46 protein-coding genes (1 of these 46 cut by a window edge) are annotated in these 57,671 nt (G+C 38.2%); 21 read left to right on the top strand and 25 right to left on the bottom strand.

The window, feature by feature from the left end; translation table 11 throughout:
* Positions 1 to 206: 206 nt before the first annotated feature.
* The 6 genes from trhP to GWI97_RS13865 all read right to left on the bottom strand — a co-directional run bounded on the left by trhP (position 207) and on the right by GWI97_RS13865 (position 11,257).
* Positions 207 to 1,586, bottom strand: a complete 1,380-nt coding sequence (gene trhP, locus GWI97_RS13890) for a prephenate-dependent tRNA uridine(34) hydroxylase TrhP (RefSeq protein ID WP_036936027.1) — start codon at positions 1,584 to 1,586, stop codon at positions 207 to 209.
* A 120-nt stretch (positions 1,587 to 1,706) separates the two neighbouring features.
* Entirely contained in the window at positions 1,707 to 2,414 is a 708-nt protein-coding gene (gene baeR / locus GWI97_RS13885) for a two-component system response regulator BaeR (RefSeq protein ID WP_036936029.1), read from the bottom strand.
* Positions 2,415 to 2,437: 23 nt separating this feature from the next.
* Positions 2,438 to 3,814, bottom strand: a complete 1,377-nt coding sequence (baeS, locus tag GWI97_RS13880; RefSeq protein ID WP_036936032.1) for a two-component system sensor histidine kinase BaeS — start codon at positions 3,812 to 3,814, stop codon at positions 2,438 to 2,440.
* Positions 3,811 to 6,894 carry a multidrug efflux RND transporter permease subunit MdtC gene (gene mdtC / locus GWI97_RS13875; protein ID WP_036936035.1) on the bottom strand — a complete coding sequence of 1,028 codons (3,084 nt, stop codon included), beginning with the start codon at positions 6,892 to 6,894 and terminating at the stop codon, positions 3,811 to 3,813. Before mdtC ends, baeS begins: the two co-directional genes overlap by 4 nt.
* The gene (locus GWI97_RS13870; protein WP_036936038.1) at positions 6,891 to 10,022 is read right to left on the bottom strand and encodes an MdtB/MuxB family multidrug efflux RND transporter permease subunit; all 3,132 of its coding nucleotides are present in this window, start codon (positions 10,020 to 10,022) and stop codon (positions 6,891 to 6,893) included. Before GWI97_RS13870 ends, mdtC begins: the two co-directional genes overlap by 4 nt.
* A complete protein-coding gene (locus tag GWI97_RS13865) occupies positions 10,022 to 11,257 on the bottom strand; it encodes an MdtA/MuxA family multidrug efflux RND transporter periplasmic adaptor subunit (protein WP_036936041.1) in 1,236 nt (411 codons plus the stop codon). Before GWI97_RS13865 ends, GWI97_RS13870 begins: the two co-directional genes overlap by 1 nt.
* A 562-nt stretch (positions 11,258 to 11,819) precedes the next feature.
* Between GWI97_RS13865 and dtpA the strand changes: the two genes are divergently transcribed.
* Positions 11,820 to 13,286 (top strand): dipeptide/tripeptide permease DtpA, encoded by a 1,467-nt coding sequence (gene dtpA, locus GWI97_RS13860; RefSeq protein ID WP_036936044.1) that lies wholly within the window; start codon positions 11,820 to 11,822, stop codon positions 13,284 to 13,286.
* A gap of 175 nt (positions 13,287 to 13,461) precedes the next feature.
* Here the strand turns inward: dtpA and GWI97_RS13855 are convergent, their stop codons facing one another.
* Positions 13,462 to 14,835, bottom strand: a complete 1,374-nt coding sequence (locus GWI97_RS13855) for an MFS transporter (RefSeq protein WP_036936047.1) — start codon at positions 14,833 to 14,835, stop codon at positions 13,462 to 13,464.
* Between the two features lie 770 nt (positions 14,836 to 15,605).
* Here GWI97_RS13855 and GWI97_RS13850 point away from each other — a divergent pair.
* Positions 15,606 to 15,827, top strand: coding sequence for a hypothetical protein (locus GWI97_RS13850; protein ID WP_036936049.1), 222 nt, complete (start codon positions 15,606 to 15,608; stop codon positions 15,825 to 15,827).
* A 74-nt stretch (positions 15,828 to 15,901) separates the two neighbouring features.
* Here GWI97_RS13850 and mgtE read toward each other — a convergent pair whose 3' ends face one another.
* The 6 genes from mgtE to purM all read right to left on the bottom strand — a co-directional run bounded on the left by mgtE (position 15,902) and on the right by purM (position 23,643).
* Positions 15,902 to 17,365 carry a magnesium transporter gene (mgtE, locus tag GWI97_RS13845; RefSeq protein ID WP_036936052.1) on the bottom strand — a complete coding sequence of 488 codons (1,464 nt, stop codon included), beginning with the start codon at positions 17,363 to 17,365 and terminating at the stop codon, positions 15,902 to 15,904.
* Between the two features lie 232 nt (positions 17,366 to 17,597).
* The gene (ppx, locus tag GWI97_RS13840) at positions 17,598 to 19,130 is read right to left on the bottom strand and encodes an exopolyphosphatase (RefSeq protein ID WP_036936055.1); all 1,533 of its coding nucleotides are present in this window, start codon (positions 19,128 to 19,130) and stop codon (positions 17,598 to 17,600) included.
* Between the two features lie 4 nt (positions 19,131 to 19,134).
* Entirely contained in the window at positions 19,135 to 21,216 is a 2,082-nt protein-coding gene (gene ppk1, locus GWI97_RS13835; protein WP_036936058.1) for a polyphosphate kinase 1, read from the bottom strand.
* Between the two features lie 46 nt (positions 21,217 to 21,262).
* Complete coding sequence (gene speG / locus GWI97_RS13830; protein WP_036936060.1) at positions 21,263 to 21,853, bottom strand: spermidine N1-acetyltransferase; 591 nt, start codon at positions 21,851 to 21,853, stop codon at positions 21,263 to 21,265.
* Positions 21,854 to 21,959: 106 nt separating this feature from the next.
* Positions 21,960 to 22,589 (bottom strand): phosphoribosylglycinamide formyltransferase, encoded by a 630-nt coding sequence (gene purN / locus GWI97_RS13825; protein ID WP_036936063.1) that lies wholly within the window; start codon positions 22,587 to 22,589, stop codon positions 21,960 to 21,962.
* Positions 22,590 to 22,602: 13 nt separating this feature from the next.
* The gene (gene purM / locus GWI97_RS13820) at positions 22,603 to 23,643 is read right to left on the bottom strand and encodes a phosphoribosylformylglycinamidine cyclo-ligase (protein WP_036936066.1); all 1,041 of its coding nucleotides are present in this window, start codon (positions 23,641 to 23,643) and stop codon (positions 22,603 to 22,605) included.
* A 232-nt stretch (positions 23,644 to 23,875) separates the two neighbouring features.
* Between purM and upp the strand changes: the two genes are divergently transcribed.
* From upp to hda, 4 genes are all read left to right on the top strand, one after another.
* A complete protein-coding gene (gene upp / locus GWI97_RS13815; RefSeq protein WP_036936069.1) occupies positions 23,876 to 24,502 on the top strand; it encodes a uracil phosphoribosyltransferase in 627 nt (208 codons plus the stop codon).
* Between the two features lie 116 nt (positions 24,503 to 24,618).
* Positions 24,619 to 25,920, top strand: a complete 1,302-nt coding sequence (gene uraA, locus GWI97_RS13810; protein WP_036936071.1) for a uracil permease — start codon at positions 24,619 to 24,621, stop codon at positions 25,918 to 25,920.
* Between the two features lie 268 nt (positions 25,921 to 26,188).
* A complete protein-coding gene (locus tag GWI97_RS13805; RefSeq protein ID WP_036938960.1) occupies positions 26,189 to 27,394 on the top strand; it encodes a mechanosensitive ion channel family protein in 1,206 nt (401 codons plus the stop codon).
* A 220-nt stretch (positions 27,395 to 27,614) separates the two neighbouring features.
* The gene (hda, locus tag GWI97_RS13800) at positions 27,615 to 28,322 is read left to right on the top strand and encodes a DnaA inactivator Hda (protein WP_036938961.1); all 708 of its coding nucleotides are present in this window, start codon (positions 27,615 to 27,617) and stop codon (positions 28,320 to 28,322) included.
* 201 nt (positions 28,323 to 28,523) lie between these two features.
* Here the strand turns inward: hda and GWI97_RS13795 are convergent, their stop codons facing one another.
* The 3 genes from GWI97_RS13795 to GWI97_RS13785 all read right to left on the bottom strand — a co-directional run bounded on the left by GWI97_RS13795 (position 28,524) and on the right by GWI97_RS13785 (position 32,302).
* Positions 28,524 to 29,774, bottom strand: a complete 1,251-nt coding sequence (locus tag GWI97_RS13795; RefSeq protein WP_036936074.1) for an MFS transporter — start codon at positions 29,772 to 29,774, stop codon at positions 28,524 to 28,526.
* A 690-nt stretch (positions 29,775 to 30,464) separates the two neighbouring features.
* A complete protein-coding gene (arsC, locus tag GWI97_RS13790; protein ID WP_036936077.1) occupies positions 30,465 to 30,821 on the bottom strand; it encodes an arsenate reductase (glutaredoxin) in 357 nt (118 codons plus the stop codon).
* An 8-nt stretch (positions 30,822 to 30,829) separates the two neighbouring features.
* Positions 30,830 to 32,302 carry a beta-barrel assembly-enhancing protease gene (locus tag GWI97_RS13785; protein ID WP_087802199.1) on the bottom strand — a complete coding sequence of 491 codons (1,473 nt, stop codon included), beginning with the start codon at positions 32,300 to 32,302 and terminating at the stop codon, positions 30,830 to 30,832.
* A gap of 154 nt (positions 32,303 to 32,456) precedes the next feature.
* Between GWI97_RS13785 and GWI97_RS13780 the strand changes: the two genes are divergently transcribed.
* A complete protein-coding gene (locus GWI97_RS13780; protein ID WP_087802200.1) occupies positions 32,457 to 33,533 on the top strand; it encodes an AI-2E family transporter in 1,077 nt (358 codons plus the stop codon).
* 70 nt (positions 33,534 to 33,603) lie between these two features.
* Here the strand turns inward: GWI97_RS13780 and bcp are convergent, their stop codons facing one another.
* Together bcp and GWI97_RS13770 are read right to left on the bottom strand one after the other, a co-directional pair.
* Complete coding sequence (bcp, locus tag GWI97_RS13775; RefSeq protein WP_036936086.1) at positions 33,604 to 34,074, bottom strand: thioredoxin-dependent thiol peroxidase; 471 nt, start codon at positions 34,072 to 34,074, stop codon at positions 33,604 to 33,606.
* Positions 34,075 to 34,092: 18 nt separating this feature from the next.
* Positions 34,093 to 34,650 (bottom strand): glycine cleavage system transcriptional repressor, encoded by a 558-nt coding sequence (locus GWI97_RS13770; protein WP_036936091.1) that lies wholly within the window; start codon positions 34,648 to 34,650, stop codon positions 34,093 to 34,095.
* A gap of 215 nt (positions 34,651 to 34,865) precedes the next feature.
* Between GWI97_RS13770 and dapA the strand changes: the two genes are divergently transcribed.
* The 4 genes from dapA (at position 34,866) to purC (ending at position 38,946) form a co-directional block, all read left to right on the top strand.
* A complete protein-coding gene (gene dapA / locus GWI97_RS13765; RefSeq protein ID WP_036936093.1) occupies positions 34,866 to 35,765 on the top strand; it encodes a 4-hydroxy-tetrahydrodipicolinate synthase in 900 nt (299 codons plus the stop codon).
* Between the two features lie 16 nt (positions 35,766 to 35,781).
* Positions 35,782 to 36,828 (top strand): outer membrane protein assembly factor BamC, encoded by a 1,047-nt coding sequence (gene bamC / locus GWI97_RS13760; RefSeq protein ID WP_087802201.1) that lies wholly within the window; start codon positions 35,782 to 35,784, stop codon positions 36,826 to 36,828.
* Positions 36,829 to 37,109: 281 nt separating this feature from the next.
* Positions 37,110 to 37,700 (top strand): phosphatase PAP2 family protein, encoded by a 591-nt coding sequence (locus tag GWI97_RS13755; RefSeq protein WP_036936098.1) that lies wholly within the window; start codon positions 37,110 to 37,112, stop codon positions 37,698 to 37,700.
* A 532-nt stretch (positions 37,701 to 38,232) separates the two neighbouring features.
* Positions 38,233 to 38,946 (top strand): phosphoribosylaminoimidazolesuccinocarboxamide synthase, encoded by a 714-nt coding sequence (purC, locus tag GWI97_RS13750; protein ID WP_036936100.1) that lies wholly within the window; start codon positions 38,233 to 38,235, stop codon positions 38,944 to 38,946.
* A 142-nt stretch (positions 38,947 to 39,088) separates the two neighbouring features.
* Here the strand turns inward: purC and GWI97_RS13745 are convergent, their stop codons facing one another.
* Both GWI97_RS13745 and GWI97_RS13740 read right to left on the bottom strand, forming a co-directional pair.
* On the bottom strand, positions 39,089 to 39,700 hold the full coding sequence (locus GWI97_RS13745) for a glutathione S-transferase family protein (protein WP_087802202.1): 612 nt from the start codon (positions 39,698 to 39,700) through the stop codon (positions 39,089 to 39,091).
* 78 nt (positions 39,701 to 39,778) lie between these two features.
* Positions 39,779 to 40,477 carry a helix-turn-helix transcriptional regulator gene (locus tag GWI97_RS13740; RefSeq protein WP_036936103.1) on the bottom strand — a complete coding sequence of 233 codons (699 nt, stop codon included), beginning with the start codon at positions 40,475 to 40,477 and terminating at the stop codon, positions 39,779 to 39,781.
* A 260-nt stretch (positions 40,478 to 40,737) separates the two neighbouring features.
* On the opposite strand from GWI97_RS13740, the gene ypfJ reads away from it, so the two are divergent.
* From ypfJ to GWI97_RS13725, 3 genes are all read left to right on the top strand, one after another.
* Positions 40,738 to 41,622: a KPN_02809 family neutral zinc metallopeptidase gene (gene ypfJ, locus GWI97_RS13735; RefSeq protein ID WP_087802203.1), complete on the top strand. Its 885-nt coding sequence runs from the start codon at positions 40,738 to 40,740 to the stop codon at positions 41,620 to 41,622.
* A 61-nt stretch (positions 41,623 to 41,683) separates the two neighbouring features.
* Complete coding sequence (locus GWI97_RS13730) at positions 41,684 to 42,136, top strand: DUF441 domain-containing protein (RefSeq protein WP_036936105.1); 453 nt, start codon at positions 41,684 to 41,686, stop codon at positions 42,134 to 42,136.
* A gap of 2 nt (positions 42,137 to 42,138) precedes the next feature.
* Positions 42,139 to 44,187 (top strand): tRNA(Met) cytidine acetyltransferase TmcA, encoded by a 2,049-nt coding sequence (locus GWI97_RS13725; RefSeq protein WP_036936106.1) that lies wholly within the window; start codon positions 42,139 to 42,141, stop codon positions 44,185 to 44,187.
* Here GWI97_RS13725 and GWI97_RS13720 read toward each other — a convergent pair.
* The gene (locus GWI97_RS13720) at positions 44,150 to 44,359 is read right to left on the bottom strand and encodes a YpfN family protein (RefSeq protein WP_036936107.1); all 210 of its coding nucleotides are present in this window, start codon (positions 44,357 to 44,359) and stop codon (positions 44,150 to 44,152) included. The two genes, GWI97_RS13725 and GWI97_RS13720, sit on opposite strands and share 38 nt — an antisense overlap.
* A 99-nt stretch (positions 44,360 to 44,458) precedes the next feature.
* On the opposite strand from GWI97_RS13720, the gene GWI97_RS13715 reads away from it, so the two are divergent.
* Positions 44,459 to 44,842 (top strand): DUF454 family protein, encoded by a 384-nt coding sequence (locus tag GWI97_RS13715; RefSeq protein WP_087802204.1) that lies wholly within the window; start codon positions 44,459 to 44,461, stop codon positions 44,840 to 44,842.
* Positions 44,843 to 44,844: 2 nt separating this feature from the next.
* On the opposite strand, the gene GWI97_RS13710 is transcribed toward GWI97_RS13715, so the two are convergent.
* From GWI97_RS13710 to GWI97_RS13700, 3 genes are read right to left on the bottom strand one after another with little or no spacing between them, the layout of a single operon-like run.
* Complete coding sequence (locus tag GWI97_RS13710; RefSeq protein WP_087802205.1) at positions 44,845 to 45,513, bottom strand: M15 family metallopeptidase; 669 nt, start codon at positions 45,511 to 45,513, stop codon at positions 44,845 to 44,847.
* Positions 45,510 to 46,640 (bottom strand): succinyl-diaminopimelate desuccinylase, encoded by a 1,131-nt coding sequence (gene dapE / locus GWI97_RS13705; RefSeq protein ID WP_087802206.1) that lies wholly within the window; start codon positions 46,638 to 46,640, stop codon positions 45,510 to 45,512. The genes GWI97_RS13710 and dapE overlap by 4 nt, the downstream gene beginning before the upstream one ends.
* A gap of 5 nt (positions 46,641 to 46,645) precedes the next feature.
* Entirely contained in the window at positions 46,646 to 47,017 is a 372-nt protein-coding gene (locus GWI97_RS13700; RefSeq protein WP_036936111.1) for an ArsC family reductase, read from the bottom strand.
* Between the two features lie 206 nt (positions 47,018 to 47,223).
* Here GWI97_RS13700 and GWI97_RS13695 point away from each other — a divergent pair, with 206 nt between their 5' ends.
* Complete coding sequence (locus tag GWI97_RS13695; protein WP_036936112.1) at positions 47,224 to 47,784, top strand: hypothetical protein; 561 nt, start codon at positions 47,224 to 47,226, stop codon at positions 47,782 to 47,784.
* A 77-nt stretch (positions 47,785 to 47,861) separates the two neighbouring features.
* Here GWI97_RS13695 and GWI97_RS13690 read toward each other — a convergent pair whose 3' ends face one another.
* Positions 47,862 to 48,485, bottom strand: coding sequence for a response regulator (locus GWI97_RS13690; protein ID WP_036936113.1), 624 nt, complete (start codon positions 48,483 to 48,485; stop codon positions 47,862 to 47,864).
* Between the two features lie 556 nt (positions 48,486 to 49,041).
* Between GWI97_RS13690 and maeB the strand changes: the two genes are divergently transcribed.
* The 5 genes from maeB to GWI97_RS13665 form a co-directional block, all read left to right on the top strand.
* On the top strand, positions 49,042 to 51,324 hold the full coding sequence (maeB, locus tag GWI97_RS13685; RefSeq protein ID WP_036936114.1) for an NADP-dependent oxaloacetate-decarboxylating malate dehydrogenase: 2,283 nt from the start codon (positions 49,042 to 49,044) through the stop codon (positions 51,322 to 51,324).
* Between the two features lie 179 nt (positions 51,325 to 51,503).
* Positions 51,504 to 52,373 carry a ChaN family lipoprotein gene (locus GWI97_RS13680; protein ID WP_087802207.1) on the top strand — a complete coding sequence of 290 codons (870 nt, stop codon included), beginning with the start codon at positions 51,504 to 51,506 and terminating at the stop codon, positions 52,371 to 52,373.
* 45 nt (positions 52,374 to 52,418) lie between these two features.
* Complete coding sequence (locus tag GWI97_RS13675; RefSeq protein ID WP_237585394.1) at positions 52,419 to 53,201, top strand: TonB family protein; 783 nt, start codon at positions 52,419 to 52,421, stop codon at positions 53,199 to 53,201.
* Between the two features lie 27 nt (positions 53,202 to 53,228).
* The gene (locus GWI97_RS13670) at positions 53,229 to 55,397 is read left to right on the top strand and encodes a S9 family peptidase (RefSeq protein ID WP_087802209.1); all 2,169 of its coding nucleotides are present in this window, start codon (positions 53,229 to 53,231) and stop codon (positions 55,395 to 55,397) included.
* Positions 55,398 to 55,563: 166 nt separating this feature from the next.
* A protein-coding gene (locus GWI97_RS13665) for a TonB-dependent receptor (RefSeq protein WP_087802210.1) crosses the window boundary here: on the top strand, positions 55,564 to 57,671 show its 5' portion. 136 nt of this gene lie beyond the right edge of the window; 2,108 of the gene's 2,244 nt are visible here — the first part of the coding sequence; its start codon is at positions 55,564 to 55,566; the stop codon falls past the right edge of the window.

The following is a 57,671-nucleotide window of genomic DNA, read 5'->3' as shown; positions in this document are numbered from 1 at the left end:
TTACGACAAAGCCGATGAGGAAAAAAGAAGAAAGTGAAAAAAGAAAAGGCAAATCCAAGGGAGATTGGATTTGCCAAGGAGGTGGTTCCTAGTCTTACTGTATTCATTCTAGTTCTTTATTTTTCGGAACTGATGATACGGTAAACAAATCATTATTGATGTGATCTGTATTTGAAATTGACCACTTTAAATCAGATTATGACGCTTTACTTCACTTCTACAGCATCAATCTTATGCGGTTGACGTGTTGTTGTACCTTGTAGGTTGCGAATAAGCAGTGCGAAATCTAAATCAACATCTTCCGGAACAGGCAAATAAACCATGTGACCATTACCTGGTGCAACATCTGTTGGCTGTTGTTTTTTGTTAAACAGCGATCCTAACGTGAACTGAATATTTCCGGTTGGTGTCATTAATTCTAGGCTATCACCTAAAACAAATTTATTTTTAACATCAACTTCGGCTAAGCCGTTTACACGTTTACCTGTAAATTCACCGACAAATTGTTGGGTGTCAGAGACAGAATAACCATATTCATAAGTTTGGTACGCATCATGGGTATGACGACGTAAGAAACCTTCTGTATAACCGCGGTGTGCTAAGCCTTCTAATGTTGTTAGCAACGTTGGATCAAATGGTTTGCCTGCAACGGCATCATCAATTGCACGACGATACATTTGCGCTGTGCGGGCACAGTAATAGAAGGATTTAGTACGACCTTCAATTTTCAGAGAGTGCACACCCATTTGTGTTAATTGCTCAACGTGTTCAATTGCACGTAAGTCTTTAGAGTTCATGATATAAGTACCGTGCTCATCTTCGAACGCAGTCATATATTCACCAGGACGTTTCGCTTCTTCGATTAAGTAGACTTTATCTGTTGGCGCGCCAACACCTAAAGTAGGTTCAACATTTTTAACTGGGATTGGCGTGTATTTTTCAACGATATTGCCCACATCGTCTTCTTTGCCTTCTTCGACTTTATATTCCCAACGGCAAGCGTTAGTGCAAGTACCTTGGTTCGGATCACGCTTATTGATATAGCCAGATAGCAGGCAACGGCCTGAGTAAGCCATACATAATGCACCGTGAACGAAAACTTCTAATTCCATATCAGGAACTTGCTTACGAATTTCAGCAATTTCATCAATAGAGAGCTCACGAGACAGGATCACTCGCGTTAATCCCATTTGACGCCAGAATTTTACGGTTGCCCAGTTAACGGCATTGGCTTGTACTGAAAGGTGAATATCCATTTCAGGAAAGGCTTCACGCACCATCATGATCAAACCCGGATCAGACATAATCAGCGCATCAGGGCCCATATCAATGACGGGTTTTAAGTCACGGATAAAGGTTTTTAATTTAGCATTATGGGGTGCGATATTAACCACGACATAGAAGCGTTTACCTAATTCATGGGCTTCTTGAATACCTTTGGCAAGGTTTTCGTGGTTAAACTCATTATTACGCACACGTAAGCTATAACGTGGCTGACCTGCATAAACGGCGTCTGCGCCATAAGCAAATGCATAGCGCATATTTTTTAATGAGCCAGCAGGAGAGAGCAATTCGGGTGTAAACATGGTTAATTTCCTGGTTCTGATTTCAAGTCAGTCCCCCCACACATTGGGTAGGGGTATATCATAAAGGGGAGGATTCTAGCGCTTAAGTGTAGCGAGGTTCAATGTATTACTGAAAAAATATCATCGAAAACGATAAGCTTGGGTCTCCCAACGATACCCTTGACCATAAATTGAGCGAATAAATTCTATTTGATCGTTAAGTTGCTCAAGTTTACGTCGTAAGTTTTTAATATGACTATCAATGGTTCTGTCCGTCACAATGCGGTAATCATCATAAAGGTGATCCATTAGCTGATCACGAGTTAATACTTTTCCAGGCTGTGTGGCTAACGCTTTGAGCAGACGAAATTCCGCTGTGGTTAAATCGAGAATTTTATTGTTATATTGGATTTGATAAGCTTGTTCATCAATCATAACTAACTTATCACTTTGAACAATATCTTGTGGTCGATAATAACGGCGCAATAAGGTTTTGACTCTGGCAACCACTTCTCTCGGGCTGTAAGGTTTACAAATATAATCATCAGCACCAATTTCAAGTCCTAGTAATCTATCCACTTCTTCAGTTTTGGCTGTGACCATAATAATAGGAATATCAGAAAACTGACGTAATTCTTTGCAGACAGTAATGCCATCTTTTCCAGGAAGCATAAGATCTAATAATACAAGGTCGTAATGTTGTTGTTTTACACACAAGTTAACCTCAGCACCATCTGCTAGCCAGTGAGTTTGATAACCCGAAGCTTGAAGGTAATCAATAAGTAATTGGGCAAGTTTAGGCTCGTCTTCAACAATCAGGATTGAATAGGGTGATTCAGATGCTGTCATTTATTGGCTCAATAGTTATAGGCTTAGAGATCATCAGAATATGCGGGTAATTCTATAAGAATTTTCATGCCACCTAAAGATGAAGGCATCGCACTTATTTTGCCATTATGAGCTTCAACGATATTTTCGCAAATCGCAAGGCCTAATCCAGAACCTCCACTGGCACGATTTCGTGAACTTTCTGCGCGATAGAAACGTTGGAAAACGGCTTGATATTGTGAGCCATCTAATCCAGGCGCGCTGTCTTCTAAGATTATTAATACGCAGTTGTTCTCTTTTTTTGTCTTGATATGCAACTGTCCGCCAGAATAGGTATAACGCACACTGTTTTCTAATAGATTATGAAAAAGCTGAATAAGTCGGTCAGGATCGGCTTGTACAATTAATGGAGATACATCATCTAATTCAGTGTATAAGGTAATATCTTTAGTTTGATATGTGTGGCGATAAGACGCGACGGCTAATAAAATCACCTCATTGATATCAATAAAATCTTTACGATAAGTTAAAGAGCCTCTATCTGATAATGAAAGCTGGTGGAGATCATTCACAAGCTTTGTTAGGTTTGTGACTTCAAATAAAAGGGAGTTTAATGTCTCTGCTGTGGGCTTTCTTACTCCATCTTGTAAGGCTTCAAGCTCACCTTTTAAAATGGCGAGAGGGGTGCGTAATTCATGTGAGATATCGGCCATATAATCACGACGAATTTGCTCATTTTTCTCTAGCGTGCTGGCAAGTTGGTTAAAGTCTGTGGCGAGTTGGCTGATTTCATCTTTGCTACTGGGTGTTACGCGAACAGCAAAATCACCGGCGGCTAATTTATGTGTCGCCTCAACAAGTCGCTTAACAGGGCGTATCATATTGCGAGAAAGAATAAGAGTGATCAATAAAGCAAAAAGAGCTGTTAGGCCAGCAATAATCCAACTGGTGCGTAGTTGCTGTTTATCAAAACTAATATCTGCTTCACTACTTATTTTATCAGCCGCACTCACTATTACCCAACCCACAATTTCATCATGAGAGGTAATGGGCTTTTTAAATGTTTCTGCGGGAAATTGATTGTCATGACCAAATAAACGCTTCATGTCTTTATCAACAATCCAAAATTGTGTTCGCCAGCCTCTTGGTGGGGGTCCCTCACTACTTTGGCTTATTTGGTCAATACTGCGTAATATTTGATAAAGAGAACGATCATCTCTATTGAGAAAACGCCAATCACCAGTCAAAGCATATTGATCTGTCAAAGCTTCTGCTAAAAGAGTCGCACGCTGTTCACTGTTTTTCTTGATATAGCCAATAAATCCTTGTTGAAAGCTACCTCGAATACCAATATGCATTGCAAGAACGACAACCATACAGGTGGCGAAAACGACCAAGAACAACTTACTTCTCAGTTTCATGCTTTAGCCTCTTTCTTGCTGATACGTCGTTGTTGCCAACGTTCACGCAGCCCATCAAAAAATAGATAAATAACTGGGGTCGTATAAAGTGTTAAGAGTTGGCTCATTAATAACCCGCCTACGATTGTAATTCCCAAAGGCTGTCTTAATTCTGCGCCATCTCCACTTCCTAGCATTAATGGCAATGCACCAAATAATGCAGCGAGGGTTGTCATAATAATGGGACGAAAACGTAATAGACTGGCTTGAATAATAGCCTCTTTGGCCGACAATTTGCCTTCACGTTGTGCGGTGATCGCAAAATCCACCATAATAATGGCGTTTTTCTTCACAATACCAATCAGCAACATAATGCCGATAAGCGCAATCAGACTAAAGGGAGTATCAAAAAGCTGTAACGCTAATAATGCGCCTACACCGGCAGAGGGGAGAGTAGATAAAATAGTGAGTGGATGAATATAGCTTTCATACAACACGCCTAACACCAAGTACACCGTCACAATAGCTGCTAAGATAAGGATAAGCTGAGATTTTATCGTTTCTTGAAAGATCTGTGCAGTTCCTGCAAAGGTGCCTCTTACTGTATTGGGTACACCTAGCTCAGTCATAGTACGTTCAATAGAATCAATAGCATCAGCTAATGTGTAGCCTTCAGGGATATTAAATGCAATCGTCGAGGCTGCGGATAAACCTTGATGATTAACACTTAATGGTGCATTCGCGGGATACCAATTTGCAAAAGCTGATAATGGAATGCGCTCACCTTGGTTATTAACCACATACATTTTATCTAATGCAGAAACGTCTTGTGTATATTGTTCAGACACTTCCATAACCACCTTATATTGATTCAATGGGGCATAAATGGTGGAGATCTGACGTTGGCCAAAAGCATTATTAAGCAGGTTATTCGCATCACTGACATTAATACCCAGTTGCGCCATGGTATCACGATCGTAAGTCAGTGCCATTTCAGCACCTTTGTCCTCTTTATCTGAGTTAACATCTACAAGCTGAGGCAGTTCACCCAACGCTTTACGCACAATGGGCTCCCATTTGCGCAACTCACTTAAATCATCAGCGAGTAAGGTAAATTGATAACTGGCATTGGCTTGGCGTCCTCCCGCTCTGACATCTTGTACTGGCATTAAAAAGAGATTAGCGCCGGGCTCATCAGCAAGTTTTGCACGTAGGCGATTGATCACTTGGTTGGCACTATCGGTACGTTCTGACAGTGGATTGAGGGAAATAAACATAAATCCGCTGTTAATCCGACCACCTCCAGTAAAACCCGTTACGCTATCCACATCTTTATCTGCATCTATTTCTTGCATAAAACGGGTCATCTTTTCTTTCATTGATTGAAATGAAATACTTTGGTCAGCACGCACAAATCCCATTAATCGGCCTGTGTCTTGGTCGGGGAAAAATGTTTTAGGTGCGCTGATATACAGGTAAGCGTTCAAGCCTAAAGTCGCAAGGAAAATAGTCATAACCCAGCGTCGATGGCGCAGTGCGGTTTGTAATGTGACACTGTAACCTTGCTGAGCACGGAAAAGTAATTTACCAAAACCCCGTAAATGCGATTGCGCTTTAGGTTTCATTCCTTTAAGTAAATGCGCGCACATCATTGGAGTAAGCGTTAAAGAAACAAATAAAGAGATAGCAATTGCTGTGGTTAATGTAATGGCAAATTCTTTAAATAATCGTCCAACAAGACCATCCATTAACAGTAATGGAATAAAAACGGCAACAAGAGAAATACTCATCGAAAGGACAGTAAAACCGACTTCGCCAACCCCTTTTAAGGCTGCATCTTTAGGTTTTAAACCATTTTCAATATGACGAGAGATATTTTCGAGTACCACAATGGCATCATCAACCACAAAACCGGTAGCAACGGTTAATGCCATCAATGAAAGATTATTTAAACTAAAGCCACAAAGATACATGGCTGAAAAAGTACCAATTAATGAAACCGGTACTGCAACCGCAGGAATAAGCGTGGCACGACCTGAGCGTAAAAATAAGAACACCACTAAAATGACGAGTGCTACCGCAATAGCTAATGCGCGTTCAACTTCCGCCAATGAAGCACGGATAGTGGGAGTTCTATCTTGGGCAACTTTTAAATCGACACTGGCGGGAATAAGTTCGCGTAATTCAGGGAGTTCATCACGAATGCGGTTAACCGTTTCAATAATATTAGCGCCTGCTTCACGGCGAATAACCAGCAAAATAGCCGGTTCACCGCCACTCATCCCTGCTGCGCGTGAGTTTTGTACCGAATCAGTGACTTGCGCCACATCGCCTAAACGCACAACAGCCTCTTGATTATAATGTACGATGATTGGGCGATATTCAGCCGCTTTGCTTAGCTCGTCATTGGTTTGAATTTGCCAACGATTTTCATCATTATTGACAAAGCCTTGAGGCCGTCGCACATTCGCTTGGTTAATTGCTTTTCTAACATCATCAAGGCTAACATTTTGGTTAAATAACGCATCAGGATTGAGAGCAACACGTATCGCAGGTAATGATCCTCCACCAACCGAAACTTCACTCACACCTTCAATTTGTGAGATTTTTTGTGCCAGCCTTGTTGAGGCGAGATCGTAAAGCTCCCCTGTGTTTTGGGTATCAGAGGTCAACGTTAAGATCATAATCGGTGCATCAGAAGGATTCGATTTATAATAACGTGGACGACTTGGCATTCCTGAAGGTAATAAGCTTTGTGAAGCATTTAGTGCCGCTTGTACATCTCGCGCTGCTGTATTGATATCTTTATTTAAATCGAATACCAACGTAATGCTGGTACTGCCAAGCGAGCTACTAGAGGTCATCTCATCAATACCCGCAATTCGCCCTAAAGAGCGTTCAAGCGGTGTTGCCACTGATGATGCCATGGTTTCTGGTGATGCTCCGGGTAATGAGGCATAAATATTAATAACGGGATAATCAACCTGGGGCAAAGGAGCAACAGGGAGCAACATAAACCCTAATGCACCACATAGAGAAATCGCCAAACTGAGCAATGTAGTTGCTACAGGTCGTTGAATAAAGAGGGCAAAGAACTTCATGATACAGCCCCGCCGTTATTCTCAATCTGTTTATTGCGGTTTACATAGAGTGATAATTTATCAAACAGTAGATAAATTACTGGCGTAGTAAACAGAGTTAAGATTTGGCTCATAATTAAGCCACCAACCATACAAACCCCTAATGGCTGGCGTAATTCTGCACCCACACCCGTACTTAACATTAAAGGTAAAGCCCCTAAAAGGGCGGCCATTGTGGTCATTAAGATGGGACGAAAACGTAATAAACATGCCTGATAAATAGCTTCGTAAGGTGTTAAACCTTGTTCTCGCTCAGCAGCAAGAGCAAAATCTATCATCATGATCGCATTTTTCTTTACGATCCCGATAAGTAAAATGATCCCAATAATGGCAATAATATCAAGCTCGTTGCCCGCGGCCATTAATGCAAGTAGTGCGCCAACACCTGCGGTTGGCAGTGTAGATAAAATGGTAATGGGGTGAATAAAGCTTTCATATAACACACCTAACACAATATACATGGCCACAATCGCTGCGATAATCAGCCATAACGTGCTAGAAAGCGCACTTTCAAATGCCAACGTCGCACCTTGGAACTGTGTAGTAATATCTTTTGGCATGGAAATCTGCTCTTCAGCCAATTTTACCGCTTTCACTGCTTCTTCAAGCGACGATTGTTCAGCGACATTAAATGAAAATGTTGCTGAAGGAAATTGTTCTTGATGATTAATCGAAAGTGGCGCCAGACGTTGTTCTACAGAAGCGATAGAAAGTAATGGTACCATCGCACCATCTTTACCGGTTAAATGTACCGCTGAAAGTGCCTGTAAACCATTACCACTGCGAATATCTTGTTCTAATACCACGCGATACTGATTGGCTTGTGTGTAGATAGTTGAAATTAAGCGCTGACCAAAAGCATTGTAAAGAGCGTTATCAATTTCACTCATTGAAATGCCTAAACGACTTGCTGAATCTCTATCTACCTTGATATACGCCATCATTCCGTTATCTTGCCAATCACTGCTGATATCCGTTAATTCAGGGCTATCTTTTAGTGCTTGAGAAAGTTTAGGCACCCAATAAGCCAATTCATCTAACGATGTTGCTTGTAGTGTAAATTGATACTGAGTACGAGACACTTGCGTGTCAATCGTTAAATCTTGAGTTGGTTGCAGATAGAGTGTTACTCCCGAAATAGAGGCGATGCGTGCTTGTAGACGAGGGATTATTGTATCGACACGCGAGTCGCGTTGATCAAGGGGTTTTAATGTGATTTGTAATCGGCCCGTGTTTAGTGTTGCGTTACTGCCATCAATACCGACAAAACTGGCAATGTTATCAATCGCGGGATCTTCGATTAGTTTATCAACCACGTGTTGCTGTTTCTCGACCATAGCTTGATAAGAAATAGATTGTGAGCTTTCAATCGTACCTTGCAATAATCCATTATCTTGCAACGGGAAAAAGCCTTTAGGAATAAACAGATACAGTAAGATGGTCAACACCAAAGTGCTGAGTGCAACACCCAGTGTTATCCATTGATGGTTTAAAACACGTTTTAGCCAAACGGCATAAACAGCAATCATTTTTTCAAAAAAACGTTCACATGCCATTTCAAAACGATTGTGTTTGATTTCATTTTCGGGTTTTAGTAATCGCGCGCACATCATTGGTGTTAATGTCAGCGAAACCACTGCAGAGATTAAGATGGCAACCGCAAGGGTGATTGCAAACTCTCTAAATAGCCGGCCAACAATATCCCCCATAAATAACAGCGGGATCAGTACGGCAATCAGAGAGAAGGTTAGCGAAATAATGGTAAAACCAATCTCACCAGCCCCTTTTAGCGCAGCAGTTAATGGTTTATCACCACGCTCAAGGTAGCGGGAGATATTTTCAATCACAACAATGGCGTCATCGACAACAAAGCCTGTCGCAATCGTTAATGCCATTAAGGTGAGATTATTGACAGAAAAACCGCAGAAATACATCACTGCAAATGTACCGACTAATGAAAGTGGTACGGCAATGCTTGGAATTAAGGTTGCGACACCATTACGTAAAAAGAGGTAAATCACCATCACCACAAGGGCGATAGCTAAGCCAAGCTCAAATTGCACATCTTTAACTGACGCGCGGATCGTTGTGGTTCTATCAGTTAAGATCTCAACATTCACTGATTTAGGTAAATTAGAGACTAAATCTGGTAATAAATTACGAATATTATCAGTGGTATCAATAACGTTAACGCCAGGTTGACGTTGAACATTTATAATAATCGCCTGCTCATTATTTGCCCATGCACCTAACTGATTATTTTCAGGCGCTTGCTCGATAGTTGCGATATCAGATAAGCGAATAGGCGCATCATTTTTATAGGCAACGATGAGTTGGCGATAATCTTCTAATGATTTCATTTGGTCATTAGCCGATAATGTTACCGAGCGAGTAGGGCCATCAAGGCTTCCTTTCGCTGAGTTAACGTTCGCGTTATTGATTGCTACACGAATTTTCTCGCTATCTAAACCGTAAGATGCGGCTGCTTGAGCATTAAGTTTGACTCTAACCGCAGGGCGTTGTCCTCCCGCTAAAGCCACTAAGCCCACCCCATTAACTTGAGAGATTTTTTGCGAAACACGGGTTTCAACCATATCTTGCAACTGTGTCATCGGTAATGTTGAGCTAGTCACCGCTAAAGTTAAAATTGGTGGATCGGCTGGGTTTACTTTGCTGTAAATCGGCGGGTAAGGTAAATCAGAGGGTAGTAGATTAGTCGCCGCATTTATCGCAGCTTGTACCTCTTGTTCTGCAACATCTAAGGGCAAGGTTAATTGGAACATCAGTGTGATCACCGATGCACCGCCCGAGCTTTGTGACGACATCTGTTTTAACCCAGACATCTGCCCAAATTGGCGTTCAAGTGGTGCAGTGACCGCTGATGTCATTACATCAGGGCTTGCGCCAGGATAGAGAGTAACAACCTGAATAGTTGGATAATCAACTTCAGGTAACGCAGAGACAGGTAGCATTCGATAGCCGACAATCCCAGCTAAGAGTATGGCGACCATAAAAAGGGTTGTTGCAACAGGGCGCAGAATAAATAAGCGAGATGGGCCACCGCCTGTACCGTGTTTTTTTTCGGTCATTACGCTTTCTCCGCAATTACACGGTCATTTTCTTTATTTTGAGGTGCTGTAGGTGTCACGATTTCGACTTTCGCACCTTGTGTTAATCTATCCACACCATCTGTTACAACACGCTGATCTGCCGATAAACCAGACGCTATCACAACTTTTTCTGCATTTTGTAGGGCGACTTCTACGCGTAATTTACTAACTTTATTTTCGTTATCCACAACCCAAACAAAGTGACCTTCATTACCCATTTGCAGAGCAGCATTCGGAATAACAACCGCTTTTTCTAACGTGGTAACATAAAGACGGACATTGACGAATTGATTAGGAAATAATGTCGCCTCTTGTTGCGGAAAACGCGCTTTTAACTTAATGGTGCCAGTTGTAGCATCAATTTGGTTATCAACACTAAATAACTTTCCTTGCGCTAATTCAAATTGGTTATTTCTATCTAATGCGGTGACAGGCAAGTCAGCATTATTTTTACGTGCTTGAATGACCTTTGCTAAATCTTGTTCTGGCAATGTAAAAAGCACATCAACGGGATCCATTTGATTGATGACCACAATCGGTGTTGATGAACCACCTGAAATATAGTTACCCACATCAACTTGTTTTAATCCCACTCGGCCTGAAATAGGTGCCGTAATTTTGCTGTAAGTTAATTGCAGTTGTGCATTACTGATCGCAGCTTCATCAATACGAATACTTGCTTCTGATTGTTTCACTAAGGCTTGTTGATTATCCAACTCTTGTTGTGAAACTAAATGAGTTTTTGCCAGTTTCTGATAACGCGTTAAATCAAGTCGCGCATTGGCCAACGTGGCTTGATCTTTTGCGAGTTGTCCTTTGGCTTGGGCTAATTGCACTTCAAATGGGCGAGCGTCAATTTCTGCTAATAAATCACCTTGTTGAACGTGTTGTCCTTCTGTGAAATGTAAAGCCATTAATTGACCTTCAACACGACTCGTCACTATTACGCTATTGGTTGCTTTCACTGTGCCTAAAGCCGATAAAAATTGAGGCACATCTTCTTGTGTTGATGTTGCAACTTGAACGGGAGGCATAGGAGGACGGCGAGATCCAGCTGTACCTCGACTTTGCGAATGTGTTGCTTGAGCCCCTTTATTTTCAGGCGACATTGTTTTTGCTGTATTAAATTGCCAATAAGCGTAACTGCCTGCGATGACGGCGATTAAAGCGATAATAAGAGAAACTCTTTTTTTAGCATTTTTATTTTTATTCATTACTTTTGTGATCCTACTGGCAACTAGCTAATCAGAAATACTGAAATGAAAATCTGGAATGGTGACATTCTACCTGTTTCTTCACAGTTAAAAATGGAGGAAATATGGAAATTAAGTCAAGGAATGTGTTTTGTTGGCTCTATTTTAAGCAGTTAAAATAAAAAGGCACTGGCATTATTTTATCATTGTTATTTAATAAGCGATTATTTATTGAAAAACACACAAACAACAGCGTGGTTTAATTGTTTATATAGGAATTATTAAGTGGAAAATAATTTATTGATAATCAGTAGGTTATTTTGCTTGATGTTTTTTTAACCGCATAACTATTTTGTACAAATGCCCTTAACTATGATAAAACGCAATAGTTAGTTATAATTCTTAGATAATTATGCTTTCCAGTGATAGAATGCCAACCTTGTTTTTCTCTGTGTTTGAACTCTTCTCAAAGAATAACAATCCAGTATGAAATTCACCGAGCTTTAACTCTGTCTTAAAATAATCATTTTTTGTAAAAATTAGCCTAAATATAAAGGCGTAATAAAATAATTAGAGGTTTTTAGTGTCAACTGCAAACACACCTGACGATGGACAAAAACCGAGCCTGAATGCATTTAAACAGCCTCGCGCATTTTATCTCATCTTCTCAATCGAATTATGGGAACGTTTTGGCTATTACGGTCTGCAAGGGATCATGGCCGTTTATCTGGTTAAAATGCTGGGCATGGGTGAGGCTGAAGCAATCACCGTTTTTGCCGCATTTACCGCATTAGTTTATGGTTTTGTTGCTATCGGTGGATGGCTGGGTGATAAAATCCTTGGTACAAAAAGGGTTATTATCCTTGGTGCTATTGTTTTGGCAATTGGCTATGCAATGGTGGCTTTCTCAGATCACGATAAAGATGTGATTTATTGGGGGCTAGCAACCATTGCTGTAGGTAATGGTTTATTTAAAGCTAACCCATCATCGTTATTAGCAACCTGTTATGAGAAAGACGATCCGCAATTAGACGGTGCATTTACGATGTACTATATGTCTATCAACGTGGGTTCGTTTTTATCTATGTTGGCAACACCATGGCTCGCTGCTAATTATGGTTGGGATGTAGCGTTTGCATTAAGCGTTGTTGGCATGATGATCACCTTAGCAAACTTTATGGTTTGCCGTGGTTGGATCAAAGATAAAGGTTCTAGACCTGATTTTGAACCGCTTAATTATTTAAAATTATTATTAACGCTGGTGGGTATTGTTGCACTAACCGCATTATCTACTTGGTTATTACACAATAATGAAGTGGCGAGTTGGTCTTTAGCGATTATCTCATTAGGTATCATCCTGATTTTTGCGCGTGAAACCTTTATGATGAAAGGTGCTGCACGTCGTAAGATGATTGTTGCATTTTTACTGATGGTTGAAGCTGTGGTCTTCTTTGTTCTTTACGATCAAATGCCAACGTCTTTAAACTTCTTCGCAATCCATAACGTAGAACATTCGATTTTAGGTTTCAGCGTTGAACCAGAGCAATTCCAATCACTTAACCCATTCTGGATCATGTTAGCAAGCCCACTATTAGCGGCTGTGTATAACTTTATGGGTGATAAACTGCCAATGCCATATAAGTTCACCGTAGGGATGTTCTTAAGTGCAACCGCATTCCTAGTGTTACCACTGGGTGCAAGCATGGCAAATGAAGCAGGTATTGTGTCATCATGGTGGTTAGTCGCAAGTTATGGCTTCCAAAGTATTGGTGAGCTAATGATTTCAGGGCTGGGCCTTGCAATGGTTGCTCAACTTGTCCCACAGCGTTTAATGGGCTTTATAATGGGGGCTTGGTTCTTAACGTCAGCAGCAGCTGCCATTATTGCTGGTAAAGTTGCAAGTTTAATGGCGGTGCCAGAAGATGTACAAAGTGCACACGCATCATTAGAAATCTACAGCAGTGTCTTCTTACAAATCGGTATAGTAACGGGTGTTATTGCCATTTTAATGCTTTTAACTGCACCAATGTTGAGCAAAATGACACAGTAATTTGTAACATTCAGAAATGAAAGCTTAAGAAAATAAAGGATGCCACAAGGCATCCTTTATTATGTTTATGGTGATCCCATTCAGAAAAATTGGCAACCATAAAAAATACCGCCCGAATAAGGGCGGTTTTGTATAAAAGGATACTTATAGAACATATTTATACATTGATAAAGACTTAACCAACCACTTTATCAATTTGCAACGCAACGTCCTTTTCTTGGGTTGTTGGCTTTACAGCTGTCCATCCTTTATAAGCTAAAGGTAAGAACGCAACGGCAATAGCTAAGAATGAGACACCAGCGACATAATAGGCACCTGCCATAGCCGTCTTTTCTAACCATGCTCCTGTTAGCATTGGGGTTAATCCACCGAATACGGCATAAGCCATATTGTAAGCAAAAGACAATCCCGAAAAACGAATCGATGGTGGAAATGCTCTTGTACTTACAATTGGTGTTGTTGCAATCGCTCCCACAAAAAAGCCCATTAAGCCATAATTAAATGCTAACTGAAAACCTGACATAGCTGTATCTAAACTGCCATAGAAGTGGAATGCAGTAACAATCAAACCACCCCATGATAATATCATTGAAATTCGTGTTCCTAATTTGTCGCCAATCCAACCCCAGAAGATACAACCTAAAGTTAAGGTTAATGTTGCCACACAGTTTGCTTCTAATGAGGTAGTTCTATCAATTTTGTAAATCCCTTCAACAATCACGCTAGGTGTCATCAATATGGTGACAACAATAGCTGTTGATAAAGACCAAGTTAATATGGCTGTAATTAAACATGCCTGTTTGTGGTTTTTAATAACAGAAACGACAGGCATTTCTTGTGCTAAAGCTTTTTTCGCCGCCATCTCTTTAAAGATAGGGGTTTCTTGCAAAAAGCGACGTAAGTAAACAGAGATTAAGCCGAATATTCCCCCTAAGATAAAGGGAATACGCCATGCAAAGTCATTAACTTCTTGAGCGCTATAACTACGCTGAACAATAATCGCAACAATTGATCCTAATAAAATGCCGCCAGTAATACCTGATGTTAATGTCCCGACACCTAAACCATAACGTTGTTTTGGTGTATGTTCTGCAATAAAGACCCAAGCTCCAGGCATTTCGCCACCGATAGCCGCACCTTGCATGATACGCATCAATAACAACAATAAGGGGGCAGCAACACCAATGCTGGCATATGTTGGTAATAAACCAATAATTAATGTTGGAACAGCCATTAAAAAGATACTTAAAGTAAACATACGCTTACGGCCAATAATATCACCGTAGTGCGCCATAATAATGCCACCTAAAGGGCGAGCGAGATAACCTGCGGCAAAAATACCTAATGTTTGCATTTGTGCGATAAAGGCGTTGTCACCAGGAAAGAACAAGTGGCTCAATGTTTTCGTAAAGAACACGAAGATCACGAAATCATAGAACTCCAAAGTTCCTCCTAGTGAGGATAAACCCAACGTTTTATAATCGTTGCGATTTAATGGTCTTGCCGTAGGTTGACTCAACGGCTGAGTGGAGTGTGATTGTGATGTCATAATAACAACCTATAATAATCATCGTAATAAAATTAATAGCGAATAAAGTCACAAATACATTCTTTTAGGATCAGCAAATAAAATAAGGTAGAAATAAATAACAATAAGTGGTTATTTATAGGTTATTTACGTGAGAAAGAATAATGTTGTGATGATAGTTTAAGTTATAACAGGAAGCTCTTAATGATGTAAATAGGTCAAAATAAAACAATCAAATAGACTTTAAAATTAAACATTATTGGATTTAATTGTTTTTATTTTTAAATTTAATGGTGTTTTATTTTGATATTTGTCTTTTACTATATATAATATAAAAATATTGCACATTATTCTTAATGGAGAGAATTTTAATATTTTTAAATAAAATGGAGGTGATATTGAATATATTCATTATGTTTTAAATAAACGATTAAATAATAAAATTAGCTTAATTTTAATTTATTATTTTTTGTAAAAAAAGTTATTATTAGATAATTAAGAAAGTTATTCTTATTAATAATGAAAGATATGATCTGATAAGAAATAGATTACTAGCATATTCCACTATATGTTAAACCTAACCCCATTAACATTAAATTTCAATAGATTTATAAATATTGAAATTAAATGCCAGCAAAATTTATAATGCTAATCATATTTTTGTGTTTTTATGCACAATGTGTTTTTTGATACTTAAATTGCTAATTAAGAATAAAAACAAAATCAGGCATCAGAAAAGCAATTTTTGGCTATAATTACATCGATAGGTCAATTGATATGTCGGAGGATTTATGGTCTCTATTTCTATGAGTGCTGTTCTCTTAGCTGCAATTGTTCTGTTTGCATCTCTTTCTATCGTCGCATTAGGAGGGGGATTAGCATTAAAAACAATGCTGGATAACACAAAACACAGTGATAACTATGTATTGCATACTTCAGTTAAAAAGACATTTATCACATCACTGATGATTGTATTGTTGCTTGTTTACTATTACCTCTCAACAACGGGTTAATGATTTATTGTTATTTACACAAAAAAACGCCACTGTATTTTATTCACAGTGGCGTTAGTGTAATAAGCTTTATTTTAAACTAGGAAAATAGTAGCTAAACCTAAGAAGATAAAAAAGCCACCAGTATCGGTAATAGCCGTTATCATGACACTTGAACCAATTGCTGGATCTTTACCTAATTTAATCATGATCATTGGGATTAACACACCCATCATAGCGGCCATTAAGAGATTAAGCACCATCGCCATTGTCATTACGGCACCCATAGCAAGGTCACCATAAAGGAAGAAGGTGACAATCCCCATTATCCCCCCCCAAACAACGCCGTTAATTAAGGCGACGCCAAGCTCTCTTAAAATTAAGAATGAGAAGCTTCCGGTTTGAATTTGGTGCAGTGCTAAGGCACGTACAATCATTGTAATAGTTTGATTACCCGTGTTACCCCCAATACCTGCAACAATTGGCATTAGTGTGGCAAGCGCAACTAATTGCGAGATAGTATCTTCAAAGACACCGATAACACGGGAGGCAACGAAAGCGGTACATAAGTTGATAGCAAGCCAAGTCCAACGTGTTTTAACGGCTTGTCCGACTGGAGCGAAAACGTCCTCTTCTGGGCTCAACCCCCCCATACGACGAATATTGGTATCACTCTCTTCGTGCATGTTATCAACGATATCTTCAACAGTTAATCGACCCATTAAAAGACCATTACTATCAACAACAGCAGCTGAAATTAAGTCATAACGTTCGAACGCGCCCGCAGCATCTTCGCCTTTTTCTTCGGGCATAAAGCTCACGGTATCTGTTTTCATTACATCTGAGACAAGTTTGTCAGGAGATTGCGTTAAAACAGTGGTTAATGGAAGTTCGCCTAACAGATGATTTTTATTATCAATAACGAAAATTTTATCCGTTGCTTCAGGAATAGAGCCTCGTTGGCGTAAATAGCGTTGTACAGTTTTTAGCGTTACATTGCCTCGCACAGTGACGAACTCAAAGTCCATCATTTGACCCACGCTGTCTTTGGGATATTGCAGGACTTCTCTTATCCTATTACGCAGGCTTGGTTCTAAATAGGTAAGAAGGCGACGCATTGTATCGCGGGGTAAGTGCTCTGCAATGTACGCTTGCTCATCCACATGTAATGTGGCAACCGATCGTAATAATTCACGGTCGGTCATATCTTTAATTAAGCTGTCCCAAACGGCGACAGACGCTTCGACTAAAACAGCACCACGTTCATTATTATCAACCAAATGCCACAATGCGAGACGTTCGTCATAGGGAAGGGCTTCAAGAATATCTGCAATATCTGCCGCGTGTAGATCTTGTAGTAATTCTCGAACAGTGGTGATTTTTTCATGAAGTTCATGGTGGCTCAGCCTATCATTTTCACTTGCTTCCCCTAAAACGGTTTCAACAAAATGATCATCTTCAAGAAAGATACTCAAAATTTGCTGACGCAGGAGTGCCACTTTTTGTGAATACGGGTTGATGGCAGCCGCAGTATCATTGTTGATAGCTGGTTGAGACATGTTATTCCTTTTTAATTCTTACGAGGGAGATAACCATTAACAATAATTATTCCATTTTAGGATGATTATCGGTTTTCTCCGTATAAAAAATATGAATCTTGAACAATATTGCGTCGATGATGTTCATATTGTGGTCACAAATCAAACCCATGTTGTTATGTGATAGTGGTTGTAAGATAGATGCAACAAAAGACGCATTGGGTAGCGTCTTTTTCTGTATAATATCATATTGTTAAGCAGATTCCTCTTTTATATCCAGTTTCCAGCCAGGAACTGACTGCCAATGCTCTTGTTCTTTTTCTAAATCCAATTCCATCAATGTGTTATCGGAAAGATATTTTTTAGGAAAATAAAGAGTCCAATGATTTTCATCAGTAACTAAACGCAAAGATGCTGGTTTTGTTGTCGATTGTCGCTGATTATTAAGTAAAGTTGCTAATCTCAGTATTTGTACGAGTGGGAAATACTGTTTCTTTTTATAAAGATTAAATTTAGGTAGCTCATCCAATTTAATCCCTTTACGGTGATAGCGAACTAAGGTTGTTAATAAGAGTTGTTGTTCTTGATTAAAACCCGGTAAATCTGTATTTGAAAGAATATAGGCTGAATGGCGGTGCAACCCACTTAAATTAATGCTTAATCCGACTTCGTGTAACATAACCGCCCAAACCAAGATGGCTTCTAGATCAGGGCGAACGAGTTTTGGGTTTTGTTGCGCCCATTGCTCGTAAAGGGATTGCATCGTTTCAAGCACCCGCTTTGCTTGCTCTCTATCAATATTATAGTGTTCGGCAAGGCTCTTGGCTGTACGTTGGCGAATATCTTGATGGCGAAATCTACCTTCCATTTCATACAATACACCTTCACGTAGTGCTCCATCGGAGAGGTGTAGCGCTTTTAATCCCAAAGAATCAAAAATACCGCATAAAATCGCCAAACCGGGTACGAAAACATGCTTACGCTCATCAGATAATCCCGGTAACGAAATATCTTTAAATCTTTTAAAACGTAACACTTGCTTTGTTAACATAAGTAGGCGTTCAGGTGTGATAACACCGTCTTTTTCGCCAAACTCAACTAAGATCTCATGAGCAGCTTTAATCGTACCTGATGCCCCTAAAGCAACATCCCAGCCGGTCATTTTGTATTGCCATGCTATTTTTTCCATTTTACGCGCAGCTTTTTCTCGTGCTTTACGAAAAGCAGACTCGCTGATTTTTTGTTCAGGAAAAAATTGGCGACTAAAACTGACACAACCCATACGTTGGCTTTCAATTAATATAGGCTCAAAATTTTCACCAATAACTAATTCCGTTGAGCCACCACCAATATCAATAACAAGCTTTCGGCCTTTTTCAGATTGCGTATGTTCAACGCCCATAAAGATAAGTCGGGCTTCTTCATGTCCTGAAATAATTTCTATAGGGTAAGGGATGACTTCTTTTGCCCGTTGAAGAAAGACTTTTGCATTAGTAGCAACACGCAATGTATGCGTACCGACAACGGTCACATTTTCTGCAGGAAAGCCCTGTAACCTTTCAGCAAAAAGAGAAAGGGCAGAAAGTCCACGTAACATAGCTTCTTCGCTTAACTCATTGTCATCGTCAAGACCATCAGCGAGATAAACGCGCTGTTTTAAGCGACTTAATACTTGCAATGCGCCATTAACAACACGTGCAATTATCATATGAAAACTATTAGAGCCGAGGTCTATAGCCGCAATTTCTAAAGGACGAGGTGAAGAGTCATCTTGTGATAAAGGCATAAAATTACGCTCGTGATCCGGGTTGTTCTAACAATTTAATGTACTCATAGACAGCAAGCTGGGAACGAATTTTACGTTTATTTCCACGAGGAACATAGCTATTTGTTAAATCTTTATCGATAAAACGCGCTTTAACGGTGTCATTAAATTGAATATCTAATATATCAAGAACGCGTTGTTTCAGTTGAGGATCAAGTAAAGCCACCGCAACTTCAATACGATAATCAAGATTTCGCGTCATCCAATCGGCAGAAGATAAGAAAATTTTCTCATCACCTTTATTGGTGAAAACATAAACGCGATCGTGTTCTAAAAAGCGATCAACAATACTGGTGACTTGAATATTTTCACTAAATCCTGGCTGGTTAGGCACTAAAGAGCACATGCCTCGCACTAAAAGTCGGACTTTCACACCAGCTTCTGATGCGTCATAAAGGCGATTAACCAACTCTTCATCGACTAAATTATTCACTTTTAAAGTAATGCCAGCAGGATGCCCGGCTTGAGCACTGTGAATTTCATTAGTAATGAATTGGTTTAAAAGAGTTCGTGAATTTTGAGGTGAAACCATCAAATGCTCAAAAGTAACAGGGCGGTAAGGGTTTTCAATAAAACTAAAGACGCGACGTACTTCATTGGTTATTTCAGTATTTGCTGTTAATAGCGAATAGTCAGTATAAAGACGCGCTGTTTTTTCGTTAAAATTCCCAGTACCAATGTGGGCATAACGAATAATTTCGCCATTTTCTAATCGAGAAATGATAAATAATTTTGCGTGAATTTTTAAACCCGGTGCAGAGAAAATAACGTGAACACCAGCCTCTGTTAAGCGTTTTGCCCAATGAATATTGGCGGCCTCATCAAAACGAGCTTGTAACTCGACAACCACAGTGACGCGTTTACCGTTGTGTGCGGCGTGGATCATGGAATCGATAATCCGAGAGTCTTTTGCAACACGGTAAATATTGATTTTGATTGAAATAACGCTTGGGTCAAAAGAGGCTTGGCGCAACAACTCCAGCACATGTTCAAAGGTATGATAAGGATAATAAAGTAAGACGTCTCGTTCCCTAATGGCATCAAAACCATTACGAAAATTATCAAACCAAATATGACGTAAACGCGGAATAGGTTTATTTAAGAGAAATTTACTGCCTTCATTTGGAAAGTTAATAAAGTCTTTAAAGTTATGATAACGCCCGCCTGCGATAACGGAGTCGTTATTTGATAAACCTAATTTACTGCGCAGTAACGCCACCATTTCATCTGGCATATCACGTTGATAAACAAAACGCACAGGCTCTGCGGTAAGGCGTTGCTTTAAGGTTGATGACATCATTTCCAGTAAACTAGATTCCATTTCTGTCGCAAGATCGTATTCTGCATCTCGCGTCATTTTCATCGAATAAGCATTTAATGAGTCATAATCAAAAAAGCCTTTAAAAACTTCATCAAGGCAGTAACGTAAAATATTATCCAATAAAATCATGGATTTTTTCTTACTGCGTCCTTGATCAGTAGGTAGGATCACAAAGCGAGGAACTTTATCAGATGGAATTTCTAATAAAGCATAATGAATCGTTTGCCCTTGTGCAATTTCAACGGCTAAATAGGTATAGTCATCTTTAAGAAACTCAACCAAATTAGTTTCAGGATTAATTAAAATGGGCGTAATGTGTTTTCTTAAATTTTGACGAAAATATTGGCGTAACCAGATTTGTTGATTAGGCGAGATTTGACGCTCATTAATTAAGAAAATTTGATTTCGTGCCATTTCGAGCAATAAATCGTTATATAAAGCATCGAACTCTTGGTCAGCCTTAGCCACTTTTGATTGAATTTTTTTGATAAGATGACGAGCATGGCTTGAGGCAGAGCGAGAGCCTCGCTCCTCATTAATTAAAATACGACGTTTGACATCCGCAAAACGGACTTTATAAAATTCATCAAGATTATTTGAGTAGATCCCCAGAAACCTGACTCTTTCAATTAACGGGTTTCGTTTATCAGCAGCTTCTTGTAATACACGTTCGTTGAACGCAAGCCAACTGATTTCTTTATCAATATAGAGTCGTTCCTGGGACATCTGAACTCCAACTAGGGTTAAAGTTAAATCTTAATATCTGAATAAATCAGACATGTTGCTTAATAGTCGCACCCGGTTTGACAAAGTTTTCGGGCTTCGCTTCTTTGGCTTTTTGCTCAAAATAAGGTGCTTGGAATGTACACATTCTAATTGCAGAACGATAAGCACCGTTAACAAAAAATTCATCTATTAAATCACCTTCTTTTTTAAAACCAAGCTTTTCATAAATATGAATCGCTTTAGCATTTTCTTTATCAACGATTAAATAGAGTTTGTATAAATTAAGAACAGAAAAAGCATAATCCATGGCTAATTTTGCCGCTCGTGCTGCATAGCCATGACCTTGATGTGCAGGTGCTATGATAATTTGAAATTCGGCACGACGGTGAACATAATCAATTTCAACCAACTCGACAAGCCCTACTTTAGTGCCTTCACTTTCAGCAATAAAACGGCGTTCACTTTGGTCGTGAATATGTTTTTCATATAAGTCACTTAACTCAATAAAAGCCTCATAAGGTTCTTCAAACCAATAGCGCATCACGCTGGCGTTGTTATCAAGTTTATGGACAAAAGAGAGATCTTCTCGTTCGAGAGGACGTAATTTTATAGGTGGAACTTTCTTACCACCGGACATAAGCACCTCGGTGAATGCATTGAATAAAAAGAGAAAAGGGTGACACAAAAAAAGTCACGCGGGCTACAGTGTAGCACAATGTGACTTTTTAGCTTAAACGAAATAGTTAATCAAGATTGTCGAACAGTGCAATATCATCAAGATAAGCTTGATTGTTCTTCATTGTCAATCGGTCTTCAGCTAACCAACGGATCGCTAATGGGTAGATACGATACTCTTCTATTTGTATTCTAGCTTGTAATGATTGTTCAGTGTCATCGGGAAAAACCGGAATACGCGCTTGAATAATCATTGGGCCACCATCAAGTTCTTCAGTGACAAAATGGACGGTAACGCCATGAAAAGGATCTTTATTCGCTAAAACCTGGCGATGAGTATGCAATCCTGGGTATTTGGGGAGCAAAGAAGGATGAATATTTAATAATTTATGCTGATAATGAGCGACAAAAGCAGGTGATAAAATACGCATAAAACCCGCTAAAACCACGATATCAGGTTGATAAACATCAATTTTTTCAATTAACGCTTTATCGTAATCAGCGCTATCATTAAATTGGGTTGGATCAACAAAATAAGCCGGAATATCAGCCTGTTTTGCACGTTCAAGGCCATAAGCATTCGCTTTATTGCTTAAGACAGCAACCACATTACCTGTGATTTTATTTGCCCTACAGGCGTCAATAATCGCCTGTAGGTTGCTGCCGTTTCCTGAAATAAGGACAACGATATTTTTCATTCACATGTTTTCATTAGTTAATAATAACTTGTGCTTCACCTGTCGCTTGTGGCGCAATTTCACCGATAAGCCATGCATTTTCACCACATTCAGCAAGGTGAGTTAATGTTTTTTCAACATCATTTGGGTTGACAGCAATTAACAGTCCGACACCGCAGTTAAAGGTGCGATACATCTCATGCGTGCTGACTTGTCCTGCTTCTTGTAACCATTTGAAGACAATAGGCCATTCCCAGCTTTTACTTTCGATACGTGCTTGCGTATTTTCTGGTAGTACCCGAGGAATATTTTCCCAGAATCCCCCACCAGTAATATGTGCAACTGCATGAATATCAACATTTTCAATTAATGACAGCAGTGATTTCACGTAAATACGTGTAGGTGCTAATAGGTGATCAGCGAGTGATTTGTCACCAAGTGGAGTACTGTCCGCTTGTGTATTACTGACTTCAAGAATTTTTCTGACTAATGAATAACCATTGGAATGAGGGCCACTGGATGCTAGAGCTATTAATGCATCACCAGTTTTAACTTTGCTACCATCAATAATCTCTGATTTTTCAACTACGCCGACACAAAAGCCAGCGATATCATAATCATTACCGTGATACATCCCCGGCATTTCTGCTGTTTCACCGCCCACTAATGCACAGCCTGATTGCTTACAGCCTTCAGCAATACCCGTTACAACACGAGCTGCGGTATCGACATCTAATTTTCCTGTGGCATAGTAGTCAAGGAAGAAAAGGGGTTCGGCACCTTGAACAATTAAATCGTTGACACACATTGCGACTAAATCAATACCGATGTCATCATGGCGATTTAAATCCATCGCAAGGCGGAGTTTTGTACCCACACCATCGGTGCCTGAAACTAAAATAGGTTCGCGGTATTTAGATGGAATGGCACATAATGCACCAAAACCACCTAAACCGCCCATCACTTCAGGACGGCGAGTTTCTTTTACTACACCTTTGATACGATCGACTAAAGCATTACCTGCATCAATATCGACACCGGCATCTTTATAGCTGAGAGAGGATTTGTTAGTCACGTAGAGCCCTCACGGCAAGTTGCTGTTAAGAAAAAAATGTGTGCGAGCGTTATTCTAACAGGCAAAGCAAACGTTTGCGAGGATCTTCTTTCTAGGTCACAATTATTCATGTTGGTGCGGTTAAAAGCTGTGCGTTTGATCAAAATCAATAGAAAAACGATGGAATGTTGGCAAAAAAGCGGTATAATCTCGCGATTTTTTTGTCAGGCTGCGTCGTACATTAGGAGAAATTATGAAGATCGTTGAGGTAAAACACCCACTCATTCAACATAAATTGGGGCTGATGCGAGATCATGATATAAGCACTAAGCGCTTTCGTGAACTGGCTTCAGAAGTTTCCAGTCTACTGACGTATGAAGCTACCGCCGATTTAGCAACAGAGACGGTAACAATTGAAGGTTGGTGTGGTCCGGTAGAGATAGAACAGATTAAAGGAAAAAAAATCACAGTAGTTCCTATCCTCCGTGCAGGTATCGGGATGATGGATGGAGTATTAGAAAATATTCCTAGTGCCCGAATCAGTGTAGTTGGCGTTTACCGCGATGAAGAAACCTTAAAACCCGTCCCTTACTTCCAGAAATTAGCATCCAATATTGAAGAGCGTATGGCTCTTGTTGTTGACCCTATGTTAGCAACAGGCGGCTCTATGATTGCCACAATTGATCTATTAAAAAATGCGGGCTGTACTTCAATTAAAGTATTAGTACTGGTTGCTGCCCCTGAAGGTATTAAAGCATTAGAAGAAGCTCATCCTGATGTAGAGCTATATACTGCATCAATTGATAGCCATCTTAATGAGCATGGGTACATCGTTCCAGGTCTTGGCGATGCGGGTGATAAGATATTTGGTACAAAATAATAATTAAGCCGACTTTGATAGTCGGCTTTTTTTTGGACCACTTCTTCGCTTTATCTTGTTCTATAGTTAGAAAATATAAACCAATTTCACATTCATATTAAAGAGAGGTCGTAAGCATGACTCGTCGTGCAATCGGGGTAGAAGAGCGCCCACCATTATTACAAACAATCCCGTTGAGTCTTCAACATCTGTTTGCAATGTTTGGCGCTACCGTACTTGTGCCAATTTTATTTAAAGTTAATCCGGCAACAATATTATTATTTAACGGGATCGGAACCCTGCTCTATCTCTTTATTTGTAAAGGACGCATTCCTGCTTATTTGGGTTCAAGTTTTGCGTTTATCTCACCAGTACTTTTACTTTTACCATTAGGGTATGAATTAGCTCTTGGGGGATTCATCGTCTGTGGCGTGTTATTTTGTCTTGTGGCAGGTATTGTAAAAATAGCAGGACGAGGCTGGATTAATGTGATGTTCCCTCCTGCGGCAATGGGCGCAATCGTTGCCGTCATCGGACTAGAGTTAGCAGGAACGGCAGCCGGAATGGCGGGCTTATTACCCAGTGCAGATGCGCCAGTTGATAGCCAAACATTGCTTATTTCTATGGTTACTTTAGGTGTGACTATCTTAGGTTCTGTGATGTTTAGAGGATTCCTTGCTATTATTCCTATTCTTATCGGGGTGTTAGCAGGTTATGCGCTCTCTTTTTTCTTGGGCGTTGTTGATGTTACCCCAATTAAAGAAGCTAACTGGTTTGCACTACCTACGTTCTATTCTCCGCGTTTTGAATGGAGTGCTATTTTTATTATCTTACCCGCAGCATTAGTGGTTATTGCGGAACACGTTGGACACCTTGTTGTTACAGCAAATATAGTACAACGTGATTTAATGAAAAATCCAGGCTTACATCGCTCTATGTTCGCAAACGGTTTCTCTACCATTATTTCGGGTTTCTTTGGTTCAACACCAAATACGACTTATGGTGAAAATATTGGTGTGATGGCTATCACTAAAGTTTACAGTTCATGGGTGATTGGTGGTGCGGCAATTCTCGCCATTTTATTATCTTGTGTCGGCAAACTAGCCGCAGCTATTGCAGCCGTACCTGTTCCAGTTATGGGGGGAGTATCTTTATTACTTTATGGTGTTATTGGAGCTTCAGGTATTCGTGTCTTGTTAGATTCGAAAGTTGATTACAATAAACCACAAAACTTGATATTAACGGCTATTATTCTGATTGTCGGTGTGAGCGGTGCTTCCATTCAAATTGGTGCTGCTGAATTAAAAGGTATGGCATTAGCAACCATCGTGGGTATTGTTTTAAGTTTAGTCTTTAAACTAGTCAGCATTGTTCGCCCTGAAACAGAATTAGTGGATAACACCATTGAATCGGTAAGTGGTACAGCAAATAAAAAATAAGCGATATGCTGAAGTTAATGAAAAAGGTGGATAATTTCCGCCTTTTTTATTGCACTTTACTTTTATGTTAATATGAAAAACTAAGATTTTTGATATTTTAAGTGTTTAAAACTTAGAAAAGCATCATTAATTCAATCATGATGTTTATTTAAATAAAATAAATGAGACAATGGGGGCTAATTCTTGTGCGAAATAGACATCTTATCTGCTATTTGAATGATGTTTGTTTTAAGGTGGGATGCGTCTCAAAAAAGGTATAACGCAATTTATGGAAAAGCTGATTGAAATTTATGATTTCATTACATCAAAGCAGATTTTTACCACAGTATTTTTAGTTATTGTGCTACTGGTAGTCTGGTTTTTCGCCAAGATGATTTTCCGCAGAATAGCAAAGCGATTGCTTTTTTTATTTACTGAACTTTCAGATGAAGAAACTATTGAAGATATCGCTAAAAAGAGTGCCTCTATCGTTGCGGTAACATTAGTTCTCTATATTAATCAGTTATTACCATCTTTTTCACATGAGATGAATGTGATCTTTGAGACGGTTGCTCGAGCTTTTATTATTATCAATATTGCCTCATTGCTTAATAATGCCCTTGATATCTTTAATATTAGGCATGCAAAAAAAGCATGGCATCGGAATAATTCTATCAAAGGTTATATTGAAATTGCCAAAATTGTCGTTTGGATAATTTCTTTTATCCTGATTATTGCTCTCTTTACTGAGCAATCACCACTTATTATTATCTCAAGCTTTGGTGCTATTGCTGCGGTATTAATGTTTGTTTTTCAACATACTCTTATTTCATTTGTTGCCAATATTCTTATTTCCAACGGCAAAGTATTAAAGCTTTATGATTGGATAGAATTGCCAAGTAGCAATATCAGTGGCGAGGTGATTGATATCGCATTACACACCATCACCATACGTAATTGGGATAACACGATTTCACGTATTCCGACAAAGGATTTTTTGACAGAAAAATATACTAACTGGCAACCGATGTTTTCATCAGGAGGACGTCGGATTAAACGTAGCTTTTATATTGACCAATCTTCTATTTCATTTGCGACGGAAGAGTTGGTTCTTGAATTAAAAAATACTGTACCTCTTCGTAAGAGCATAGAAGCGATGCTTGAAGGCAAAGAAGAAGAAATTGGTGATATTAATGTATGGTTAGAAACAAAAGGGGTGACCAATTTACAGCTATTTAGAAAGTACATGCTAAATTGGATAAAAATGCGTGGCGATGTTCGACCTGATATGTATTTGGTGATCAGAACAATGCCACCAACTCCAATGGGATTACCTGTAGAGTTATACTGTTTTACCCGAGCAACGACTTGGGTTGAATATGAAGAAACACAATCTGAAATTTTTGAGTATATAAACGCATCAGCTAAATATTTTAAGCTCGATATTTATCAACAGCCGTCAGGTAATGATGTTGCGAAATTAAAATTCAAATAATAAAGATGATTAATTAAACAAAGAATTCGTTTCGGATTTTGCGCTAAATAATTTTAGCTACGGCTAGGTGACAACAGGAAGTATGAGAAGTATACAAAATAGGCTTATCAGGATAATTTTGCTGTTATCTTCATCAGTATAATGTGCTTTTTTAATATTGGTTCTGACCTTGTGAGAATTTGTGTTAGAATCTCCGCGTTTATTAAACTATTCAGGTGAGGTGCTTCTGAATACGCCGTCACAGCTATCATTACCACTATCTCTGCCCGACGATGAGACATTCGATAGCTTTTATGCAGGAGAAAACGCGTCGTTAGTCGCGGCAATCCAAACCGCCATTCATCAATCTCATGGCAGTTATATCTATTTCTGGTCCCGCGACGGAGGTGGGAAGAGCCATCTATTACATGCTGCTTGTGCTGAACTTTCATTAAAAGGTGATGCTGTTGGGTATGTGCCACTTGATAAACGAGCCTATTTTGTTCCCGATGTCCTTGAAGGTATGGAGCATTTATCGTTAGTTTGTATCGATAATGTTCAATGTATCGCGGGAGATGAAGAGTGGGAACTCGCTTTATTTAATCTTTATAACCGCGTTTTAGAGCATGGTCGAACTTGTTTATTAATTACCGGGGATAGACCACCTCGACAAATCGAATTACAACTTCCTGATCTTGCTTCTCGACTGGATTGGGGGCAAATTTATCGTTTACAGCCATTAAGCGATGAAGAAAAAATTCAAGCATTGCAATTGAGAGCAAAGCTTCGTGGGTTTGAATTACCTGAAGATGTGGGGCGCTTTGTATTAAAACGCCTGGATAGAAAAATGCGGACACTCTTCGAAATGCTCGATGAGCTTGACCACGCATCTATTGTTGCTCAACGTAAGCTCACTATTCCCTTCGTGAAAGATATTCTTAAACTTTAGCTTTACCTTTGTTAATGCTATTTCTCATCGTGTTAGGCAAGGTAAATAACGCAAGCTCGCCTCTATCGTCTAAATTAAAACCTACTAAAAAATCATGTTGTTATGGCGATGTTTTGTATTAGATACAATAAAAAAAACCGCTTGTCTTTGTAAAAGGCAAGCGGCGAGAAATACAAACAATAAAGGAGGAGGGTTAAATAATTAGTGAGCTTCTACTACTTTGGCTTTCTTTTGAGGTATCAGTAAGAAAATCAGATACAGTACAGTAATTGCAACAGTGTAGCCTGTGAAAATTAACCAGAATGATTTCCAGTCAACAGCACCATTGGTGGTATATAAGTCAATGACCCAGCCACTTAACATTGCGCCCAAATAAGTACCAAAACCATTCACCAAGGTCATAAACATGCCTTGTGCTGTTGAACGATATTGTAATGGGATCTCTTTTTCTAAGAATAATGAACCTGAAATATTAAAGAAGTCGAACGCACAGCCGTACACAATCATTGATAATAATAAGACGATTTGGCCTAATGATGTGTAGTCGCCATAAGCAAAGAAACCGAAACGTAAAATCCAAGCAATCATACTAAATAAAACAATAGTTTCGATTCTTACACGTTTTAGTAACAAAGGCAGGAATAGAATAAACACGACTTCTGAAATTTGTGAAATAGATAAGAATACAGAAGGATAACGTGCAAAGAATGAATCATCCGCATTTGGAGATTGTGCAATATCTTGTAGGAAAGGTACACCAAATGTATTGGTAATTTGCAGTACTGAGCCTAATAGAGTTGCGAAGAATAAGAAAACAACGACATTTTTCTTTTTAAACACCTGTAAGATATTTGAAAGACTAAATGCGGCTTCTTCCATTTTAATTTCATTTTCATCAGCTGATTTAGTTGCAGGTAAGAACATTGCAAATACAGCTAAAACAAGAGAGGCGAGTGCTGCAACAAAGAGTTGGTGATAACTATTTCCTAGACCTAAGAAACTAATAACCCACATAGCAGCGATAAAACCGACGGTGCCGTAAACACGAATTTTGGGGAAGTAGTTATTAGGCTCTAAATGTTTTTGCTCTAATAGTTCAAAGATGATGCTGTTTGCCATTGAAATACTTGGCATAAAGAACAATAAATGCAACAGGGTAGCAAAAAATAGTGTGGTGACTGTTGTCATTTGCGACATCAACACTAATGCTAATGCAGAAAAAATATGCAGGGTAATAAACACTAATTTGCGGTTATTTATTTTATCTGCAATAAATCCCATGATGACAGGTGCGATAAGTGAGGCGAGTCCAAGAGCACTGAAAATAAGCCCAACATCACTACCTTTAAAATGCAGTTCTCCAAAGAGGTACGAGGCGAATGTGACCAGCCAAGATCCCCATATAAAGAATTGGAGGAATGAGACAAGTTTTAATCTAAGTACGATATTCATCTGTTTTCCTATTAGCCTAGCAATCACCCGACATCATAATGATGATTGGTTGGTTTTAATTGCCCGTAATGTTGGCTATAACGTTGTTTATTTCACATACATCTATAACTTCATTTCATATCGATTAATTGTCATCAATTTAAAAATTAACAACCAAAGAAGAGATAGAGTAAATAACAAATTGAAAGTTTATTGCTGTATTGCAGTATTATTTAAAATGTATTTTTTTTGTTAAATTTTTTCTTGGATGATAATGAAAAAATATTTTGGCGAGAATTTAGCGTTTATCAACTCTGCTATCATATTTTCTGATGCCCATGATATGTAGGAACGTATTCGTGTAAAGAGACTTGAGTCACAATATAAATGAAACAAATGATTATTTTTTCTTTTTAAGGTGATCTATAGCGGTATTGTGTGATCTTGATAGACATTTCAAAAAATGATGATTTATTAGCCATAAAAAATATGAAAATGAGATGAATTTTTTTGAAAGCAAAAAGAGATTACTTTTTTCCTGTTGAAGAAATAAAGAACACTTTATTAATTTAGGTGATTACAATTTAATAACATTTGGTGATTTACGTCTAAATAGGGAAAAGAGAGTAAACGGTTGCGGTATTAATGATAAAACAAAAAGAATAAAGCCTATCTCACACATCGCTAAGTATAGGCTTTAATTTTCTACTCTTAGCTAAATAACTCTTTCACTTGCTCTGGTGGGCGGCCTAAACGGGCCTTATTCCCTACAACCACAATAGGACGCTCAATAAGCTTAGGGTTGTCATGCATTGCTTGGATTAATGCATCTTGTGATGTTTCGTCAGCAAGTTCGAGCGTTTTATAGCTATCTTCTTTTGTGCGCATTAATTTTCTTGCATCATCAAAACCTAATGCCTTAAGAAGTATTTTAAGTTCTGCGACTGAAGGTGCTGTATCTAAGTAGAGAATAACCTCAGGGGTTATTTGCATTTCTTCTAGTAAATGTAAGGTTTCACGGCTTTTTGAACAGCGTGGATTATGATAAATCGTCACTTTCTTGGTCATGTTGTCCCTTATTTAAATTGACTGTCTCTTTGTTGTATTTTTCTTAACTGGTCAATACGCGCGTCAAAGCGTGCTTGATCATTACTGCCTAGTTTAACTTGTCTACTTGCATCACCTAGATAACGGATCGCTGTTTCAAAGTCACCTCTGAGTGCTAAATCTTCCGCATAAGCTGCTAATTCATGAGCTCTATCACCTTGTTTAGCAGCGTTTTCTGCCATTAATTGCCAACCAATGGGATCACTTGGGTTATCAAATGTATAACGGTAAAGCAGTCGATTCGCTTCGTTATATTGCTTATTATGCATGTAGGAATTGGCTAAGTTAGCAATAATGACATTGTTATTTGGTTTTTGTTTTAATGCTAATTGTAATCTTGCGACAGCATCTCTCGCCCGATTTTGCTCTAAATCGATATCGGTTATCGCGTCAATAAGCCAAATATTATTAGGCTCTTTTTCTAACATTGGAGTTAGCAGTTTTCGTGCTTCATCAAATTTACGATCACGAGAGTAAATTAATATTTGCGCATAATTAGCTGCTGATTTTTCAATAGCAGTGCCTTGCTTAAATTGATCAAGCGTAGTTTGAAATGCGTTATCTGAGGCGGGATTTTTATTTAACATGGCGAGTACACGCATTTTGGCAAACAGAAAATCAGCTGACTGAGGAAGTTGGCGTGCAGGATATTGACTAGCTCGGCTTCTCGCATCAGATAATCGGCTATCTGGTAAAGGGTGCGTTAATAACATTTCAGGCGGTTTAGAGCTATAGCGGACCTGGTCGGCAAGAATTTGCATAAAATCAGGCATTCCCTTGGGATCAAATCCAGCTCTGTAGAGTATTTGTATCCCAATACGATCAGCTTCTTGCTCATTCATTTGTGTAAACGTGATCATATTCTGCTGCATCCCCGCCATGCTTCCCGTAAAGGTCGCTAGCCCAGCATTGGGGTTTGCCATAAAAATCAAGATAGAACCTAACACCCCTGCAAGTGCAAGTGGTGATGTCTTTTTTTGATCTTCAAGCATTCGTGCTAAATGACGTTGTGTAACATGCGTGATTTCGTGGGCCATAACAGAGGCTAATTCGCTTTCATTTCGGCTATAACGAAAGAGTGCAGAATGCAAAACGATATTTCCCCCAAAATAAGCAAACGCGTTAATATTGGGATTGTTAACCAAATAGAAGTGAAAGGGGGTTTTTACTGAATTGGCATTAGAAACGAGTTTTTGCCCTAAATTATTAATGTAGTTAGAAAGTAATGGGTCAAAAACTAATGGTGCACTATTTCGCAGTTGGCGAGTATAGTAATCACCCATAGCGATTTCTTGATTAATACTCAGCGTTGAACCTGCTGTGGTTCCCATATCAGGTAAGGAGTCTTCAATATCAATTGCAGCATGTGCTGGTACGACTGATGTTGATAGCAACGCAGAAACAAGAAGCGCGACTAATGGTTTTTTAAGTCTGAGTTTCATACAACTGTATCCTGATGGCTATCCTAACAAAAAATTAATAATTAATGATGTATGATAGCAAAACCTAACGTAAAATCTGTCAAAAGATTATTGCTTATGTAAATGAATACATATAGCTCTATTATTCTGATTATTATAAAGGATCTTCATTTTCATGCTGGACTTGCTTGTTCAATGGTACAAACGCCGATTTGCTGATCCACAAGTTATCGCTCTTGTGGTTATCTTAATTGCAGGCTTTTCAATTCTGTATTTTTTTAGTGGCATACTTGCTCCTTTATTAGTGGCAATCGTACTTGCCTACCTTTTAGAGTGGCCAACTCATTTACTTGAGAAATTGGGATGTGCTCGAATTTGGGCCGTATCGATAATTCTGACACTCTTCATCGGTATTAGTGCCATTGTTATTTTGATTTTAGCGCCAACGGTTTGGCAACAAGGGATGACACTGATTTCAGATATCCCAAATATGATCAATAAATTCAATGCATTTGCACATGAATTGCCTGATCGTTTCCCTGCATTAATGGATGCGGGGATTGTTGATATGATGGCAGAAAATTTGCGGAGTAAGTTCTCAACCGTCGCTGAATCTGTCTTGAAAGTATCTTTAGCTTCATTAATTGGTGTTATCACTCTTTCTATTTATCTTATTCTTGTCCCTTTAATGACGTTCTTTTTGCTTAAAGATAAGCAACAGATGCTTAATGCTGTACGTCGTGTTTTACCAAAAAACAGAATACTGGCAGCACAAGTTTGGATTGAAGTTAATCAGCAAATTACTAACTATATTCGCGGTAAAGTGACAGAAATGGTCATTGTTGGTGTCTTTACTTATTTTGTTTTTGCTTTCTTTGATCTACGTTACTCCGTATTGCTTGCTGTTATTGTCGGCGTTTCTGTTTTAGTGCCTTATGTTGGTGCTGTTTTAGCAACCATTCCAGTTATTGTGATTGCGCTTTCTCAGTGGGGATTAGGTTCTGATTTTTGGGCGTTATTTATTGCTTATCTTGTTGTTCAAGGATTAGATAGCAACTTATTAGTACCGATTTTGTTCTCTGAAGCGGTAAATATGCATCCTTTAGTTATTATCTTATCCGTGATTATATTTGGTGGTATGTGGGGATTTTGGGGCGTTTTCTTTGCGATCCCATTAGCAACCTTGATAAAAGCAGTATTACATGCATTACCTGATGAAATTGCAAATGAGCAACATATAAAGAAAAGCTAAATAGGGTATTGCACTAACAAAAAACAGACAGTGAAAACTGTCTGTTATCTTATTAATACGCAATCGCTATTTACGGATGCTGGGCGAGATATTCGAGAACAATTTGATGGTGATTAGTGGTTTTAAAGCTATCAAAAACGTGCTCAATAACACCATTTTTGTCAATTAAGAAGGTTGTACGATGAATACCATCGTAAGTTTTCCCCATAAATTGCTTTTCTCCCCAAATACCAAACTCTTCGGCAACTTTATGATCCTCATCTGAAAGTAATGTGAAGTTTAACATCTCTTTTTCAGCGAAGCGGGAAAGTTTTTCTGATTTATCTGTGCTAATACCCAATACTTCGACTTGTGCCTTTTTTAATGCGTCCATTTCATCACGTAAGCCACAAGCTTGAGCCGTACAGCCTGGTGTCATTGCTTTAGGGTAAAAATAAACGAGCACACGTTGACCAGCGAAATCAGATAAATTAATTGTTTCTCCATCTTGGTCGGGCAGACTGAATTGAGGCGCCTTTTCACCGGCTTTTAATGGGTTCATTTGGTCATTCTCCATTTTTTACTGTTTCATCATCAGACTATTTACGATACTTATTGTGCCTTGAGCATTTAGCTCTGTACATAATTGATTGAATTTCTCATGAATAACAAGACCGTGATCATCTAATGGGTTGTGCGCCGTAATTTGTATCTCTAAACGGGCGGGGGTACCATCTTCTGACGGGTGCGTTTTAGAAATTAATTCAGCGAGATTAAAATTATGCTGGCTAAATAAATTAGTAAAGCGTTCTACAATACCGGGTGCATCTTCAATATCAACTTTCGCTGCAATAGTTGAAGGATAGGTAACAGGCGCACCATTTTGAGTTCTTTTCATGACGGTCAATAAATCTAGTTCCGCACTTTTAATTGGCAACAACGCTTCTAACTGGGCGATAGCGTTCCAGCCTCCTGAGAGTAGCATGATAAACGTAAACTCTTGACCAAACATCGCAAGTCGGCTGTCCTCGATATTACATCCGCATTGGCTGACTAATTGTGTAATGGTATCAACAATACCTGGGCGGTCAGCACCTAATGCAGTAATGACGAGAAAATGTTTATCAGGTATGGGCAAAATGAGGTTCCTTTTGACTTTCAGTTTATTCTTAACAGGTAAACACAAAATTTGATTTCTGCCAAGATCCCTTGCTCACTATCTTCAATTATTATCTCTCTTTAATTCATATCAAAGAATATTAGCAAATTTCATTAGAAACCTAGAGTTAAGTAGTTTTCAATAGAGCAATGAATGAGTACCATTGAGTATACGTCTATCTCGGAGCAATGATTATGGTGAATAACGAATTTAATTTTACAGGCAGTATGGTGGCATTGGTTACACCAATGGACACAAAAGGCAATGTTGACCGGGTTAGTTTACGTAAATTAGTTGACTATCATGTTAATGCAGGCAGTGCCGCTATTGTTTCTGTCGGTACAACAGGAGAATCTGCAACATTAAGTCACGACGAACATGTTGATGTTGTTTTAATGACATTAGATATGGCGGATGGACGTATTCCTGTGATTGCAGGTACCGGTGCTAATGCAACATCTGAAGCAGTCTGGTTTACACAACAATTTGAAAACAAAGGTATTGCAGGTTGTTTAAGTGTGACGCCATATTATAATAAACCTTCACAAGAAGGGTTATATCAGCACTTTAAAGCGATTTCTGAAAGTACTGCGCTACCACAAATCCTGTATAATGTACCGGGCCGTACTGGGTGCGATTTATTGCCAGTAACAGTTGCACGTTTAGCTAAGTTGGATAATATTGTGGCAATTAAAGAGGCGACAGGGAACTTAAGTCGGGTTAGTCAAATCCAAGAGTTGGTTAATGATGATAGTTTCATCTTATTAAGTGGAGATGACGCATCATCATTAGACTTTATGCAACTTGGTGGTCACGGTGTTATTTCGGTTACTGCTAACGTTGCAGCGTCAGAGATGGTAGAATTATGTCGATTAGCAAATGCAGGTGAGTTTGCAAAAGCACGTGAACTTAATCGACGTCTGATGGACTTACATCATCAGTTATTTGTTGAACCTAATCCAATCCCAGCTAAATGGGCGTGTCAACGTATTGGATTGATTGAAGACGCCACATTGCGCTTACCTATGACTCCGTTGACATCATCAGGTCAGCAAATTGTCGAGAAAGCGCTGTTAACAGCGGGAATACTGTAAAACTTAGGGAATTTTAATGGCAACACTATTGCATAAATCAAAGATTATGAAGGTCGCGGGTCTGTCGCTGGTGGTTTTACTGGCAGCCTGTTCAAGTGATCAGCGCTATAAACGTCAGGTTAGTGGTGATGAGTCTTATTTAGAGACGGCAGAGCTAAAGAATTTAGCGATTCCGGCGGGTATGGTGTTGCCTTTGCAAAATGGGGAATATGATATTCCAACCCCTAAAAAAACGGAGCCAGTAGGTTTAGCGCTTGATATTCGTCCACCTACTCAAGCACTGAATTTATTAAGCGGTTCACGTAGTGAAAATAACGCAGATAACAGCAGGCTGTTATTGCCTAACGCACCTGAAAATACAACACTGTATGAGCAAGTAACGGCTATTTTAAAAGATAAAGGCGTTGCTATTGCAAAAAGTGATGCTGGGCAAAAAGAAATTCACACTGATTGGATAACGTGGCTACGTGCAGATGAAAACGTGCCTTTCCAAACGCGTCAGCGCTTAGCGATAACTCAATCGGGTAATGTAATTTCATTAACCATAACAAATGAAGGTTTACGCCAAGGCGAAACAGACGTTACTGATCCGGCTGAAGTAAAACGTTATAATATTTTAATGCTTAATGAGCTGGTTGATGGTTTAAACCGTATGCGTAATTTAACCGAAAATACGGCTACAAGTAATCTTCAAGGTATTATTGATGTCCAAAGTGGCAGTGATAATGCAGGACTTCCAGTGATCATTGTACGTGCACCATTTGATGTTGTTTGGGATAGATTGCCAATTGCCTTAGAAAGTGTGGGAATGAAAATGGGTGATCGTACACGTTCTAAAGGTTTAATTGAAGTAACCTATAAAGGAATGAGTAGCGCGAGCTGGAGTTCGTTAGGGGTGGATAGACCAACGGTAGAAGAAGCGGATTATAAATTACAAGTGGGTGATTTAAATAACCGTAGTAGTTTACAATTTATCAGTGATAAAGGTAAACCATTAACACAATCACAGAACGATCAAATGGTTGCGGCACTGAAGGCTGCTTTCAGTAAACCTGTGAAATAACATCCCGCTTTATAGAATAAAGAGAAGCCACACAATATGATTGTGTGGCTTTTTTATGTTTTTCATTGATAGAAGAATACTACTTTTATTTTTAGAGACTCAAATAGAATACTTCCATTGTATTTTTCGTCAATGGAATACTCTTTTAATGACAATGTTTAATTTAGTGTTATTAATAATATTAATCTTAATGCAATACTTTTAAAACTATGCAATATTGCGTCAATTCTTATTCTTAATAAAAATAACAAAGCATTCTCTGACTATATGAAGGAGTATTTATGAGTGCGGGTGATATGATTATTCACTTGATATTAAGTGGGATACTTATTGTTGGTGTTTATCAGTTTTATTTTTTTACTCAACGATATACATTGAGAGAAGTGAAAGTAATTAATTCACCTGTTGATGAAAAAATTCCTTTCTGGCCTTGGTGGTCATGGATTTATAGTTTTTTATATTATCCAGCAATTCTATATCTTAACTGGATTATTCAAGACTCAAGACAGTTTATTATGATTGTTTTTAGTTATATTGTGTTGTTAGTTATGCAAATGTTTTTCTTTGTTGTATTCCCGGTTGCGACGCCAGCACATTGGCGAGCGATTAATCCAGGGAAAACAGCATCAGAAAAATTTCTTAAGTTTGTTCAACACTTTGATGATTCATCAAATTGTTTCCCGAGTATGCACGTTTCAGTGGCAACACTGACTGCTTGTCTTGCTTATGCAACGTTAGGACCATGGGTTTTCTTATTCCCATTATTTATCGCTTTATCTTGCATGTTTACTAAACAACACTATTTAATTGATTTGCCTGCTGGTGCTTTATTAGGTTGGTTTGCTTATGAAATCTATTGCTTTATTATTTAATTAAAACGTTATGTTATTGTGTGAGAACTCATGCTTTGAAAAATATAGTGATAATTTAATAAAGATAACTTATTAGAATTTATTAATAATAAATGAGGCCAAATTAATTTCCAATAAAAAAGAAATTAGTTTGGTTTTTATTTGTCATTACTCGAGATAAGTGTAATGACAAAGGAATTAAGTACTAATTAAAAAGAATGCAATTTTAAAATAGAGATAATGCAGTGATATAAACTAAAAATATTCTTATTTTGACTTTGGGGAACATTTATATTCTGTTCTTATTATGAAATTTTTATTTATAAGTTTTAATGGTTAATCTTTTTTATTTTTAATATTAAAAGTAATTATTAAAATTGCAATTTCTAATAATGGGCTTTGATTTTCCATAAACAGCGCTGTTATCAGTACGTTCTCTTTGCGATTTTTTTAGTGATAGCTCTCACGTTTTAAAAGCTTTTTTATCGAATCTAGAGTAGAGTATAGGGAGCAAATTTCTTGTTAAACCTATCACATCTTTGGAGTGTGTCAGATGCAGAAAAAAGCTGAGTTGTATCGTGGAAAGGCCAAAACAGTCTATGCCACTGAATCTTCTGATTTTCTTATCCTTGAATTCAGAAATGATACATCAGCGTTAGATGGCCAACGTATTGAACAGTTTGATCGTAAAGGTATGGTAAATAATAAATTTAACCATTTCATTATGAATAAACTGGAAGAAGCGGGTATCCCAACGCAGATGGAACGTTTGCTTTCTGATAATGAAGTGCTAGTCAAAAAACTCGATATGGTGCCTGTTGAATGTGTTATCCGCAATCGTGCGGCTGGCTCATTAGTTAAACGTTTAGGCGTTGAAGAAGGTATGCTTTTAACCCCACCTATCTTTGATTTATTCTTAAAAGATGATGCACGTCATGATCCTATGGTGAATGAATCTTATTGTGAAACCTTTAATTGGGTGTCTAAAGAAAACCTCGCAGAAATGAAACGCCTTAGCTATAAAGCAAACGATGTCCTTAGCGAATTGTTTGATAAAGCAGGACTTATTTTAGTCGATTTTAAACTCGAATTTGGTCTATTTCACGGTAAAGTCGTATTAGGTGATGAATTCTCTCCTGATGGTAGCCGTCTATGGGATAAAAATACCTTAGATAAAATGGATAAAGATCGTTTCCGTCAAAGTTTAGGCGGGTTAATTGAAGCATACGAAGAAGTTGCACGCCGAATTGGTGTTTCTTTAGACTAAATACGCAAACGATTACGTGAAGTAAAAAACAATATAATAAAAAAGGTCAGCTTAAAAACTGACCTTTTTTTTACATGGAGTGTATTAAATGAACATTGCTAAGCAAATAGATTGATAAAATGATATTTAGTAATAAAAAACCTTATCGCAATCCTAAGCTTTCTAATAATTGCTTAATTTCATTATTAAGTGCAAGATTATCAATATATTGATTAATTAGTGAAGTGGGTTTGATGAGGGCATATTTGCATAAGAAGATTAGGAAATAGCCCACATATACATCGACAGCAGTCAGATTTTTGCCACAAATATAAGGATTGGCATTGGCTAATCCTGTTTCTAAACACTGAAATACTCGTTCAAATGAACCAAAACCCGAGGATTTTTGTTTTTCTTCATTCAACACTATACCAAGTTCTTTTACTGTAAATGCGGATTCAATAGGACCGGCGGTAAAAAAGAACCAACGATAATAAGTAGCACGCTCAGGTGAATTAAGTGTAGGCGCAAATCCTTTTTCAATAAATTTATCTGCCAAATAAGCACAAATCGCAGCTGTCTCTGTAACGACGTTTTCCCCATCAACTAATGCGGGAACTTTTGCCATTGGATTGATAGCGAGATATTCAGGGGTACGCATTGATTCGCCATACTCTAATTCAACGCGCTGATAAGGCACATTTAATATTTTTAGGAAAAGCTCAACGGTGTTGCCACGAGACATTGTATTAGTATAAAGAATAAGTTTACTCATAATGTTTCCTTACTGTATTAAGTAACGTAATGTTTATTTAAATTGGGACAGCAAGGTGGATATTACGAAAGTTGAGTGTCAGTTATTGTCAGGAGTGTTTTTGAGGATCTCTTTTTTCCATCTATCGAGTAAATAGTTTTTAGGATAAGGCAAGGTATCATTTAATATTTCATAAGAAATAATTCTATCGAGCCGAAAGTGGCGGTAGTTTTTGCGCAGTTCACACCATGCTGCAATCACTTGTGAGTCTTGGAAGTAGCCAACCGCAATCGGCCAAATAATCCGGCGACTTAATTGCTTTTTGGCGTCTTGATAATCAATTTGCGCTTTTTTTTCTTCACGTAAACTTAAACGCAAATCTTTAGCGATAGCATGATTAATTTCTATAATTCGGTGAATGGGAACGAATAACGTATTTTTCTCAAGTAAACGTTGATGTTGTGCTGTTATCACGGCATTTATCTTATTAATTGCCCGTAATGCAGAGTGACTCAATTCTTGATCTGTATTATTTTCTACCCAACGTAGGCCTAAAATAAGCGCCTCAAGTTCGTTAATATCAAAGGTTAATGGTGGTAGTAATAAACCTGATTTTAATTGATAGCCAATGCCCGCTTCTGCTGTAATTTCAGCGCCCTGATTGCGTAAAGATTCAATATCACGATAAATAGACCTCACACTAATATGTAATTTATCAGCCAGTGCTTCCGCTGTTATTGGGTAGCGGTTTTCTTTTAAAATCTGCAATAAAGTAAGCAAGCGCTGAGTTCGAGTCATTAAATTATCTATTTATTAGAGGAAAATACGCGATAGTAGGGGGAAGAATTCTATTATGAAATCGTTAAAAAGACAGCTTTAATTCTTGGTGTGCTGATTTGTTTGCCGTTATTACTCGCGCGTTTTTTTACACTGATAGTCTCTATCATCTTGTCCTTAAAAAATAGGGAATAGAGATAGCAATTTTTTGTTATTATCTCAAATCAAGTGATAAATTTGCTCATAATAAAATTAGCCTATTAAAACAGTGGGGATAAGCTATGCGTTGGAATGATCGCCGAAGAAGTAATAATGTTGAAGACCGAAGGGGACAACCTTCCTCTGCATCTGGTGGTGGCAATCTCCCATTAGGATTAATTACACTTTTGCTCCGTACTAAATATGGTTTTGTGATAATTATTGTTTTAGTTATTGCCAGCTTTATGGGGTTTGATTTTAATTCATTAACGGGTGAAACCAATCAAGCGCCACAACGTAATGAGCAACAAACCGCACTTTATAATGATGCTGCTGATTTTAGTAGTGTTGTTTTAGCCAGTACAGAAGATTTCTGGCAAACGATTTTTGCACAGGCAGGAAAGCAATATAGTGATCCTAAACTCGTGCTATATACCAATAGTACGACCACACAATGTGGGACTGGCACAAAAATTATGGGGCCATTTTATTGCCCAGCTGATCGAAAAATTTATCTTGATCTCTCTTTTTATAATGAGATGAAAAATAGCTTAGGGGGTGGGGGCGAATTTGCCCAAGGTTATGTTATTTCTCATGAAGTTGGTCATCACGTTCAGCATTTATTAGGTATAACGACCCAAATTCGTGAAAAGCAACAGATGGCCCGTTCAAAAGCAGAAGCTAATCGTTTATCTGTAAAGTTAGAGCTACAGGCGGACTGTTTCGCGGGAATGTGGGGACACTTTATTGCAGGTGAAGGCCGTATTGATGAAAGTGATTTATTAACAGCAATCAAAACAGCGCAAGCGATTGGTGATGATAAATTACAGCAACAACAGCAAGGTTATGCGGTACCTGACAGTTTTACCCATGGTACGGCAGAACAGCGTAAAACCTGGTTTATGCGTGGGTATAACAGTGGCAATATTAAATCTTGCGATACATTTGCTTCTTCGTCTTTGAACTAATACCATTCTTTGGTAAATAAAAGACAATTAACATTATAAAGAGAAAGGGTTAGGAACAAACATGAGCAATGTTGATCCCTCATTATTAATTTTACTGGTTCTCGCAGGGCTTGGTATTATTAGTCATAATATGACTGTGACGTTAGCTATGCTGGCTCTGTTAGTGATTAAAATCACACCATTAAATCAATATTTTCCTGTTGTCGAAAAATATGGCATGACCATTGGGATCTTAATTCTTACCATCGGTGTAATGACACCCATTGCAACAGGGCGTATTTCAGGGCAAGAAGTTCTTAATTCATTTTTAAATTGGAAATCACTATTAGCGATTGCTATTGGCGTCGCTGTTTCTTGGTTGGGGGCTCGTGGTGTTTCTTTAATGAATAATCAGCCTTCAACAGTGGCTGGTTTATTAGTGGGGACGGTCATTGGTGTTGCCCTTTTTCGAGGTGTGCCGGTTGGACCATTAATTGCCGCGGGTATTCTTTCGTTATTAATTGGTAAATCCTAGCTGTGCCATTTTCCCGTTTACATCAATATCAGCAAAAATTAGCGCAATTAGGGCGACGTCAATTATTGCTATTAGCGGGCGATCCTACATGGCAAACAAAACAGATCCAGCAAATTACCCAATTATGCCAAGGTGATTGGATAACGATTTCATCCAATAAGCCTAATGCTATTTTACCAGAGCACGCTATTCGTTTGTTAGGGCGAGAGTTTTTACATGCTGTTTTTGATGCTAATGAGGGATTTAATGCAGATGCTTTAGCCATGCTAACCGGAACATTAAAAGCGGGTAGTTTGCTTATTTTGTGTTTGCCCAATGTTGAGCGTTGGGATAACTATATTGATAACGATAGCCAGCGTTGGAATGATGCACAAGACGTACTTTCAACACCTAATTTTATGACTTGGCTGAAAAATATTACTTTTAGTAATAATCAAGTGGTTATATGGCAACAATCAACGCCTCTTGAGTTACCCACTCTTATTGAAATGGACGGATCTTGGTCACTTCCACAAGGCGAACCGACCAAGGAACAACAAACTATCCTCGCTAATTTATTGGCATCGCCATCGGGTGTTTGGAGTATTATTGCACCAAGAGGGCGTGGAAAATCTGCTCTTGCAGGTATGTTTATTGAACAATATCATGGCAGTGTGATAGTTTGTGCACCGGCTAAAAATAGTACGGATGTTCTATCTTCACATACAAATAAAACGGTTTCATTTTATTCTCCTGATACTTTATTAGCACTGTGCATAAACAATGAGATCCAAAGCGATTGGCTGATTATTGATGAAGCTGCTTCGCTACCTATTGCCCAATTAGAAACATTGTGCCGTTATTTTCCTAGTGTATTAATGACAACGACAGTCCAGGGATATGAAGGTACAGGACGCGGTTTTATGCTTAAATTAGGAGTTAGCATTCCTAATTTACATACTTATCAATTACAAACACCAATTCGTTGGGCTAAAGATTGCCCACTAGAAAATTGGCTTAATCAATTATTATTGCTTGATGAAGTTGACTGTGACTTTAATCGTCAACAAAAAGGTGAAGTGACAATCCACCAGCATCAGGGCAATTGGCATAATAAATTTTCGCAATTACGCAGTTTTTATCAATTACTGACTGGCGCACATTACCGAACAACACCGCTGGATTTACGGCGTTTGCTTGATGGGCAAAGACAACATTATTGGTCAGCGTTAATCAATCAAAAAAATGTGGGTGCGGTATGGTGTATTGAAGAAGGTGGATTGTCTTTTGAACTGGCTCTCGATGTATGGCGGGGTTCTCGTAGACCAAGAGGTAACTTAGTGGCTCAATCATTAGTGACTTATGGTTTAACGCCAGATGCAATGTGTTTAACCTCATTGCGAATTAGCCGAATTGCCGTTTTACCTCAATATCGGCGCCAAAAAATAGGGGCAAACTTAATTGAGCATATTGTTAATGAGAGTCAAAAACAGAATATTGATTATCTTTCAGTCAGCTTTGGTTATACCAAAATGTTAGCACAATTTTGGTTACAATGTGGTTTTCAAATTGTACGATTAGGTATACATAAAGAAGCAAGTAGTGGGTGTTATAGTGCTATGGCGATTTATCCGATAACAGAAAAGGGTGAGCAGTTATTACAATCGTCTTTAAAAAGTTTTTCCTTACAATATCAGCACATAAAAGAGCAAACTGGCATCTGTTTATCGATGCCATCGCTATCCCATGATATAGCTACACAACAAGATAGTTGGTTAATGATGGCCGGTTTTGCATTTGCGCATCGTCCGGTAGTCACTGTTTATGAGAGTGTTGCCAACTTTTTGGTAGGCTATGAGCAACACTATCCGTTATTAGTAGCTTTTTTTGTAGAAAATAAAACAGTTGAGCAGTGTGTGGCTGAATTCTCTTTATCAGGAAAAAAAGTTTTAACTAAGCAGCTAAGAGATCAATGTGCGAAATTAATGGCTGAAAAAGATCCTCAATTAACATCGCATTATCAACAGTGGTTAGCTACTTATTCTCATCCTTCTTGTTTTGATTTTGTTTAGGCCAATCATCTTCATCATCCCATTTATCATTAAAATCACGGTGTGGAGGTAATTTCCGTTTATTTTTAAGAAATTGTTTAGGATCGATTTTGTTCATATCTTTAATTGCGTTAATAATAATTCCCACCAAAAGAATTAAAATAACCCACCAATAGTCAGCAAACCAGTGCATAAATAAACCTTCTGTTTTAAAATCGTTATTGAGAATGAGGATCTTTTTTATTTAACGCTATAAAATAACCTAATACAACAAGAGTTGGAAAAGTACAGTATGAAACGGATATTATTGATTATAGCAGGTTGGTTATGCGTTGGATTAGCCACACTGGGTGTTATTTTGCCTGTATTACCCACGACACCTTTTTTATTACTTGCAGCATGGTGTTTTTCACGCTCGTCAATACGTTTTCATTATTGGTTGCTTTATCGCTCTTGGTTTGGTCCTTACTTACGTTATTGGCAAACCCATCGCGCGATGCCTAAAGGAGCCAAACCAAAAGCAATATTAGTGATCTTACTGACCTTTGCGATTTCACTGTGGTTAGTGTCGATGTTATGGGTTAGAATTTTACTACTCATAATCTTAGCCTGTTTATTGATCTTTATGTGGAGACTTCCTGTAAATGATCAACAAGAAGTCCCATGTGAGAAATAATTTTACTCAGGCAAAACAATATAACGTGAAAATATCTCGTCAAGATTTGCTAATAACCATTGTTTACCATAAATATCTTCTTCCTCTAACACTGATTTAAGTATTTCAGGTGTATAAGCAAGTGAGGCTTCATGAGATAGAGGCCAATAACTGATATGCCAAGGTTCGTAAGCAATATTGCTATCTTTATGAGTAAAAGGGCGATAAAAATCATACGCTGACATATTTTCTGTTAACCACGCATTGAGTTCTGCAAAATAACCATTTGCTTCATATTCCCAGGGTTCTAACTGTAATGATTGCCCTTCAGGTAAGCGAAAAGGATCGTAAATATCAATTTCTGTTCCCCAGTGATGACGACTTGCGCCCGGCAGTGCTGACCACTTTAAAATGGCAATACAACGCTCACCTTCTGATAATGAGTGGATATCAATTGGCTGACTTTGAGCATCTAAGACAGGACGTGTCCCTTCAAATTTTCCATTCCATATTGCCAGTTGACGATTAAAATCCCGAAAAGAGCTGGCGGGCATTAGTTTAAAACCTGTTTTTGTCGCTTGTTGTTGTAATGCTAAAAACGCTTTAGTGGCATTAAATTGTAAGCGATGCTGTCCTGACAAAGTAACTAAATGGTCGGTAGAACGACCCGTTAACATTAGAGGTGTTATCATAAAATAAGTTGCTCCATCACTCGCTGATAAATTCGACTAAGTTGCTGTAGATCTGCCGCATTAACGCACTCATTCACTTTGTGAATAGTTGCATTTACAGGACCTAACTCAACAACTTGCGCACCCATTTGAGCAATAAATCGCCCATCAGAAGTGCCTCCGCTGGTGGAGAGTTCTGGATCTAAATTGGTGTAATGTTTAACAGAATAACGAACTGCTTCAAGCAATTTACCTTGGCCAGTAATAAAAGGTTGGCCGGATAAAGACCACTCTAAATGGTAACGAAGTTGGTGTTTTTGCAATAAAGCTTCTGTACGTTGGCGAATTTCGTCATCAGTAATCGCGGTACTAAAGCGGAAATTAAATTGGATAAACAACTCACCAGGAATAACATTGTTACTGCCAGTACCTGCATGAATATTGGCAATTTGCATGGTTGTTGCAGGAAAGAATTCGTTGCCTTCATCCCAAACCGTATTGACTAATTCTTGAATAAAAAGGGATGCCGTATGAATAGGGTTTTCGGCAAGGTGAGGGTAAGCGACATGCCCCTGCACGCCTTGAATGGTTAAATTTGCTGTTATTGAGCCTCGGCGACCATTTTTTACCATATCACCTAGTTGATGTTGGCTTGAGGGTTCACCTACAAGGCAATAATCAAGACGTTCACCTCGTGACATTAAAGATTGTACGACTTTAACAGTACCATCTGCTGCTTTGGCTTCTTCATCAGAGGTAATTAAAAAAGCCAGCCGTCCACGATGATCAGGATAAGAACGTACAAAGCGCTCTGCAGCGACAACCATTGCGGCAAGAGAGCCTTTCATATCTGCGGCGCCACGACCATAAAGCATGCCATCACGTATGGACGGTTCAAACGGAGGGTGTTCCCATAATGCAATATCACCTGTAGGAACCACATCAGTATGCCCCGCAAAGGCCAATGTTTCTCCCTCACCACCACGACAAGCCCATAAATTTTCAGTTTCACCAAAAGGCATTCTTTCAATAGTAAAACCAAGAGGAGCCAACCTATCAATAATCAATTGTTGACAACCTTGATCGTCAGGACTTATCGAAGGACGTGAAATTAATTGTTGTGCAAGTTCAATAACAGGACAGGACATAAATATTAGGCTCCTGTAAAGGTCAAATAGTCATGGGTATTAAAACCAACAATAAAGCGGTTATCTGAAGAGACAAGAATAGGGCGTTTAATGATAGCGGGTTTATCTAACATCAGTGAGATAGCGGAGGTCACATCCGTGATTGCATTTTTTTCTTCATCAGATAATTGGCGCCAAGTTGTTCCTCTTTTATTCACAAGTGTCTGCCAATCTAAATTTTCTGTAAAGGTGCGTAATAATGCTTCCGTCAAACCCTCTTTGCGGTAATCATGAAACGTGTAGGGAACATGATTATCATCTAGCCATTTACGTGCTTTTTTGATTGTATCGCAATTTTTTATGCCGTACATGGTATATGTCAGGTTTGTCGTGGACATGATATTTTCCTTATATGACAATACGTAATATTAGTATTGATGAGAATGAGTGTTATACAATTCCAAAATAACAGCTTTTGTTGTAGTGAAAAATCCTATTTACATTATAAAATATATCGGATATTAAACTGTCACGTTAGTGTAACGAATTGTGTAGCGTAGAGTAATACAAATACGAATAAAGATTTCCGTTGGTAAAAGAGAATATGAAAAGTATTTCACTGAGTCTTATATTACTTTTACTTTCTTCTTTTAGCTGGGCAGATGAAGAAAATGACAGTCAAAAAGTTGATGAGTATAAAATAGCCTTAGAGGCTTTTTTTAACAGTGATTATTTATTGTGTTTGGGCGAAGGGAAATGGCCTGTGTATAGCAATGAAGATGATGCACCTTGGGTGCTAGAAAGAATGCATGCATTAGTTGAAGCTGGATTGATTGAACAAACAGCAAATGGAGATGAATGGGTGTTCAATCTAAGCGAAAAAGGGCGCAGAGCGTGGCAACCTTATCAAGATTTCTGTTATGGTCATCTGTTTATTAGTCAAATAAAAGAGATCCAGCCGATAGGATCAGGAAAAAGTAAAATTTATTTCTATTATGGTGTAAAAGGCATTCCTTCATGGGCAACAAATGAAGAAATACAAGCCGCTTTTAGCGAACTTGATATTGTCATTAACGGAATTAATAGAGAGCTTTATCAGTTAAATATTGAAAAACTGCCAGATAACCACTTTAAGGTATTAAGTTATCCAGTACCTATTGAATAGTGAATGACCTGATACAGAATTAAGCAAATATTCAATAATAATTCTGCTTACCCCGACCTAGTGTCGGGGTAAAACGTTTAGTACTGGTGCTTAATAAGAATAAGACTTGCTGCTAAACGGGAAGTGACTTGCAACTTCTTCAAAATATTACGAATGTGAACTTTTACCGTTTCTTCAGAGATAAATAAGTTTTCAGCAATTTGCTTATTTTTCATGCCAATTGACACTTCGTGAAGGACGTCAAGTTCTCTTTTAGTCAGTGCTGAAAGTGGATCAGAATAGTTTTGTCTAAGTTGGATATATTGCCAAACTCGTTCGCTATAAACAGGATGCCCGACTGCTGCTTTACGCAAGCTAAGTAAAAGCATATCTAACTCACATTCTTTTAAAAGATAACCGTTTGCGCCTGCATCCAACGCAGCATAAACATCATTACGTGAATCAGAAACGGATAAAACGAGAACGTAAGATGTTAAACCCGAACGACGAAGTGTCCGAATAATATCAATACCTGAACGCCCTTGCAGATTTAAATCCATCATAATTAAATCTGGATTTAATTGTTTTGCAGCGGTTACAGCCTCTTGAGCATTGCCACTTTCGCTTACTACGACAAAATCCTTGTCTTTTTCTAACAATAGCCGTAATCCATATCTCATGATAGGGTGATCATCCACTATCATAATTGAGTAGCTAGGCATAACCCCTCTCCCTAAAAAAAAATAATAATGTGCGTAATCTTTCCAAAAGTAGAAAATAAAAAAGTAAATTCCAAATGAGGAATAAAAATTAGAATCAGACATCTTATTAAAACAATAAGAAAATAAAATTGACGGTTGGCAATATTACACCAATTATTGTTACGGGTAAAAAAGAAAATAACCAAAACGACTAACAAAAAATCTCATTCTATAAAATCATTATAGTTACAACGAGTTGTACGGAAATGAATCTATTTTAAAAATAATAAACAAGCGAAAATAGTTATTGTTTTTTTTAACAATATAAAAAAATTAATTATTTTAAATGTTAATTTAATATCTGGTAAATAATAAACAAATATTGTCTTTTTTCTGTTCGAGTTTATTGCAGAGAGGAAATTAAAGAGGATGAATAATATACCTATAATTAGGTATTAGGGGTTTATAATAAATCTCGTTTACTAAATTGAAAAAAGTGTCGGAGCCGTCATGATTTAACGCGCCATTACCATTATACTAACGAAGCCCTTACCCTATTGATACAAAGGATATGAAGATGGAAGACAAATTAAAACAAAGCGCTCTAGATTTTCATGAATTTCCCGTACCAGGTAAAATCACGGTTACTCCCACAAAACCGTTAATTACTCAACGCGATCTGGCATTAGCTTATTCACCAGGTGTCGCCGTTCCTTGTTTAGAAATTGCGGCCGATCCTCTTGCTGCTTATCGCTATACCGCTAAGGGTAACCTTGTTGGGGTCATTTCAAATGGTACAGCAGTGCTTGGGCTTGGAAATATCGGAGCCTTAGCGGGTAAGCCGGTAATGGAAGGTAAAGGTGTTTTGTTTAAGAAGTTTTCTGGTGTTGATGTTTTTGACATTGAAGTTAATGAAACGGATCCTGATAAACTTGTTGATATTATTGCGTCATTAGAGCCAACATTTGGTGGTATTAACCTTGAAGATATTAAAGCGCCAGAGTGTTTCTATATTGAGCAAAAATTGCGCGAGAGAATGAATATCCCTGTTTTCCATGATGACCAACATGGCACAGCAATTATTTCGACCGCGGCTATTCTCAATGGTTTACGCATTATTCGAAAAGATATTAGCAAAGTAAAATTAGTGGTATCAGGGGCAGGTGCGGCTTCTATCGCTTGTATGAATTTATTGGTGGCTTTAGGGCTAACACGCGAAAATATTACTGTATGTGACTCCAAAGGCGTTATCTACCGAGGTCGTGAAGCCAATATGGCGGAAACCAAAGCGGCTTATGCAATTGAAGATAACGGTACTCGTACATTAGATGATGTGATTAATAACGCTGATATTTTCTTAGGTTGTTCAGGGCCAGGTGTATTAACGCAAGAAATGGTTAAAAAGATGGCGCGAGATCCACTTATTCTTGCGCTTGCAAACCCAGAGCCTGAAATTTTACCTCCCTTAGCGAAGGCTGCACGTTCTGATGCGATTATCTGCACAGGACGTTCTGACTACCCAAATCAGGTTAATAACGTATTGTGTTTTCCTTTCATTTTCCGTGGCGCATTAGATGTCGGTGCAACCACAATTAATGAAGAGATGAAACTTGCCTGTGTACATGCTATCGCAGAGCTTGCACTCGCAGAACAAAACGAAGAAGTTGCTTCAGCGTATGGTGATCAAGAGCTCTCTTTTGGCCCTGAATACATTATACCAAAACCATTCGATCCTCGATTGATCGTAAAAATTGCACCCGCTGTGGCAAAAGCCGCCATGGATTCAGGCGTAGCAAAACGTCCAATTGAAGACTTTTCTGCTTATATAGAGCACCTTAATGAGTTCGTTTACAAAACTAACTTATTTATGAAACCTATTTTCTCTCAAGCGAAAAAAGAGAAAAAACGTATTGTATTAGCGGAAGGTGAAGAAAACCGTGTACTACATGCAACCCAAGAGTTAGTCACGCTAGGATTAGCCACACCTATCTTAATTGGTCGTCCTAGTGTTATTGAAATGCGTATTCAAAAATTAGGATTACATATTCAAGCGGGTAAAGACTTTGAAGTGGTAAATAATGAGAACGATCCACGTTTCAAAGAGTACTGGCAAGAATATCACCAAATTATGAAACGTCGTGGTGTATCACAAGAGCAAGCTCGTCGTGCAATGATAGGTAATCCAACACTAATTGGTGCCATTATGGTACGTAGAGGTGAAGCAGATGGCCTGATTTGCGGTACGGTTGGAAGCTATGCGGAACATTTTGAAGTTTATAAAAATGTGTTTGGTTTACGTGAAGGAATGGAAACAGCAGGGGCTATGAATGCACTGTTATTGCCAAGTGGTAATACTTTTATTACAGATACTTACGTTAATGAAGATCCAACCGCAGAACAACTCGCTGATATTACATTGATGGCAGCCGACACTATTCGTCGCTTTGGCATTGAACCCAAAGCAGCTCTAGTTTCTCGTTCAAGCTTTGGTTCATTTGATAGTCCATCATCAATCAAACTCAGAAAAGCGTTAGAAATTATCAAACAACGCGCACCTGAATTAGAAATTGATGGTGAAATGCATGCGGATGCGGCATTAGTTGAGTCTATTCGTCGTGATGTTATGCCAGATAGCCCATTAAAAGGATCAGCAAATTTACTTATTATGCCAACGATGGAAGCTGCGCGTATTAGTTATAACTTATTACGTGTAACGAGTTCTGATGGTGTGACGGTAGGGCCTGTATTAATGGGGGTTGCTAAACCTGCTCATATCTTGACGCCAATTGCATCAGTACGCCGTATTGTGAATATGGTGGCATTAGCGGTTGTTGAAGCTCAAACTCAATCTCAAAATTAATCGTTATTAATTAAATGATTACATGCGTAAGGCGCCTTTTTTAGGCGCTTTTTTATGCTTTAAAAAGATTCAAACCGCACTAAATGCAAATTAATATAAGAATGATATTGATAATTGTTATTAATAATATTAACCTATTCGCCTAATCAAAATAAGTACATATAACTAATAGGATGAGTATGTTTTTTTCAATATCAAAAAGGATCTTGCTACTAGTCTCCTTATTAAGCCTTTCAGCATGCCATTCGTTAGAAAAACAACCTCTCTCAACCGTAGACTTAGCAATTATTCAGTCGGCAAACATCATTGATACTCAGACTGGACAATCTATCACGGCAGATACACTGTTAACACGATTAGCAAGCCAACCACGTGTAATTATTGGTGAAAAACATGACAATGTTTTTCATCATGATATTGAATATTGGTTAATGACAGAACTGCCTAAAAAGCGCCCTCAAGGTGCCGTTTTATTAGAGATGCTCACGCCAAGCCAACAATCATTAGTTGATAACACAAAAAAACGTTACACAGGATCTGAATATCTACGAGATGAGCGATTAATGGGGGCATTACAATGGAATTCAGGTTGGCCTTGGAAATGGTATGGCAATATTGTTAAAGCAGGGTTAAGCGCTGATTATCCTTTATTAGCTGCTAACATTGATCGCAGTGAAATATCTAGTGCGTATAAAAATCCTCCTATTATTGATGGTGTGCATTCAACTAATACATCCGTTCGCCAACTTATTCAAAAAACGATTGAGCTTTCTCATGGTGGTGCGCTTGATAAAACACAAGCAGAAAAAATGACAGTTATTCAACAATTGCGTGATCGGGCAATGGCAAAAAGTTTATTAGATGCCCCGACGCCTGCACTTTTAATTGCGGGATCTTTTCATGCCACAAAAGTAATGGGTGTACCTTTACATGTTGCTGATTTAGCACCGAATGAAAACGTAACAGTCGTGATTATGACGGAAGAGGGAAGTGATGTTACTTCAGTTCATGCCGATTATCTTTGGATAACACCTGTCGCATTACCTTAATTTATTGATAACACAAATATGCTTATTTCTTCTTGTATGGATCAAATGCCAAAATTTCAGCTTTGTAGTTCTAAAGCCTTAATTTTGGCTATCGGTGTGCATGCTGTTTTTGTTATGGCTTATTTTTATTTCATTAAAGAGAATACGGTATTTATACAAGAGCCAGAATTAGCTGTAATGATGAGCTTAAGTGAAAATGTACAAGCACTAAGTGATGAAAAACAGGTTGTAGGAATCGAACAACAACTGGCGGTAGCGAGTCAAAAAAAGGTAGAGCAAGATATTGCTGAAAAACAGCCTGATCTGATTGTGAATGAAAATGCAGATATCTTGCTAGAAAAACCTAAGAAAAGGGTCAATGTAGAGCAAACCGCTAAGGTGGCACCGATTACATCCCCTGCAAAACCAGCGCCCACAATTAGTGAAAATGTGTCTAGTCAATCAGCACCTTCAAGTAGCCGCTCTGCTGCAAAACAGCAATCTAATGATGTTAGTGCAAATTATGACAGTGATTCAGACAGCACAAAAAGTGCATTAGCATTATGGCAAGCGAAAACAAAAGGGCACCTTAATCGCTATAAAGCCTACCCTGAAGAGGCAAAAAGCAAAGGTAGAACGGGTATTTCTAAAGTGCGCTTTTTTGTTGATGAACAAGGTTATGTCATATCGAGTGAGTTAATTCTCAGTAGTGGTGTGCGTTCTTTAGATAGAGAAGCACAAAGAGTACTCAAACGCGCAGAACCCTTACCTATACCGCCGATAGAGTTATTGTCGAAAGGTAAAATAATGGTTGAAATGCCAATTGAGTTTTCTACACTAACGTTCTAACGACAGGTTAAAAGGAAATAAAACGTTATGTTAATCGCAACAAAAAAACGGATGACGTTGAAATTAACGAGTGCGATTATGGCATTGTTAATTTCAGCAACACCTGCATTGGCTCAAAATCAGAAGGACTCCCTAGTGATGCCACCAAAAGCGAATAAAGTACCTCATGTGATGACAGATCATGGAGATACACGTACCGATAATTATTATTGGCTACGAGATGATTCACGCAAAGATCCTAAAGTGCTTGATTATCTGAATGCTGAAAATGCTTATACCGAATCAGTGATGAAAGAAGGTAAAGCTCTTGAAGAAACACTCTTCAATGAGATGGTTAGCCGTATGGCTCAAAACGATGAGTCAGTGCCTTATATTTATAATGGCTATACTTATCGTACAATTTATCAAGAAGGTAAAGATTTCCCTATTTATCAGCGTAAACCAGTGAATAGTGAAGGTGAATGGGAAGTTCTTGTTGATGGAAACGAACGTGCCAAAGGGCATGAGTTCTATCAATTAGGTGATTTGACCATTAGCCCAGATAACAAACGCATTGCCATTGCTGAAGATAAAGAAGGGCGCAGAAACTACAATGTTGCCTATAAAGATTTATCGGATAACACATGGGAAGAAAATGTGTTAACCAATATTTCAGCAAACTTAGTGTGGGCAAATGATAGCAACACACTGTTTTATGTTGATAAAGATCCGCAAACGCTACTACCTTATCAAATCTATCGCCATCAATATGGCACTGATCGTAAGCAAGATGTCAAAATCTTCGAAGAAAATGACGATCGCTTTTATACATGGATGGGTAAAAGTAAATCTGAAGACTATATTTTGGTCTCTATTGAAAGTTCAACCACCTCAGAATCTCGTTTAATTGACGCTAATGCACCAGAAAAACCCATGGTTATCTTTTCTGCACGTCAAGAAGGACGTGAATATGATATCGATCATTTTAATGGCGAGTTCTATATTCGTTCGAATCATGAAAGTGAATTATTTGGTCTTTATAAAACGGCCTCAATTGATAAGCCTTGGGAAACCGTCATTGCACCACAAAAAGATGTCGATTTAGAAGGTTTTGATCTCTTTAATCGCTGGTTGGTTGTGGAAGAAAGAAAACAAGGTTTAGTGTCATTGCGTCAAATTGATTGGAAAACAGGTCAATCAACCAATGTCACGTTTGACGATCCTGTTTATATGGCATGGTTAGGATTTAATCCTCAAGCAGATAGTGAAGAGCTTCGTTTTGGTTATACGTCCATGACAACGCCTTCTTCAACTTACCAATGGAATATGCAAACGCATCAAAAGCAATTGCTTAAACAGCAAGAAGTAAAAGGTTTTGAACGTGATTTATATGAAAGTGAACGTATCTGGGTAAAAGCACAAGACGGTGTTGAAGTTCCAGTGTCATTGGTTTATCGCAAAGACTTATTTAAGAAAGGTGAAAATCCTATCTTAATTTATGGTTATGGCTCTTATGGGAGTAGCATTGATCCTTCATTTAGCTCACCTCGCTTAAGTTTATTAGACAGAGGGTTTGTCTATGCACTTGTGCATGTGCGTGGAGGCGGGGAATTAGGTAAGCGTTGGTATAACCAAGGAAAAATGGAACATAAAGTTAATACTTTTACAGACTTTATTGATGCCACTAAATATCTAATTGCCGAAGGTTATGGAGCACCTAAACACGTTTATGCCATGGGAGGGAGCGCGGGTGGATTATTGATGGGCGCCGTTGTGAATATGGCACCTGAGTTATACCGTGGTGTGGTATCTCAAGTTCCATTTGTTGATGTTTTGACAACCATGCTCGATGCTTCAATTCCGTTAACAACAGGGGAATATGAAGAATGGGGAAATCCTGCGGATAAAGACGTTTATTTCCGCCTAAAATCATATAGTCCATACGACAATATCGTTGCTAAAGCTTATCCTCATTTACTCGTCACAACAGGATTACATGATTCACAAGTGCAATATTGGGAGCCTGCAAAATGGGTTGCTAAATTACGTGAATTAAAAACAGATAATAACCTACTATTACTTGATACTAATATGAGTGCAGGGCATGGTGGTAAATCAGGACGTTTTAATCGCTTACGCGATACTGCAAAAGAATATGCCTTTATTCTGATGTTAGAACAACCTGAAGTCTATTTTAAAGCTCAAAATATAAAATAGAATAAATTGTAATAATAAATAAGTTTAATAAAATTAGCCTGTCTCTCTTTAAGAGAGACAGCGCTATTATTTAAAACGAATATAACAATAATAATATTTTCTAGTTTAATTATTTTATATAAAGCAGCGTGAGCCTATTTAAATAAAAATAAAGAATAGGTTTATTATGAAATTTACAAGGAAAATACTTAGCACTCTTATTTTATTTTCGGGTGTTAATCATCTTGCCATCGCATCAGAAACTGATAAAGCGGTTCAATTTAGTAGCTTAAAAGTTTCATCAGCACAAAAAGAGACACCAGAACAAAAAGCATTGGGAAAACCGGGTGCTTATAGTTCTATTGGCGAAATTAATAATCTTGAATCTGTTGAACAAGCATTACGAGCAACGCCGGGCACGTATACTCAAATGGATGTAAGCCAACCTGGTGTGAGTGTTAATATTCGCGGACTTAGTGGTTTTGGGCGTGTTAATATGATGGTAGATGGTGTTACGCAAACAACATATAGCACATCCCCTAGCCAAATTAGTCATGGTGGCCAGCCATATAATCAATTTAATAGTATGCTTGATCCAAACTTTATTGTTCAAGTTGATATTTCTCGAGGTCAACAAGATGGTGAAAATAGTATCAATGCCTTAGCAGGTAGCGCTAATTTTAAAACTATTGGCATCGAAGATATTTTATTTAAAGGAAATTCATGGGGAGTAAGAAGTAAAGCAGCTGGTGGTACTAATGGGTTAGGTTATAACGGTATGGTCGCTTTTGCAGGACAACGTTCATTATTTAATGATAATGGTACAGCTGGTGCAATGATTGCATTAAGTGGGCACAAAATAGAATCTTCTTATAAAAATGGTGCCGGTTTTAATAGTGAAGAATTTGCGACTAATAAACATTTTAATCAAAAACCCCATTCAGAATTAGCAAAAATTAATATTAAACCAAATGATACTCATGAATTAGAATTAAGTGGTCGATTTTATAATAATAATTTTAATCGACGTAAAATTGATGCTAAAGATTATTATGCAAAATATCGCTATACACCATTAAATGATCTTTTTGACAGTGAAGTTCGTTTGAGTCACAGCCAAGCGTCTCAAAAATTTGAAGGCGATTCTTTAATGAGTTTACGTAATGCAAATGCAAAAAATATCTCTGATTCTCTTGTTGTTAAAAATACCAGTCGTTTTAATTATGGTGAAATGGATATGGCATTAACACTTGGTTCTAAATTAATGTCAACAGAATACAAACGTAGTGTTATTGCGCCTTCAACGGATCCGTGGCAAGCAAATAATATGGTTGAATATAACTCCTTTGCACCTCAAGGAAAAAATGATTTAACCAGTTTCTTCTCACAAATGAAATTTGAATACGATATTTATACGTTAGATCTTAATTTAAATTATGTGGATTATCATATTAAAGGGCGTAAACCTGCTTGTGATCCAACTGCTGCCTGTTTCCCAGAAGGCGAAATGAATGTTAATCGTCATGATAGAAATTGGGATCCTGGAATGTTACTTTCCGCTGAAATTATTCCTGAATTTCAGCCATTTATCAGCTATGCACATACAATGAGAGCACCTACTTCACAAGAGATCTTCTTTGCTAATGAAGGTGGTGCTTCAATGAATCCATTTTTAAAAAGTGAAAAAGCTGATACCGTTCAAATTGGTTTCAATAGCTACCGCCCAGATTTAATTATTGAAGGCGACAGCTTACGATTTAAAGGATTGTGGTATCACACAAAAATTAAAGATTACATCTCTAGTGACTCTTATTTTGTTTGTAAAGGTGGTGTACGTTGTAAAAATGACGGTTCTTTAACGTATGAGGATTACGCGGGAATTGAATATGATGGCAATATTTTCCTCTACACCAATAGCCTTGAACCTGTAACTTTACGTGGTTATGAACTCCAAGCAAATTATGATGCAGGGGTATTTTACACAAACCTTTCTTATAGCGATCAGCGCACATCTCAACCAACTTCGATAGCCAGTACAGACTTTGGGCAAACACCTGCTTCTGAATTACCTAAATATTATGCCTCTATTGATACTGGTGTCCGCTTCTTTGATGACCAGTCATTAGAACTAGGTACTGTGATCCAAATCACAGGAAAATCACGTAAATCTTCACCTGAAGGTGTTGATTTTGATACGGGTAAAGTCCCTATGGTGCAACAAGATAATATCCCAACGGTTATTGATCTTTATAGTAATTACAAAATTAATAAGAATATTTCTTTGAAATTTGCAGT

It is taken from the genome of Proteus sp. G2300 (assembly GCF_009915965.1).
Lineage (GTDB): Bacteria > Pseudomonadota > Gammaproteobacteria > Enterobacterales > Enterobacteriaceae > Proteus > Proteus vulgaris.
Note: the sequence above shows the minus strand (reverse complement) of the source record. Positions and strands in the feature narration are given on the sequence as shown.

What these genes read in the sequence shown, in the direction of transcription:
- GWI97_RS13855 (WP_036936047.1), bottom strand. Translation starts at nt 14,835, where the DNA reads ATGACATCACAATCACACTCCACTCAGCCGTTGAGTCAACCTACGGCA.
- GWI97_RS13870 (WP_036936038.1), bottom strand. Translation starts at nt 10,022, where the DNA reads ATGACCGAAAAAAAACACGGTACAGGCGGTGGCCCATCTCGCTTATTT.
- GWI97_RS13865 (WP_036936041.1), bottom strand. Translation starts at nt 11,257, where the DNA reads ATGAATAAAAATAAAAATGCTAAAAAAAGAGTTTCTCTTATTATCGCT.
- ppx (WP_036936055.1), bottom strand. Translation starts at nt 19,130, where the DNA reads ATGCCTTTATCACAAGATGACTCTTCACCTCGTCCTTTAGAAATTGCG.
- GWI97_RS13745 (WP_087802202.1), bottom strand. Translation starts at nt 39,700, where the DNA reads ATGAGTAAACTTATTCTTTATACTAATACAATGTCTCGTGGCAACACC.
- baeR (WP_036936029.1), bottom strand. Translation starts at nt 2,414, where the DNA reads ATGACAGCATCTGAATCACCCTATTCAATCCTGATTGTTGAAGACGAG.
- trhP (WP_036936027.1), bottom strand. Translation starts at nt 1,586, where the DNA reads ATGTTTACACCCGAATTGCTCTCTCCTGCTGGCTCATTAAAAAATATG.
- arsC (WP_036936077.1), bottom strand. Translation starts at nt 30,821, where the DNA reads ATGACCAAGAAAGTGACGATTTATCATAATCCACGCTGTTCAAAAAGC.
- purC (WP_036936100.1), top strand. Translation starts at nt 38,233, where the DNA reads ATGCAGAAAAAAGCTGAGTTGTATCGTGGAAAGGCCAAAACAGTCTAT.
- dapA (WP_036936093.1), top strand. Translation starts at nt 34,866, where the DNA reads ATGGTGAATAACGAATTTAATTTTACAGGCAGTATGGTGGCATTGGTT.
- GWI97_RS13795 (WP_036936074.1), bottom strand. Translation starts at nt 29,774, where the DNA reads ATGAATATCGTACTTAGATTAAAACTTGTCTCATTCCTCCAATTCTTT.
- GWI97_RS13700 (WP_036936111.1), bottom strand. Translation starts at nt 47,017, where the DNA reads ATGTCCACGACAAACCTGACATATACCATGTACGGCATAAAAAATTGC.
- GWI97_RS13785 (WP_087802199.1), bottom strand. Translation starts at nt 32,302, where the DNA reads ATGAAACTCAGACTTAAAAAACCATTAGTCGCGCTTCTTGTTTCTGCG.
- GWI97_RS13730 (WP_036936105.1), top strand. Translation starts at nt 41,684, where the DNA reads ATGAGCAATGTTGATCCCTCATTATTAATTTTACTGGTTCTCGCAGGG.
- mdtC (WP_036936035.1), bottom strand. Translation starts at nt 6,894, where the DNA reads ATGAAGTTCTTTGCCCTCTTTATTCAACGACCTGTAGCAACTACATTG.
- GWI97_RS13780 (WP_087802200.1), top strand. Translation starts at nt 32,457, where the DNA reads ATGCTGGACTTGCTTGTTCAATGGTACAAACGCCGATTTGCTGATCCA.
- GWI97_RS13755 (WP_036936098.1), top strand. Translation starts at nt 37,110, where the DNA reads ATGAGTGCGGGTGATATGATTATTCACTTGATATTAAGTGGGATACTT.
- GWI97_RS13740 (WP_036936103.1), bottom strand. Translation starts at nt 40,477, where the DNA reads ATGACTCGAACTCAGCGCTTGCTTACTTTATTGCAGATTTTAAAAGAA.
- GWI97_RS13710 (WP_087802205.1), bottom strand. Translation starts at nt 45,513, where the DNA reads ATGATAACACCTCTAATGTTAACGGGTCGTTCTACCGACCATTTAGTT.
- bcp (WP_036936086.1), bottom strand. Translation starts at nt 34,074, where the DNA reads ATGAACCCATTAAAAGCCGGTGAAAAGGCGCCTCAATTCAGTCTGCCC.
- upp (WP_036936069.1), top strand. Translation starts at nt 23,876, where the DNA reads ATGAAGATCGTTGAGGTAAAACACCCACTCATTCAACATAAATTGGGG.
- GWI97_RS13690 (WP_036936113.1), bottom strand. Translation starts at nt 48,485, where the DNA reads ATGCCTAGCTACTCAATTATGATAGTGGATGATCACCCTATCATGAGA.
- ypfJ (WP_087802203.1), top strand. Translation starts at nt 40,738, where the DNA reads ATGCGTTGGAATGATCGCCGAAGAAGTAATAATGTTGAAGACCGAAGG.
- speG (WP_036936060.1), bottom strand. Translation starts at nt 21,853, where the DNA reads ATGTCCGGTGGTAAGAAAGTTCCACCTATAAAATTACGTCCTCTCGAA.
- baeS (WP_036936032.1), bottom strand. Translation starts at nt 3,814, where the DNA reads ATGAAACTGAGAAGTAAGTTGTTCTTGGTCGTTTTCGCCACCTGTATG.
- dapE (WP_087802206.1), bottom strand. Translation starts at nt 46,640, where the DNA reads ATGTCCTGTCCTGTTATTGAACTTGCACAACAATTAATTTCACGTCCT.
- GWI97_RS13720 (WP_036936107.1), bottom strand. Translation starts at nt 44,359, where the DNA reads ATGCACTGGTTTGCTGACTATTGGTGGGTTATTTTAATTCTTTTGGTG.
- bamC (WP_087802201.1), top strand. Translation starts at nt 35,782, where the DNA reads ATGGCAACACTATTGCATAAATCAAAGATTATGAAGGTCGCGGGTCTG.
- GWI97_RS13680 (WP_087802207.1), top strand. Translation starts at nt 51,504, where the DNA reads ATGTTTTTTTCAATATCAAAAAGGATCTTGCTACTAGTCTCCTTATTA.
- mgtE (WP_036936052.1), bottom strand. Translation starts at nt 17,365, where the DNA reads ATGTCTCAACCAGCTATCAACAATGATACTGCGGCTGCCATCAACCCG.
- GWI97_RS13805 (WP_036938960.1), top strand. Translation starts at nt 26,189, where the DNA reads ATGGAAAAGCTGATTGAAATTTATGATTTCATTACATCAAAGCAGATT.
- purN (WP_036936063.1), bottom strand. Translation starts at nt 22,589, where the DNA reads ATGAAAAATATCGTTGTCCTTATTTCAGGAAACGGCAGCAACCTACAG.
- maeB (WP_036936114.1), top strand. Translation starts at nt 49,042, where the DNA reads ATGGAAGACAAATTAAAACAAAGCGCTCTAGATTTTCATGAATTTCCC.
- GWI97_RS13850 (WP_036936049.1), top strand. Translation starts at nt 15,606, where the DNA reads ATGGTCTCTATTTCTATGAGTGCTGTTCTCTTAGCTGCAATTGTTCTG.
- GWI97_RS13670 (WP_087802209.1), top strand. Translation starts at nt 53,229, where the DNA reads ATGTTAATCGCAACAAAAAAACGGATGACGTTGAAATTAACGAGTGCG.
- GWI97_RS13695 (WP_036936112.1), top strand. Translation starts at nt 47,224, where the DNA reads ATGAAAAGTATTTCACTGAGTCTTATATTACTTTTACTTTCTTCTTTT.
- ppk1 (WP_036936058.1), bottom strand. Translation starts at nt 21,216, where the DNA reads ATGTCCCAGGAACGACTCTATATTGATAAAGAAATCAGTTGGCTTGCG.
- uraA (WP_036936071.1), top strand. Translation starts at nt 24,619, where the DNA reads ATGACTCGTCGTGCAATCGGGGTAGAAGAGCGCCCACCATTATTACAA.
- GWI97_RS13715 (WP_087802204.1), top strand. Translation starts at nt 44,459, where the DNA reads ATGAAACGGATATTATTGATTATAGCAGGTTGGTTATGCGTTGGATTA.
- GWI97_RS13675 (WP_237585394.1), top strand. Translation starts at nt 52,419, where the DNA reads ATGCCAAAATTTCAGCTTTGTAGTTCTAAAGCCTTAATTTTGGCTATC.